45 protein-coding genes, 1 tRNA gene and 1 pseudogene are annotated in these 50,593 nt (G+C 53.5%); 24 read left to right on the top strand and 23 right to left on the bottom strand.

The window, feature by feature from the left end:
- Positions 1–680: 680 nt before the first annotated feature.
- Positions 681–1,673 carry a zinc-dependent alcohol dehydrogenase family protein gene (locus NQU42_RS03510; protein ID WP_296609083.1) on the bottom strand — a complete coding sequence of 331 codons (993 nt, stop codon included), beginning with the start codon at positions 1,671–1,673 and terminating at the stop codon, positions 681–683.
- A 66-nt stretch (positions 1,674–1,739) separates the two neighbouring features.
- On the bottom strand, positions 1,740–2,828 hold the full coding sequence (locus NQU42_RS03505; protein ID WP_296609082.1) for a glycosyltransferase: 1,089 nt from the start codon (positions 2,826–2,828) through the stop codon (positions 1,740–1,742).
- A 432-nt stretch (positions 2,829–3,260) separates the two neighbouring features.
- Here NQU42_RS03505 and NQU42_RS03500 point away from each other — a divergent pair.
- A pseudogene (locus tag NQU42_RS03500) lies at positions 3,261–3,545 on the top strand (transposase); the annotation flags it as partial.
- A gap of 212 nt (positions 3,546–3,757) precedes the next feature.
- On the opposite strand, the gene NQU42_RS03495 reads toward NQU42_RS03500, so the two are convergent.
- The 4 genes from NQU42_RS03495 to NQU42_RS03480 form a co-directional block, all read right to left on the bottom strand.
- On the bottom strand, positions 3,758–4,078 hold the full coding sequence (locus tag NQU42_RS03495; protein ID WP_296609080.1) for a PDGLE domain-containing protein: 321 nt from the start codon (positions 4,076–4,078) through the stop codon (positions 3,758–3,760).
- A gap of 12 nt (positions 4,079–4,090) precedes the next feature.
- On the bottom strand, positions 4,091–4,780 hold the full coding sequence (gene cbiM / locus NQU42_RS03490) for a cobalt transporter CbiM (protein ID WP_296609078.1): 690 nt from the start codon (positions 4,778–4,780) through the stop codon (positions 4,091–4,093).
- 96 nt (positions 4,781–4,876) lie between these two features.
- A complete protein-coding gene (locus NQU42_RS03485) occupies positions 4,877–5,332 on the bottom strand; it encodes a hypothetical protein (protein WP_296609076.1) in 456 nt (151 codons plus the stop codon).
- Entirely contained in the window at positions 5,325–6,248 is a 924-nt protein-coding gene (locus NQU42_RS03480) for a hypothetical protein (RefSeq protein ID WP_296609075.1), read from the bottom strand. Before NQU42_RS03480 ends, NQU42_RS03485 begins: the two co-directional genes overlap by 8 nt.
- 701 nt (positions 6,249–6,949) lie before the next feature.
- Here NQU42_RS03480 and rd point away from each other — a divergent pair.
- Both rd and NQU42_RS03470 read left to right on the top strand, forming a co-directional pair.
- Entirely contained in the window at positions 6,950–7,108 is a 159-nt protein-coding gene (rd, locus tag NQU42_RS03475) for a rubredoxin (RefSeq protein ID WP_296609074.1), read from the top strand.
- A 2-nt stretch (positions 7,109–7,110) separates the two neighbouring features.
- Entirely contained in the window at positions 7,111–7,641 is a 531-nt protein-coding gene (locus NQU42_RS03470; RefSeq protein WP_296609073.1) for a ferritin, read from the top strand.
- 74 nt (positions 7,642–7,715) lie between these two features.
- Here NQU42_RS03470 and NQU42_RS03465 read toward each other — a convergent pair whose 3' ends face one another.
- Positions 7,716–8,462 carry a hypothetical protein gene (locus tag NQU42_RS03465; RefSeq protein WP_296609071.1) on the bottom strand — a complete coding sequence of 249 codons (747 nt, stop codon included), beginning with the start codon at positions 8,460–8,462 and terminating at the stop codon, positions 7,716–7,718.
- 522 nt (positions 8,463–8,984) lie between these two features.
- Here NQU42_RS03465 and NQU42_RS03460 point away from each other — a divergent pair.
- From NQU42_RS03460 to NQU42_RS03425, 8 genes are all read left to right on the top strand, one after another.
- A tRNA-Leu gene (locus NQU42_RS03460) sits at positions 8,985–9,069 on the top strand.
- 270 nt (positions 9,070–9,339) lie between these two features.
- On the top strand, positions 9,340–9,852 hold the full coding sequence (locus NQU42_RS03455; protein ID WP_296609069.1) for a 30S ribosomal protein S15: 513 nt from the start codon (positions 9,340–9,342) through the stop codon (positions 9,850–9,852).
- A gap of 2 nt (positions 9,853–9,854) precedes the next feature.
- Positions 9,855–11,138: a DHH family phosphoesterase gene (locus NQU42_RS03450; RefSeq protein WP_296609067.1), complete on the top strand. Its 1,284-nt coding sequence runs from the start codon at positions 9,855–9,857 to the stop codon at positions 11,136–11,138.
- On the top strand, positions 11,135–11,353 hold the full coding sequence (locus tag NQU42_RS03445) for a KEOPS complex subunit Pcc1 (RefSeq protein WP_296609065.1): 219 nt from the start codon (positions 11,135–11,137) through the stop codon (positions 11,351–11,353). The genes NQU42_RS03450 and NQU42_RS03445 overlap by 4 nt, the downstream gene beginning before the upstream one ends.
- A gap of 1 nt (position 11,354) precedes the next feature.
- Positions 11,355–12,857 (top strand): serine--tRNA ligase, encoded by a 1,503-nt coding sequence (locus NQU42_RS03440; RefSeq protein ID WP_296609064.1) that lies wholly within the window; start codon positions 11,355–11,357, stop codon positions 12,855–12,857.
- Between the two features lie 124 nt (positions 12,858–12,981).
- Positions 12,982–13,590 carry a TIGR00296 family protein gene (locus tag NQU42_RS03435; protein WP_296609061.1) on the top strand — a complete coding sequence of 203 codons (609 nt, stop codon included), beginning with the start codon at positions 12,982–12,984 and terminating at the stop codon, positions 13,588–13,590.
- 14 nt (positions 13,591–13,604) lie between these two features.
- The gene (locus NQU42_RS03430) at positions 13,605–14,369 is read left to right on the top strand and encodes a DUF1614 domain-containing protein (protein ID WP_296609060.1); all 765 of its coding nucleotides are present in this window, start codon (positions 13,605–13,607) and stop codon (positions 14,367–14,369) included.
- Between the two features lie 233 nt (positions 14,370–14,602).
- Positions 14,603–15,253 carry a DUF116 domain-containing protein gene (locus NQU42_RS03425; protein ID WP_296609058.1) on the top strand — a complete coding sequence of 217 codons (651 nt, stop codon included), beginning with the start codon at positions 14,603–14,605 and terminating at the stop codon, positions 15,251–15,253.
- 136 nt (positions 15,254–15,389) lie between these two features.
- Here the strand turns inward: NQU42_RS03425 and NQU42_RS03420 are convergent, their stop codons facing one another.
- From NQU42_RS03420 to NQU42_RS03410, 3 genes are all read right to left on the bottom strand, one after another.
- Positions 15,390–16,307, bottom strand: coding sequence for a phosphoribosylaminoimidazolesuccinocarboxamide synthase (locus NQU42_RS03420; RefSeq protein WP_296609057.1), 918 nt, complete (start codon positions 16,305–16,307; stop codon positions 15,390–15,392).
- Between the two features lie 201 nt (positions 16,308–16,508).
- Positions 16,509–18,107: a glutamate synthase-related protein gene (locus NQU42_RS03415; RefSeq protein WP_296609055.1), complete on the bottom strand. Its 1,599-nt coding sequence runs from the start codon at positions 18,105–18,107 to the stop codon at positions 16,509–16,511.
- A 303-nt stretch (positions 18,108–18,410) separates the two neighbouring features.
- On the bottom strand, positions 18,411–18,692 hold the full coding sequence (locus NQU42_RS03410; RefSeq protein ID WP_296609053.1) for an RNA chaperone Hfq: 282 nt from the start codon (positions 18,690–18,692) through the stop codon (positions 18,411–18,413).
- A 35-nt stretch (positions 18,693–18,727) separates the two neighbouring features.
- On the opposite strand from NQU42_RS03410, the gene NQU42_RS03405 reads away from it, so the two are divergent.
- Positions 18,728–19,849, top strand: a complete 1,122-nt coding sequence (locus tag NQU42_RS03405) for an ORC1-type DNA replication protein (RefSeq protein WP_296609086.1) — start codon at positions 18,728–18,730, stop codon at positions 19,847–19,849.
- A gap of 131 nt (positions 19,850–19,980) precedes the next feature.
- Here NQU42_RS03405 and NQU42_RS03400 read toward each other — a convergent pair whose 3' ends face one another.
- The 4 genes from NQU42_RS03400 to tes form a co-directional block, all read right to left on the bottom strand.
- On the bottom strand, positions 19,981–20,826 hold the full coding sequence (locus NQU42_RS03400) for a methanogenesis marker 8 protein (RefSeq protein ID WP_296609051.1): 846 nt from the start codon (positions 20,824–20,826) through the stop codon (positions 19,981–19,983).
- Positions 20,823–21,521, bottom strand: coding sequence for an alanyl-tRNA editing protein AlaXM (gene alaXM, locus NQU42_RS03395; RefSeq protein ID WP_296609048.1), 699 nt, complete (start codon positions 21,519–21,521; stop codon positions 20,823–20,825). Before alaXM ends, NQU42_RS03400 begins: the two co-directional genes overlap by 4 nt.
- Before the next feature lie 135 nt (positions 21,522–21,656).
- Entirely contained in the window at positions 21,657–22,592 is a 936-nt protein-coding gene (locus NQU42_RS03390; protein WP_296609046.1) for an aldolase, read from the bottom strand.
- 139 nt (positions 22,593–22,731) lie between these two features.
- On the bottom strand, positions 22,732–24,255 hold the full coding sequence (tes, locus tag NQU42_RS03385; protein ID WP_296609043.1) for a tetraether lipid synthase Tes: 1,524 nt from the start codon (positions 24,253–24,255) through the stop codon (positions 22,732–22,734).
- Positions 24,256–24,308: 53 nt separating this feature from the next.
- Here tes and NQU42_RS03380 point away from each other — a divergent pair, with 53 nt between their 5' ends.
- Together NQU42_RS03380 and serB are read left to right on the top strand one after the other, a co-directional pair.
- Complete coding sequence (locus NQU42_RS03380; protein ID WP_296609042.1) at positions 24,309–25,085, top strand: helix-turn-helix domain-containing protein; 777 nt, start codon at positions 24,309–24,311, stop codon at positions 25,083–25,085.
- A gap of 308 nt (positions 25,086–25,393) precedes the next feature.
- Positions 25,394–26,557, top strand: coding sequence for a phosphoserine phosphatase SerB (gene serB / locus NQU42_RS03375; RefSeq protein ID WP_296609040.1), 1,164 nt, complete (start codon positions 25,394–25,396; stop codon positions 26,555–26,557).
- Between the two features lie 84 nt (positions 26,558–26,641).
- Here serB and NQU42_RS03370 read toward each other — a convergent pair whose 3' ends face one another.
- From NQU42_RS03370 to glmU, 3 genes are all read right to left on the bottom strand, one after another.
- Complete coding sequence (locus NQU42_RS03370) at positions 26,642–27,439, bottom strand: metal ABC transporter substrate-binding protein (protein WP_296609038.1); 798 nt, start codon at positions 27,437–27,439, stop codon at positions 26,642–26,644.
- Positions 27,440–27,710: 271 nt separating this feature from the next.
- Positions 27,711–29,528, bottom strand: coding sequence for a glutamine--fructose-6-phosphate transaminase (isomerizing) (glmS, locus tag NQU42_RS03365; protein WP_296609036.1), 1,818 nt, complete (start codon positions 29,526–29,528; stop codon positions 27,711–27,713).
- Entirely contained in the window at positions 29,529–30,713 is a 1,185-nt protein-coding gene (gene glmU, locus NQU42_RS03360) for a bifunctional sugar-1-phosphate nucleotidylyltransferase/acetyltransferase (RefSeq protein ID WP_296609085.1), read from the bottom strand.
- Between the two features lie 85 nt (positions 30,714–30,798).
- Here glmU and NQU42_RS03355 point away from each other — a divergent pair, with 85 nt between their 5' ends.
- Genes NQU42_RS03355 through NQU42_RS03330 form a run of 6 tightly spaced genes read left to right on the top strand, consistent with a single transcriptional unit; the run spans position 30,799 to position 35,754 of the window.
- The gene (locus tag NQU42_RS03355; protein ID WP_296609032.1) at positions 30,799–31,920 is read left to right on the top strand and encodes a glycosyltransferase; all 1,122 of its coding nucleotides are present in this window, start codon (positions 30,799–30,801) and stop codon (positions 31,918–31,920) included.
- 6 nt (positions 31,921–31,926) lie between these two features.
- Positions 31,927–32,898, top strand: coding sequence for a glycosyltransferase (locus NQU42_RS03350; protein ID WP_296609030.1), 972 nt, complete (start codon positions 31,927–31,929; stop codon positions 32,896–32,898).
- Positions 32,899–32,947: 49 nt separating this feature from the next.
- Positions 32,948–33,943, top strand: coding sequence for a glycosyltransferase family 4 protein (locus NQU42_RS03345; RefSeq protein WP_296609029.1), 996 nt, complete (start codon positions 32,948–32,950; stop codon positions 33,941–33,943).
- Positions 33,922–34,197, top strand: coding sequence for a glycosyltransferase (locus NQU42_RS03340; RefSeq protein ID WP_296609028.1), 276 nt, complete (start codon positions 33,922–33,924; stop codon positions 34,195–34,197). The genes NQU42_RS03345 and NQU42_RS03340 overlap by 22 nt, the downstream gene beginning before the upstream one ends.
- Entirely contained in the window at positions 34,136–34,648 is a 513-nt protein-coding gene (locus tag NQU42_RS03335; protein ID WP_296609026.1) for a glycosyltransferase, read from the top strand. Before NQU42_RS03340 ends, NQU42_RS03335 begins: the two co-directional genes overlap by 62 nt.
- A complete protein-coding gene (locus NQU42_RS03330; protein ID WP_296609025.1) occupies positions 34,645–35,754 on the top strand; it encodes a glycosyltransferase family 4 protein in 1,110 nt (369 codons plus the stop codon). Before NQU42_RS03335 ends, NQU42_RS03330 begins: the two co-directional genes overlap by 4 nt.
- Before the next feature lie 10 nt (positions 35,755–35,764).
- On the opposite strand, the gene NQU42_RS03325 is transcribed toward NQU42_RS03330, so the two are convergent.
- Both NQU42_RS03325 and NQU42_RS03320 read right to left on the bottom strand, forming a co-directional pair.
- Positions 35,765–36,550 (bottom strand): glycosyltransferase, encoded by a 786-nt coding sequence (locus tag NQU42_RS03325; protein WP_296609023.1) that lies wholly within the window; start codon positions 36,548–36,550, stop codon positions 35,765–35,767.
- Positions 36,551–36,571: 21 nt separating this feature from the next.
- The gene (locus NQU42_RS03320; RefSeq protein ID WP_296609022.1) at positions 36,572–38,017 is read right to left on the bottom strand and encodes a flippase; all 1,446 of its coding nucleotides are present in this window, start codon (positions 38,015–38,017) and stop codon (positions 36,572–36,574) included.
- 766 nt (positions 38,018–38,783) lie between these two features.
- Here NQU42_RS03320 and NQU42_RS03315 point away from each other — a divergent pair.
- The gene (locus NQU42_RS03315) at positions 38,784–40,916 is read left to right on the top strand and encodes an ATP-dependent DNA helicase (protein WP_296609021.1); all 2,133 of its coding nucleotides are present in this window, start codon (positions 38,784–38,786) and stop codon (positions 40,914–40,916) included.
- Positions 40,917–41,412: 496 nt separating this feature from the next.
- On the opposite strand, the gene NQU42_RS03310 is transcribed toward NQU42_RS03315, so the two are convergent.
- Entirely contained in the window at positions 41,413–41,796 is a 384-nt protein-coding gene (locus tag NQU42_RS03310; protein WP_296609019.1) for a 30S ribosomal protein S8e, read from the bottom strand.
- A 197-nt stretch (positions 41,797–41,993) separates the two neighbouring features.
- Between NQU42_RS03310 and NQU42_RS03305 the strand changes: the two genes are divergently transcribed.
- On the top strand, positions 41,994–44,228 hold the full coding sequence (locus tag NQU42_RS03305; protein ID WP_296609017.1) for a DNA topoisomerase I: 2,235 nt from the start codon (positions 41,994–41,996) through the stop codon (positions 44,226–44,228).
- 208 nt (positions 44,229–44,436) lie between these two features.
- Here NQU42_RS03305 and NQU42_RS03300 read toward each other — a convergent pair whose 3' ends face one another.
- Entirely contained in the window at positions 44,437–44,829 is a 393-nt protein-coding gene (locus NQU42_RS03300; protein ID WP_296609016.1) for a secondary thiamine-phosphate synthase enzyme YjbQ, read from the bottom strand.
- Positions 44,830–45,060: 231 nt separating this feature from the next.
- On the opposite strand from NQU42_RS03300, the gene NQU42_RS03295 reads away from it, so the two are divergent.
- A complete protein-coding gene (locus NQU42_RS03295) occupies positions 45,061–45,498 on the top strand; it encodes an Hsp20/alpha crystallin family protein (protein WP_296609014.1) in 438 nt (145 codons plus the stop codon).
- Positions 45,499–45,615: 117 nt separating this feature from the next.
- On the opposite strand, the gene NQU42_RS03290 is transcribed toward NQU42_RS03295, so the two are convergent.
- Entirely contained in the window at positions 45,616–46,824 is a 1,209-nt protein-coding gene (locus NQU42_RS03290) for a bifunctional 3,4-dihydroxy-2-butanone-4-phosphate synthase/GTP cyclohydrolase II (RefSeq protein WP_296609013.1), read from the bottom strand.
- A gap of 209 nt (positions 46,825–47,033) precedes the next feature.
- Here NQU42_RS03290 and gltA point away from each other — a divergent pair, with 209 nt between their 5' ends.
- Positions 47,034–48,407 carry an NADPH-dependent glutamate synthase gene (gltA, locus tag NQU42_RS03285; RefSeq protein ID WP_296609011.1) on the top strand — a complete coding sequence of 458 codons (1,374 nt, stop codon included), beginning with the start codon at positions 47,034–47,036 and terminating at the stop codon, positions 48,405–48,407.
- Here the strand turns inward: gltA and NQU42_RS03280 are convergent.
- A complete protein-coding gene (locus NQU42_RS03280; protein ID WP_296609009.1) occupies positions 48,372–50,519 on the bottom strand; it encodes an oligosaccharyl transferase, archaeosortase A system-associated in 2,148 nt (715 codons plus the stop codon). The two genes, gltA and NQU42_RS03280, sit on opposite strands and share 36 nt — an antisense overlap.
- Between the last annotated feature and the right edge of the window lie 74 nt (positions 50,520–50,593).

Genomic DNA, 50,593 nt, shown 5'->3' with positions numbered 1-50,593 from the left:
TATTCAACACAGCAGCAGAATCATCCAGTTGTTATAGCCCACGACCAGTATCTGTCGCATGCAGGTTTCATGAGACCTCTCTCCAGAGGCAATCGATACCCATCGACGATTCGAGGCCAAGACCATCACAAGAAAATAAATTAGAAAATATAAATAATATTTATGAAATATCGTTGATGTGAAAAATAAATATTCAGTCATATTCTAAATAGTTGCAGTTTTTCGTTACAATCTCCACTGGAAATTAAGGGGTAAACTATCAAAATTTCTGATCTCCCTCTCCCCCGCACCCGGTTAGAATCGCCATACTGCTTTTTGAGGATCATGTATATCAAATTTGCCTGTGATCTGCTGTGTTGAATGCTGTTGAGAATCCGATAGCAGAGGCTGGATTCATACGAATTGCAATCTTAGTAAAAATCAATAGCTCTCGACCTTAGAGCTCTTAATTATTCAACACCGCATTGTGATCTCGTGGGCGGTATGCAAACTTCCGCAGATTGGGGGTGTGTGCCTGTATTACTGTGTATATTCATATCATTGAGATAAACGGCGCGCGAACTCACAGGATTCATGCGGCATTCGGTGCCTTCTGATCCCTGACAGCCCGTTCGGTTATTTTGAGCCCACGGGCTGGCAGCTAACTCTTGCCACATCCATCCAGATCAGGGTTTATCGCATCAGATCTTCAAGACAGCAGCCCCTCGCAGTCTGCCTGCCCTCAGCAAAGCTAGGGCATCATTCGCCTCATCGAGCCTGAACTCCTGGACCTCTGTTCTGATATGAAGCGCGCCGGCGAGTGACATGAACTCCTCCCCATCCCTTCGCGTGAGGTTTGCGACCGACCTGATGCTCCGCTCCTCCCAGAGTATGCTGTAGGGGAAGGAGGGTATGTCCGACATATGTATCCCGCCGCAGACGACAGTCCCTCCCTTGGATGTGGCTCTGAGGGCTGTTGGGACTAAAGAGCCGACAGGAGCGAATATTATCGCAGCGTCAAGCTCCTCCGGCGGCATCTCATCAGATCCTCCGGCCCATGAAGCGCCGAGTGAGAGGGCGAACTCCTGTGCCTCCAGATCTCCCGGCCGTGTGAACGCATAAACATCGATGCCCTCGAAGAGAGCGACCTGCGCGATTATGTGAGCGGCAGCGCCAAATCCGTATATGCCCAGCCGCTTCGGGCCGGGCTTCGAGAGCGCGAGCCTGTACGATCTGTATCCGATCAATCCAGCGCAGAGCAGAGGCGCGGCTCTGAGATCATCATACCTTTCAGGGATCGGTAGGCAGTAGCGCTCATCTGCAACCGTATACTCCGCGTATCCTCCATCGATCGTGTATCCGGTGAACCGCGCGTTGTCGCACAGGTTCTCCTGCCCGCGCATGCAGTACCTGCATGAGCCGTCTGTGTATCCCAGCCAAGGAACTCCGATCCTGTCGCCGGTGCGGAAGCGCTCCGCATGCTCCCCAACCGCCACGACCCTCCCCACGATCTCATGACCCGGTATGAGCGGGAGCTTCGCTCCGGAGAGCTCCCCATCGAGTATGTGGAGATCTGTACGGCATACACCGCACGCAGTTACCTTGATCAGAACATCCCTCTCTCCAGGATCGGGGATATCCATCTCCTGCAGCCTCAGAGGCTCTCCGGCTCTCTCAAGCACCATGGCCCTCATGTATCCACCCGTCACAAGTCAGCCTGCTTTATATCCTGCATTAAGCTTGCTTTGGTCCGAAGCAGATCATTCGAGATACTGCGCGAGGAGATCCTCGTAGAGGTGCTTTACGTTCTCCTCAGTCTTCGGCATATCCGGGAAACCGGTGTAGTCCATAGCCCTCTCCACATCTTTCATCAGATCGAGCCTGTACTGGCTCCTGGAGAGGAACCATCCCATCTTTCTGTAAAACCTGGAGAGGTACTCCTGCTCGGTCTGCCCGGGTGTCGGTATGAACAGTCCGTGTCTCTTGCCGAGCTCCGCGATCTCCATCATTGTTGTGTATCCGGATCTGCTTATCACGAACCTAGCCCGGTTCATGAGCTCCACCTTCACATCGGTGGGGACATATGAGTAGACACGTGTGCTCTCGTCCAGCTGTTTGAAATAATTCTTTCTGGGGCTTCCAAGAAGCACAACCTTCTCTCCTGGAAGATCTGTTATGCGTGAAAGCAGGATCTCCTCGAGCTTCGTCCTCTGTGGCTCCGGACCGGAGATTATTGCAAGGAAGTCCAGGTCCTCCTGCACATCCATCTTCTTTGTGCTGCAAAGGATGCCTGAGTAGAACGTCCTTATATTCGTGACCTTGAAATTGGAACGCGATAGCTTCCCGCTGATTGCATTCGGCCCGGGCGGATTGTCTGGGACTATGATGCCCGTGAACTTCTTATGGAAGTACCCGTTGACGTAAAGCGTCGCGAGCTCCACTGGCCAGAGGAAGAAGGGAACACTGAACCTTAGCTGGTGGGTTATGAAAAACGATGGAATCTCTCTGGAGTATACTCCCATGCGGTTATCGCTTATGATCATGTCGTATCTATCCTTTGAGAGTATCAGCCCCAGACGCCTACGCTCATCTGCCAGTGCCTTCATCATTATTGGGAGATATGCTGTGAACTTCGGCAGGAAGAATCTGGTCGAGCTGTATGGCACTGGGTAGTCCTCAAAGACCATAAACCTGCATTCAGGAAACTCTTTTCGCAGAAGCTCAAGCGCATTTCCGCTAGATGCCACCGTCACATCATGTCCACGCGCAAGGAGTTCTCTGATTATCGGAATGTCGCGAGATGCATGTCCAAGACCCCAGTTCAGAGGGCTGAAGAGCACGTGTCCCATGGGAGGCACAATCTTCCAATGGGTATTAAATAGCTTTTTGGAAATGGCATGATCTGAAGGAGGCGTAGATGTGTACTTGGAGCTGAAGGGCATCTCTTGGCTGTGTACTCGCATCATTGAGATCTTCAGCAATTACTCTCCGGCTTCATGAAGTATTGACTCAGTGGATCTCGATCCGGACATGTTCATTCATAATTAGAGCCCACGACCCATGCCTTGGAGGTATCGGCTGCCAGATCCACATTGTTCTGATTTCTACTGACTCTACAACGCAGTGCTGTGTTGGATAACTTTTTCGGAATTCCATCACTAGGCATCGATTTTTGGCTAATTTCCATCTTTACCCTGATGGCCTTACGGTTACGAATTTTAGGACTTATCCAACACAGCACAAAACGGCATAAGTTCCTGCTGTGAATAGCAAACATCTCCGTGTCGGATGCTATCGGTTTTTGCCAGAATTTTAATCTGCATGAATTCAGCCTCGGCTATCGGATCCTCAAACATCATTCAACACAGCAGGAAAACTCAAAGGCTGAGTCAATGGCAAGCTTCTTCGAGGATGTAACAGCTGCAAACGTTAATTACAAGGCCATTGTGGCTGTAATCGACAATTTCGCATCTCATAAAATCGTGAAAGATAAAACCGCAGAGCTCGGCATCTATCTCGTCTACCTCCCTCCATATTCTCCTGATCTGAATCCAATAGAGCATATGGAAATCCATAAAAAGGCCGCTTTCTGTTACATCTGTCAAAAACCTGGAAGACGCAAAAGAATCATCTCAGAAGGTCGGGCCAGATTCTCCCGTTACATGAGCTACGCCAAGGCATGGATCCACAGGTTCCTCGAAGCAGTAGGTCACAGTTATGCGGATAATTATAAAAAAGCGGGAGGTCGGAAAGTAACATCTGCCCGTTTCCAGCTATCTCAATCGGATCTTCCGGATGTGAGCTTCTTGCCGATCAGGTAGAGCAGCCCTGCGCATATCACAACGCCGATTATCGCGGATGCTATATACGCAAGCGCCGATCCTGTGAAGGATTCGACGCCGGGGAAGGAGTAATCAGGTATCGGTGCGGACCAGAGAGATCCCAGCGACTCGATGCCATGCGGGACGTAACCCAGCTTCTCCTTGATCTCCTCAGCGCCCCACTCGCCGAAGGTCTCGCCGGTCGCGAACAATCCCAGCGGCACCAGTACCGTGAGAACTGCAAGCGCTATAACCATCTTTTTAAGTGTTTTGTCCATGAGCACAGCCTCCTATGCCCTTGAGGGTTTGCCGTGTGCGAGCAGCGATGGGTCTGCACGCTGTATGTATGCGAAGATCAGCGCTGTCACAATGGCCTCGAGGAAGCTGAAACCGAGTGCGTGCTCTATGATCATCGCCGGAAGCGCCACGTTGAGCCCGTACGGCATGTAGAGCGGATATCCTGCAGCATCCTTGTGCAGAAGCGGCTGTATCCCGAACATGAATCCGGTCATCGCCGCTGCCAGCGTCAGCGAGATATATCCCGCGATTGCCGCAGCGATCGTCCTTCTCCCGGATGTCACATCAGAGCTGCCACTGACAATCGTATAGACATAGTATGCCGAGAAGGGCATCAGTACAGCCATGTTGAAGCAGTTCGCAGCAATCGCCGTTATCCCACCATCCCCAAACATCAGGGCCTGAAGCACAAGTGCTACAGATATCGATATCACAGCTGCCCAGGGGCCGAGGACTATCCCGATTATAGCTCCTCCAACAGCATGTCCGGTGCTGCCGCCGGGTATGGGGACATTGAACATCATTATCACAAACGAGAATGCTGCGGAGAGCGCAAGCAACGGGACCTGTCTGGATCTCAGCTCCCTGCCAAGCCGCCTTGCAGAGTATACCCAGATTGGGATCATTATGAGCCAAGTGGCCACAATCGTGTATGGCCCGAGATATCCATCCGGTATGTGCATATATTCACCAGATGCTCATATCGCCTTTAGTTATAAATTGGTTTTGCATGGATATACTAACTAATATGAAAATATTTTATAATATTACCACGATCCTCATGTGCTCCTGGAGATAATCCTGCGTATCCTTGATTCGAGGAGATCGATCTCAGACATGTCTGAGATGGACCTGAGCAGAGCGAGATCGCGGCGCAGCGGGCCGAGGAGGAGCTCTCTGTCACCCGGAGCATTCTCCGCTGCATCTATGAGCTCATGTATCCTTTTGATGCGCCTCTTCATCTCTGCAGCATCCTCTATCGCCTCTCTGAGCATCCGGAGCGCCTCAGCGGCCCTTCTTCCAGGGCCGGTCAGCTCCACATACCTCACCCTTCCAGCGCTCCGGCTGGAGACAAGCCCCGCCTGCTCGAGCTGCGAGAGTATCCGCAGCGTGTGGGCGAATGTCGAGTCGATTTTCTTTGAGATGAGAGATGCGTAGGCGTGATCGAGCTCGAGTATCGCGAGGAGAGCCTGGCAGGGCTTCTCCTTGAGGAGAATCCTCTCGGTCTCATCCATTCGAGACACCGGAGATGTTGGCCACGGGTATAAGCATCACCGCGCTCCTCGCCTCATCCGGCAGCTCTATCTCAAGAGGTCTGTCGTAAGCTGAGAACCTCATGCTCTCATCCACATTGATATTTATCAGGAACCTGACAGCAGGAGACGAGATGCCAAGCACCTCAGGGGTGATGCTGGTCCTCACAGTGCCTTCTCTTTTAACAAGACGATTGTCCTCCTGTGAGATCCACGCGGTCCAGTCTATGCTGCTGTTCCTCTCCAGCTCGGTGGTGTTGAACATCGCCAGAAGGATCTGAGCAGGAAGCCCCAGGACATCGCTGACCTCAAGAGCGATCACGGCAGCGCGGATCGTGCTGTTCTCAGGCGATACCTTCACTTTCCAGCAGTCTGTGCCGTCCACCCTCTCAGAGCCGATAACCTCTGCTGTGGATCTGTTGAGGATGTCCAGCTGGAGGTAGAGTCTGTTCTCCCGCAGCAGCTCGTACTCCGGATACGGCATGAACAGGCGCGTCCAGTTGCCGTTGTTCTTCTCGTATCGAGTGTTGTTTATTATATAGTACTCCCGGGATGCGGACATGCTCAGGTTCCTGTACTTCTCAGATCTCCTCGATCTCTCCTGCGATACCCTGAGCATGCTCTGTGAGACGTTCTTCGCGATCGATATCTCTCCGCTCTCTCTCAGCTGATACGATAGCCTGTCCTCCAGAGCATAGCCCTCTGTCAGGTTCAGAACCTCCGCTGTGGACATCTTAGACGACTCAAATTTGTACGAGGTGATGTTTCCAGATGCCTTGAGGAGATCTTCCATCAGTGCGGTCGAGTTCGGAGCTGCTCCAGGCCCACCGGATGGGCCGATGCAGCCTGAAAGAGCCACAAGCGTGAAAGCCAGAACTATCTTGGTGATGATCTTCATGCGCACACCCTTTTATTTTAGCAGCGCCCGGTTCGTGTGCTGTAACTGAGATGGCACAGCTCGCATTCTCTGCAAATGCCATTGATCTTCGAGACTGTAGATCTCACACGACATGCGCCGCTGGAGTCCATCTGAAACGTCTCAAGGTGAACGCTCCCCGCCCTGAAGGGCGGAGCTTCTAGGCTTACTGCCAGAGACTGCGTTCCTGGTCTCGTATGTGATAGATCCCTAGGCAGAACTTCCAGCCTTCCTAGATCATATCTTGAAGTGGAAATGGTCATCGTGATGCTTATAGGTATCGCTCCGAAAGGGGGGGTTCGCTCACTTCCTCAGGCGGGGCCTTCTCGCTTCGCCCTCTGCACTCACAGAGAAACACATTGCTATCGGTTTCTCCGGAGAGAACTCTGATCGGGAGGCTGCTGACACGTGCGAGATCTCACATGAACCCATACAAACTGGGAGGCTGGGGATCTCAATGATCCGGGCATAATGCCCATGTGCTGCACCAAAAGAACCTTTGATGCTCGATCTTGAGTCTCCTTCAACCTGTCAGATGCAAGCAGGTTGCCGAAAGCAGAAATTGATCTTGGATCAGTGGCCCAATCAGCACCCCTGCGGCCAGCTCACATTTCCAGCTGGAGTTCGTCGCTGCCGGAAACCACAAATAGTTTGCATGCGTTAAAATTCATGGAGGTGTTGTTTTGGACAAATACAAATGCACGATCTGCGGGTACATATACGATCCGGAGAAGGGTGATCCGGATAATGGTGTGGACCCCGGAACGCCTTTTGAGAAACTGCCTGATGACTGGGTCTGCCCGGAGTGTGGCGCGACGAAGGATGCATTTGAGAGGGTGTGATCATGATAAACGAGAGACTGCTCGATGCGCTTAACAAGCAGGTCAACTGGGAGCTCTACTCGTCGTACTTCTACCTATCGATGTCTGCCTACTTCGAGTCCACGGGGCTGAAGGGGTTTGCGAACTGGATGAGGGCGCAGGCGCAGGAGGAGCTCTTCCATGCGATTAAGTTCTATGACTACATAATCAGCAGGGGAGGAAGGGTGAAGCTCATGCGGATCGATGAGCCTCCAAGCGAGTGGGAGTCCCCGCTGAATGTCTTTGAGAATGTCCATGCGCATGAGCAGAAGGTCACGGGTCTCATCAATGCGCTCCTGGACCTCGCTATCGAGGTGAAGGACTATCCGACACAGAGCATGCTCCAGTGGTTCGTGAACGAGCAGGTCGAGGAGGAGGCAAACGCAGAGGAGATCGTCCAGAAGCTCAGGCTCATCCAGGGAGAGAGGGGCGTTGGGCTGCTTTACATGCTCGATAAGGAGCTGGGGCAGAGGGTCTTCACGCCACCGACCGAGAAGACAGCCGGAAAAGAGTGATCGTGGAGGTCCACAGTACCGCTCTGCGGTTCTCAGAACAAAAAGCCAAGACCCCGCAGATGCGGGATCTTTTTTTAGATGCACGGCAGCCAGTCGACGCTTATCGCTCCGCAGGTCGAGTTGCCCCAGAGCTGTATGAACTTCTCTATCGAGAAGACTCCTGTGAGATCCTCGATGCTCCGGCCGTACTCGACGTGCCTGCCCTTGACTATATCCTGTGCCTCTGGATCTCTTGACATCCAGCCGATGTGAGCTACGCCGATCACGTTGCTGTTGATGTTCGCCTCAAGGACTCCTGTGCAGCAGCTGTTCACATTGTCAGCGTATCCGTTCGCGAATCCATATGCTCTCGTCTTGATCTCTGTGCTCTTCTGCAGATGCTCAGCATGTGTGTACATCTCTGTCACGACCGCACCGATCCTGTAGTTCTGAACGCACAGTTTGTCGATCCACTTCTGGTCGTATGTGCCCGTCTGGTAGCTCACAGGCATGTACTCTAGATCCTGCTCCGATGTGAAGTTGATGTAGTCCATCGGGTAATCGCTGCCGGTCGGGTAGTCACAGGAAGTGTAGAGCGGATCGTAGCTCCTGCTCAGCTGCCTCTCTGCCTCTAGCTCTATTCTGGAGTTCACGTTGCCGCTTCCCGACTGTTTCTCGACAAGCTTTGCTCCGCTGTACCCGTACTGCGTGGATATCACGATCTCCAGGTTCCTGTATCCCACGCCCTTCACCACCGACTTCTCGTACATGTAGTTGGCAGCGCTGCAGATCCCAGCGAGAAGCACGATAAGCAGCAACAGGGATACCAGCTTTTTTCTCATCTCTATACCGTTCCTTTCACTTTAGGCCTGATCACACGACCTCCTACATCCTGAAAACTCCCACAAGGCCAGGCCGAGCCATCCTTTTCCCCCATCATCCGCGATGCATGGTAGAACTGATCCTTATTTTAAGCTTGTGCCCGGATCGATCTCGTGTTCGGTCCCGAAATCTCTGCTCCTACGGTAGGCGCTGTTCACCATCTGCATGCTTCATGTGTATCCAGAGGGCTGTGTGCATCACAGAGTCCATCGTCTGACTCGATGATGAGCTGAGACGGCCTTGTTATGCGTAATCCTTTTATCCTTTGATCGTGAGTCAACTTCGCTGTCAGGCAGGGAGAACGCCGAAGGCATGTCCCTCTGGTAAGCTTCTCACGGCACATAGGAGAGGGATCGGAGCAGTCTGCACTGCGTGTCCTTTCAGGTGAACGGAGCATCCCCACAGGGGACGTAACGCCTGACAGAAAAGGATGTGAGACCCGCCATGCGTGCGGGGTTTGCTCGCATACAGAATCCCGTGATGCGGGGGTTGCCAAGTCAGGTCAAAGGCGCTGGATTCAGGGTCCAGTCTCGCAGGAGTTCGTGGGTTCGAATCCCATCCCCCGCACTCTTTTATCCCGAGGCTCAGAGATATCGTGTTCTGCATGTGGTCCCCCATCATTGAGATCGATTCCAGGGACCCGCGTCTAGGGGTGTGATAATTCATGTAAGCCTGCTGGATCGGAGGCTTCCAGCCCGATGCCAGGTACGCAGCCCGGAAATGGCTATCCTCTCTGGCACACGCCTCCCGGCCTGCGCCTGCGAACGGCGCAAGCTTTTTATCCTGAGTTACGATGATCATTCTGCCTTCGCACTTATTGTATGATGAGGATTTGAAATGGCCAGAATGCATAGTCGTAAGAAGGGTTCATCGAGATCGAGACCACCGATGGTGGATAAGCTGCCTGAGTGGTGTGATGTGAGCAAGGAGGAGCTCGAGAAGACCATAATGACCCTCCATGAGAGGGGGATGTCGACTGCGATGATCGGGCTCACGCTCAGGGATCAGTACGGCGTGCCGAACGTCAAGATGGTCCTCGGAAAGAGCCTGAGCAGCTTCCTCAGGGAGAGGAACGCGCTCCCGGAGATACCTGAGGATCTGAGCAACCTGATGAGAAAGGCGCTTGGACTGAGGCGACACCTCCTCAGAGCTCTCCCGAAGGGGGCTGTGAGCGATACGAGCGGGGGCAGGCTTCCAAAGACGAAGGACATACACAACAAGAGGGCTCTCCAGCTCGTCGAGAGCAAGATCCGCAGGCTCGTTAAGTACTACAAGCGGGTTGGCAGGCTGCCAGCCACATGGGATTACAGGCCCGAGGCTGCTGAGATTCAGATATCCTCAAAGCAGTGATCATGAAGGCGTTCGAGAAAGCCGCGGAGTCAGTAGCCAGAGCCGTTCTCCAGTGCGAGAGGGTTGTCGTGGTCTCACACGACGACGCTGACGGCATATCCTCAGCGGGTCTGCTATGCAACGCTCTGGCTCGCGCCGGGATCCCGTTCCAGGCTAGACTGACGCAGCGTCTGAGTGCGGATACCATTGAGGGCCTGGAGCCGCCGATCGTATTCTGCGACATGGGCAGCGGCCAGCCTGAGGTGGTATCCGGAATAAATGGCGACGTCTTTGTGCTCGACCATCACAGGCCTGTCGGCTCTCTTGACTGCATCTCGCTTAACCCCCACAACTTCGGCATCGACGGGGCCTTTGAGATGAGCGCGTCAGGCGTCGTTTACTCTGTCGTGAGAAAGATGGGTGATAACAGGGACCTCGCAGGGCTTGCGCTTGTGGGCGCGATAGGCGACAGGCAGGCGATGATCGGCGCAAACAGGCTCATCCTGGAGGAGGGCCTGGCCGCGGGAGCTGTCGAGGTGCGCCCGGGGCTAAAGATGGCGGAGGACGGCGAGATCACAGAGGTCTTCACGCGCTCAATCGAGCCGCTGCTTGACTTCACCGGGGATCAGGAGAGGGTGAGGGCGTTCCTGAGAGAGGTCGGCGTTGATGGGAAGGTGGAGGATCTCAAAGGCGAATCGCTTACGAGGCTCTCAACAGCGCTGGTCCTCAAGCTTCTCATGCAGGGGAGTTTCGCTGCGGATTCGGTGATAGGGGAGACGATACGGCTGAAGAAAGAGGTGGTCGAGAACGCCTTCGAGCTCGTTCTCCTCCTGAACGCGTGCGGCCGTCTTGAGAGGCCTGGAGTCGGCCTGACGCTCTGTCTGAGGGACCGGTCTGCGCTCACTGAGGCCAGAAGGATCGCAGATGATTACAGAAAGGAGATTCTCACAGGCATCGATCTGCTCCGCAGGAACAATAAAGAGATGGAGAACATAAGGTACCTGATAGCAGAGAACCTCCACGGCGGCGGGGTCATAGCAGGTCTCGGCATAAGGTATCTCTATACTGATAAGCCTCTCATAGTTCTGAATAACAAAGACGGCACCGTCAGGGTCTCTGCAAGGGGCAACAGGCCGCTCATACGCAGGGGCCTGGACCTGTCAATAGCGCTGAGAGAGGCGGCGGAGAGCGTTGGCGGAAAGGGCGGCGGGCACAGCATAGCAAGCGGCGCCTCGATACCGCCCGGCACTGAGGAGCAGTTTCTCTTTAAGCTGAATGAGATCATCGGTGGCCAGCTGAAGCGATGATATCGGTAAAGCTCATCTTCTGGGGCAGTGATGTGCAGGAGATATCAAAGGCACTGGAGCCGGACAACCTTCCCAGCATGAAGGTCTCTGTGGAGGATGGTAAATTGGCCATAGAGCTCAGCGCTGAGAGGATAGGCACAGTGCTGTCCACGGTCGATGATCTGCTGATGAACATCAAGGTGGCTGAGGAGGCCATTGGCTCCTCGGAGGTTTGAGATGAGATTTCACTTAGAGGCGAGCCTGAGGCTCAGCGGCGATGCCGCAAAGGCCGAGGGCGATCTCGCTGAGTTCTTCGAAAATCAGGCTGCGGACCTCCTGAAGAAGGGCGCGCCTGAAGGCATGGGCGCGAGGGTTTCTGGCTGGAGGATCGCAGAGGACCGGCTGGAGATAACGATAGAGAGCGACAGGTATGTGAGGGCGCACGATGCCCTTCTGAGGCTCAGGAAACCGCTGGCTGATCTCCTCGGCAGAAAACACAGGCTGGGGATAAGGGGCATAGATGTCAGCAGGTTCGAGATACAGATCGAGTCCGATCGCCCGATAACACACAGGATTCCCTATGTCAGGGAGTCGAAGTACGAGGATGGACGCCTCACGCTTCTCCTGGGCGTCGAGGACCCGAAGCGCGGATGGACCTGGATGCTCGAGAACCGCATCCCAGACAGGATCGTCAACCTGCTTGAGGAGAAGCTCCAGAGCTACGGCGGAAAGGCCGAGCACTGGGAGCTGCTCTGGGAGAGCCCGCCGAGGGAGATCAAGTTCAACGGCGACCCCACACAGGAGATGTTGAAGCGTGGCTGGATAAAGCATGGATCTGCGAGAGGCCAGTGGATACACGGCCCGCAGTCGACACATCTATTCAGGACATTCGAGAAGATCGTGCTCGAGGAGATCCTTGAGCCGCTTGGATACAGGGAGATGATATTCCCAAAGCTCGACACATGGGATGTGTGGAAGAGGAGCGGGCATGCCCAGGGAGTTTACCCTGAGATCTACTACGTATGCCCGCCCAAGAGCAGGGACCCGGCGTTCTGGGAGGAGGTCATCGATTACTACAAGGTGACCCATGAGGTCCCGCTCGATCTGATAAAGGAGAAGATCGACTACCCGATCGGCGGGATGTGCTATGCTCAGTGCCCCACATTCTGGGTCTTCCTCCAGGGCGCAACGCTCCCGAACGATGAGCTCCCCATAAGGGTGTTCGACAGGTCCGGAACGAGCCACAGATACGAGTCCGGAGGCATTCATGGCATAGAGCGCGTAGACGAGTTCCACAGGATCGAGATCGTATGGCTCGGCACAAAAGAGCAGGTCATGGAGGAGGCGGAGCGGCTCAAGGAGAGGTACAGGCGCATCTTCGAGGAGATACTGGAGCTGCGCTGGCGCATGGCCTGGGTCACTCCCTGGTTCATGGCGCAGGAGGGGAAGACCGGGCTTGCCGAGATGGAGGGCGCCGGCACAATAGACTACGAGGCACTGCTCCCCTACAGCGGCAACTGGATCGAGTTCCAGAACCTATCTGTGAACGGGGAGAAGTATCCGAAGGGGTTCTCTGTGAAGGCGCAGAGCGGCGAGACTCTGTGGAGCGGCTGCAGTGGAGTTGGGCTGGAGAGGTGGACGAGCGTATTTCTCGGACAGAAAGGTCTGGACCCGGAGAACTGGCCCGATGAGTTCCGGAAGAGGTTCGGGGAGATGCCAAAGGGCTTCAGGTTCCTCTGACCTCTGCCATTATTTTATCTGCTCCTGCTACACCGCAATCTTGTGTGCCAGGAGGCATGCCTGCAGGCTTATTCCTGTCCACCTGCTCACAAGATTTTAATCCGATACGCGTCAATTTTTGTTTATGCTCACACTGGAGGAAGGAAGGAGGGCGGTCAGGCTGGCCAGGGAGGCGCTGACCGCTTACGTCAGCAGGAAAGAGATCATAAATCCGCACGATCTGCCCGGGGTCTTCAATGAGAAGCGAGGCGTTTTCGTGACCCTGGAGAAGAAGGGAGAGCTGCGTGGGTGTATAGGCTATCCCAGAGCGGTCCTCCCGCTCGGAAGGGCGATTGTGGATTCCGCGATAAATGCCGGCACTAGAGACCCCAGGTTTCCCCGAGTACATCGGGAGGAGCTCGATGATATAACGATAGAGGTGACTGTTCTCACAGAGCCAGAGGTGATCGATGGCGATAGAAAAACGCTGCCAGAGCGGATAGAGATCGGGAGGCACGGGCTGATCGTCACCAGTGGCATGTATTCCGGCCTGCTCCTGCCCCAGGTCGCGACGGAGTACGGCTTCGATTCGGTGGACTTTTTGTGTCAGACATGCCTCAAGGCCGGGCTTCCTGTTGATGCATGGCTCGATGATGATACGGTTGTAGAGTGCTTCGAGGCGCAGATCTTCTCTGAAACCAGCCCGAATGGTGATGTGATCGAGAAGAGGCTGCCAGCATGCGAGACGCGATGAGTGGTGGATGAGAGATGCTGGAGCTGATAATCCCCTTCTTCCTCCTCCTTGTAATTCTGCTTCTGGCCCTTCCGCTGATATTCATATACCTCTTCATACGCATCACAGAGGAGGCATTCGAGCAGATCGGATTCGGCCACTGGCATGCGAGCCTGATGGTATTCGGCTCGGTAATTGGAAGCATGATAGATATACCGCTGCACAGCGGTGTTATAACAACCTATCCGGCGTTCATGATCGATATGATGAACGCGATTCCTTCTGATATCCCGGTGAGCTTCCATCCGGTGCGTCTCCTGGTCAATGTCGGCGGATGCATCGTTCCGGTTCTCGTGAGCATCGATCTTCTCAGACGGCGGAGAGCGCCGGTCTCCACAGCACTCTTCGGAGCAGTGGTGGTGGCATTCATCACTTACATGATGGCAGAGCCGGTCCCGAATGTGGGCATAACTCTACCTGTATACGTCCCGCCGGTATCTGCTGCACTCGTATCAGTCGTCCTCTGCAGAGGATACAGAACCGCGCCAGCGATCGCGTACATCAGCGGCTCTATCGGCACCCTCCTCGGCGCGGATGTTATGAACCTGCTCACGCCAGGGGTCCTGCCCGCGCTTGCCCCTCCATCCGCATACCCCCGACCACTTGCACTCTCGATAGGCGGCGCCGGCATCTTCGACGGCATATTCCTGACCGGGGTGATGGCCGTCCTCCTCGCATCTCTGGTCGTGTGTCTGCTGGGAGGCGGAAGCTGCAGATCCAGGAGGGTCCCGATATCGTAGACTCAGAACAGCCGCTCCCGAGAGGCAGCCCGGGAGTCTCAGAACCCAGCGACACTGCAGGATCTGCTATTGCATTCTTATCCAATTTTAATACGACTTCATGGATAAAAGGGCGAAGCGATACCGCAAATACAGATTATGATGGAACGTTTGAAATAATGTGAGGCCGCAAGGGCTGTCTTTCGAATTCGTTCGAAGTAAGATTAATATCATCGATATCCAAGACTTGCCCGATGAATTACGTCGATCAGGTCTACCTGTTTGTCGGAAAAGCAGTGGTGCTTGCTGTTATAATCTCATTTCTCCTCTCGCTCATCATCGCGCTGCTCGTCGGCATCTCCTTCAAGACGGGAAGGTATTTCCTGGCCAGGCCGATGCTCATAGGCATAAGCCTTCTGGAGAGCTTCGTCAAGGCGATATTCTGGCTGGCCCGTGCAGACGATAAGATCGTGGACGACGTCGGGATATCTCTGATGAACTACATCAACAGAGGCAAGTTCTATGCCACGCCCGTAGAGGAGAGGTTCGTCTTCATGCCCCAGTGCCTGCGATCCATCGATTGCCCTGCAAAGCTCACGCCAGAAGGGATAATATGCGTGGGATGCGGCAGGTGCGGCATAGGGGAGGCGAAAAGGCTCGCCGAATCAAGAGGTTACAGGTTCTTTGTCGTTCCGGGATCGAGTTTTATAAAGCGCATCATTCAGAGGTACCATCCAAAGGGCATAGTCGGCGTGGGATGCGAGATGGAGATAAAGGAGGGGCTCATACTCTGCCACAGCCATGGAATACCGGCCATAGGCGTTTCTCTCACCACAGCAGGCTGCGTCGCGACAACCCTCAACTGGGAGAAGCTGTACGATGTGCTTCTCCAGAGGTCCAACTGAGAGACCACATGCATGACCTTTCAGGATACAGAAGTTCAATCCTGCATCTCCAATTTTGCGGCCGTGCAGGCATATTGCTGGCGCGTTCATCACCAGATGGCCTGGAGCGTTTCTTCAAAGAGATACAAAAGAGGGATCATGTGCCTGCTGGCACGAACCTCTCGCCCGTGATCCTCTCATAGAGCTGGATGTAAATCTCACTAGTCTTGCGCACGATCTCATCTGGCAGGGGCGGAATATCCGGCTCCGGCACCTTCGAGCCTCGAGCTTTGTACAGTAAATCCCTGTAGCCGATCTGCCTGTAGTACTTCCGCACATACTCCTTGCTCAGATCGACGTAATTGCCCTCCTCGTAAAGGGCTTTATCCCAGAACCTGTCCTCATCTGCTGTGCCGTATACATCCACCACCATGATCTCCCTGTTCTCATCGAAGGCGAACTCCTTCTTTCCATCCACATGTATGAGACCCCTGGGCTCCACGCATCTCCTGATATCCTCATCTATCCTGATTATCGTCTCCTCGATCTCCTCGAACTCCTCTGGGCTGAGCCTCGCCAGATCCAGCGCTTCGTCCCTGCTCAGAAGCCTGTCGGTCTTCTCAAGCTTCGTGGAGACCTCTATGTAGGGCTCTGGCAGCTGCTCTGCATAGGAGACCCTTCTCCCCCGCGGAAATCCAAGAGCCTCCGGCTCCATCTCTCCCGACTCGAGCCGGTCGAAGAGCGAGCCTGCAACATACCATCTGCATATGAACTCCAGCGGTATCAGATGTCCTTTCGTCTCACTGGTTATACGCTCCGGCGGCACTATGCTGACCTTCCTCACAATCATCCCGGCTGGCGGGAGGTATCTGATGAAATGGTTCCTTATTCCCATCCGCTCAGCGCGCTCGAACCAGAAGACGCCCTCTCTGCAGAGCGTCTCTCCCTTGTGGGGTATCTTTGTCGGTATGATCTTGTCGAAGACCGAGATGTTATCGGTGAACTGGAACTCCAGCTGTGAGCCGAGATCGTATGCCTCCTTCACCTTGCCCTTCATCAAAAGCTTGCGGTTCATTATACCTAGGTCAAACAGGGGTTTGATAATGCTTTTGCTGATAGATGAGTTTCAGAAGCGCAAAGAATCTGCTGTCGCTCGTATCCACTGACAATTTGCCTGCAACGGCATTGGTTCTGCCATGCGCTGCCGCGAATGAATGATTGGTCCCAGAAGCCAGACGTTGACAAGCAGAACGCAAAAAAGAACGCTGGGAGGTTCTCACTCTCCCATCCAGTCGAGGATCTCCAGGGCTTTATCCCTGTACGCATCCATGACATAGGGTATGCCAGAGATCCTGGCGGCATCCTCTGTGAGCGCCATGAGGTCCTTTCTCGATATCGAGGAGATGCTGAAGTTCCTCGAGCCTGCCATGAGCTGCTGCAGACCGGTCCTGAACTTCTGGCAGTAGGTGTAGATCGCGACAGCGCCAAGCGGTATGTTCTTGATATCCTCTCCGTACTTGGCCCTGAGCTCCTCATAGCTCACGAATATCTCCTCAGGCCGCTGCCCGTACTTCGCCACGGTCTTTGGCAGATCCCCTGTCTCAAGCCACTTCTGGATGTTCTTCCCGACCATGCCAGGGATCATCAGGGCCCTTCCCATGCAGACCGCCTTCACGTAAGGGCTGCCCATCGCAATCGCCTTGAACACACCGTCTTCTGTTGAGAATCCGCCTGCCATCGCTATATCAGGGACGCGCATGCCCCGCCTTGATAACCGCTCGCAGAACTCGTACGCAAGAGCCTCCAGATAGAACGTGGGTATTCCCCACTCGTTCATCATCGGCCATGGGCTCATTCCGGTGCCGCCCGGAGCTCCGTCTATTGTGATGAGATCCAGATGCGCCTCGGCGCCGAACCTTATGGCCATCGCGAGCTCAACCATGGAGTAAGCGCCGGTCTTGAGCGTGATCCGCTTGAAGCCGAGATCTCTGAGACGGTCGACCTCTCTGAGGAATCCCTCCTTTGTAACGAATCCCAGGCGCGAATGGCGCTCGAACTCCTTTATTCCGCCCTCCTTGAATGCTGCCTGGATCGCCGGATCCTCCGGATCTGGCTGCACAACATAACCTCTTCTCTTGAGCACAAGCGCCCTCTCCAGCGAAGGCACCCTTATCTCGCCGCCGATGCACTTCGCGCCCTGCCCCCACTTGAGCTCTATGGTCTCAAGGTTGTGTTTCGATGAGACGTACTCGGCAACGCCCAGGCGCGTGTCCTCCACATTCATCTGCACCAGGATCTCGCCATAGCCTTCGTGGAACCTCCTGTAAGTCTCTATCCTCCTGTCCATCTCAGGAGACCTTTTGACCTTGTTGTCGCTTCCAAGTACAAGCTCCGGATCGACGCCGCAGACGTTCTCTCCACAGACAAGAGTTATTCCGGATATGGCTGCGCCTATTGCGAAATGCTCCCAGTTCTTCCTGGCTATCTCGGTGGAGCCAAGAGCACCGGTGAATATCGGCACTCTCATCCTCACCTTCCTGGTCCAGCCGTACTCGGTCTCTGTATTGACATTCGGGAAGAGCGCGGTGTCCGGATCCGGCTCGACTCCCTCAGGGAGACCGTAAGCACCGACAGCGTAACCCTGTATGTTCAGATGCGAGTAATCCACAGGATAGTTCTTATCGGCTCCCGCAGTCACCTCCCCAAAAGGACCTGGATAGAGCACCTCTCTTCCTCTGAACGATGAGAGCCAGGTCTCACAGCCGCCTCTGCATCCATCCACGCACCTGCTGCATATGCCAGACATCGGGACGACATCCCGCGAGCGGTTGAACGTCCCTGTGGCCTCATTGGCATTCGGCCTTCTAAGGTTCATTCCAAGACACCCTCTTTACAACAGTTCCTGCAATTCGAACGCACGGCCCGATGAGAGCCGACAGGTTGCTTCCTTCCTTCGTCTATAAAAATGTTTCCAAAAGCTTGCTGTGTTGAATACTGTTTGAGAATCCGATAGCATAGGCTGGATTCATACGAATTGCAATCCTAGTAAAAATCGATAGCTCTCGACCTTAGAGCTCTTAATTATTCAACACAGCACTGCAAGTTCTCTGAAGCCCTGAGATTATAACCGCTAGCTCTGATCTTCAGCTGCATACCGTGGACGATGTTCCCAGGCATCTCAGTCTAGGATTCCCTTTGGAACCTCTATGCTGGCAATGGCGTGCTTGAAGAGCAGATATGTCCTGGGCCCTGCATCGAGCACTATCTCGTATGCGTTGAACGAGACAAGCTTGCCACTCAGCGGCCTGCCATCGTTCATCCTTACCATTACCTGCTGGCCCCTAAGCTTCGGCAGGAACTGCGGCATCTTTGTCTTTGCTTCCTCATGCTCCTGCGCTCCAGCCTGCGTGTCCGTCGTATATACTCCCTCCTTTGTAGAACTCTTTCGATGCACAGACATATATATAGTTGTTCTAGAATAGTGGATTGAAGCCGATGAAAGATGACATGCTTCTCTGGGATGAGACGCTCTTCAAGGACCCTGAGGTTTTTGAGCTGGATTATGTGCCGGAGCATTTCGATCACAGAGAGGCTCAGATGAAGAGCCTCAGGTTCTGCGTGCGGCCTGCCATTCGTGGAGCCAGGCCTGTGAACGCACTCTGCCTGGGCCCCCCCGGCACCGGCAAGACCACCGCGATAATAAAGCTGTTCGAGGAGATAGAGAAGCATACACGAAGCGTGATCACCGTCCATATAAACTGCCAGATAGACGGGACACGATACGGCATCTTCTCGAAGATATACAGAAAGGTCTTCGGCATCTCCCCTCCCGCCAGCGGCATCTCCTTTCAGCGCCTCTTCGATAAAATAGCAAAAGAGCTCTCATCCCGGGAGATCGTTCTGATCGTGGCTCTGGATGATGTCAGCTATCTCTTCTCTGAGAAAGAGATCGATCACATCCTTTATACCCTTCTCCGATCTCATGAGTCGCTGCCCGGATTCAGGGCAGGTGTGATAGCTGCACACAGCGAGCCATACATGAAATACATCCTTGATCCCAGGGTTGAGTCCGTCTTCAGACCGGAGGAGATACTGTTTCCACCGTACAGAAGAGATGAGATATTCGCGATACTCTCTCGGAGGGCACAGCTCGGACTTCATCAAGGTGTTTTATCTCAGGACGTTCTTGATCTTGTGGTGGATCTCACCGCAGAATCCGGCGATCTCAGGGTGGGAATAGACCTGCTCAAGCGCGCCGGAATGGAAGCAGAGAGAAGAGCATCCAGGAGCATATCAGAGGAGGATGTGAGAAAAGCGTTCAGAAGCTCCAGATTTCTGCATCTAGAGCACGCGATCAGATCTCTGAGCAGGGACGAGCGTACTCTGCTGAGGATCATCGCAGAGCAGCCCGAAGGCAAAGCGCAATCCGGGGAGCTGTACCGCATCTATCAGGAGTTCGCAGAGGCGGGCTACACGAAGTTTTACGAGACCCTGAAGAGGCTTGAGGCTCTGAAGCTTGTAGAAACAAGATTCACAGGCTCCGGGATGCGGGGTAGGAGCAGGATCATACGCCTGAGGTACGATCCTGCAGAGGTGATAGCCAGAGTTGAAGGGTGAAGTGGCCTTTTCCCCCCGAAGGGACTCACCCCGCTCTTCCCGCTTCGGCGAAGGCCTGACAAAGACGCATCCGATGCTCCAGGCTGGGGTGCAGGGCTCAGATGCACTGTGATCTGGGCCATGATCTCCTGTCAGATCAGGGGCCTGGGCTGCTTATGCTCCGGCAGTACCGGCAGGGGCATTGTGTTTATGAGTATGGGCTGCTCAACGTCCTTTGCGCGCTCCACAAGAAGCTCCTTGCCCCACTGGGTCAGGCCGAAGAGGGGCACCGCGGTTCCAACCTGCACGAGAGGTTTTACGAGATCCCGTATGTGCTTTGAGGCGCAGCCCGTCACTATATCAGCAGCGGAGAGAAGCCGTTCGGCATCATCCCTGGATATGCCAGTAAGATGTACCCCCACAATCAGTATCCTGCAGCCTGTCTCCTGCTCCAGCTTTCTCAGCTCGAATGCAGTTTCCGCATCTGCGACTGTGACAGCGAACCTCTTGTACCTCTGCGCAGCGATTCTCGCGCCCTCCACCTGATCGATCTTTGCATCCCTGGGAGAGAGCACTGTGCCGCCCTTCCGCTCGATGTATTCTATAACCTCCGGTATCGGCTCGGTCTCCAGAAGCCCAGAGATCCAGCCGCCCATACCCTGAACGAGCGAGGGCGAGTCGGATACCACTGTGCCTGCCCCATCACAAACCGTGACCGCTGCCTCGATGAGCCCCCTGGAGATGCCTGTCATCAGCGTCTCAGAGGCACCAAAGCTCACGAAAGTCTTCATCTCGAGTTTCCGCCTGGGCGTGAACATCCCGTGCTCTCTTATGCGGAACTCGGCATTCCTGGCAGCCGCCTCGGATGTTATCTTCTTTATCCCACGAACCTTGTCGAAAAGAGGGCACCACTCTATGAGCGGCTCTGTGGCCTCAACCACCTTCTCGTCCTTCACCTTGACCCTGCATCTCCCGAGAAGCTCCATTATGTGCATCATCCCACCAGCTCGAAGTACACCCTTCTGTTGCTCTTCCCCTTGTTCTCCGCCTTAACGAGCCTCATCTCCCCGATCTCTGAGGTGTTCCTGACATGTGTGCCACCGCATGCCTGGAGATCCACACCCTCGATCTCTATTACCCTCACGCTCTCCCGCTCCGGAACGTTCATGGCCAGCCTTACGAGATCCGGGATCCCCATCGCCTCATCTCTACTCAGAACCCTCACCCTCACTGGGTGGCCCTCTTTTATGAGATCGTTTGCCATTCCCACGTACGTCTCAATCATGCTTCTGTCAAATGCCTCGAGGCTGAAGTCAACCCTGGACCTGTCAATGTCGATCTGGTTTCCGGTTATCAGCGCTCCGGTCTCCCTGAATATCACCGCGCTCAGGATATGGCACGCTGTATGGCTCCGCATGATCCTGTACCTCCTCTCCCAATCTATTTCACCCCTGACCTCATCTCCAGGAGAGAGTCCATGAGCGCGATGGCATATGCCACGCTCGGACAGCTCCACGCTTTCAACTCTGAAGGCCTGATCGCCTCTGATCAGGATTCCCCAATCTGATGGCTGGCCGCCAGATCTCGGATAGAATGCAGTCCTGTCGAGGTACACTCCGGAGTCATCAACATCGGTGACGATTGCATCAAAGCTGCGCAGGTAGCTGTCATCCTGATAAAGAGCATTTGTCATGATAATGAGATGTCAGGAGGTTGGAGATATCGGTTTCCCTCTGGTGTGATTCTGTGAAGTTTATGCTGCGATCAACACTCAATCAAACAATGTCATGATCGGTATCGAGATGCAGAAAAAGAGACACAGGAACCTCTAAACGCCAATCGCATCTCTTATCATGGACTGGGTCTCCTCAGGCGTTCCTGTGGTGTTGACCTCCCATACAGATGAGCTCGAGAGCATCGCCCTGAAGAACCCGCTCCGGATCCTCCTCTTGAGATCCCCATCGACGAGCAGATGGGGGTTGAAGTAACCGTTTTTTTCGACTATCTGGAGGGCATCCTCTGGAGAGAGACGCGCGATCCGGTCGTCCGAATGATCCCGTTTGAGTATGAACACATGCCGTATCGTGGTGAGAGGGAGTATCCTGCCCTTACCTATGGCCCACCTGAGGTCGACCACACCCCTCCCCATGGAATCGAGCTCAGCCCTCTCCACAAGCCAGGAGAACTCCTTCCAGATGCTGGAGAGCTCAGATCTTATGTAGAAGTTCTTCTCGGATCCGTAGCCCAGTACGTCTCTGCCGTAGATCCTTCCGAAGAACCAGTCGTCCGATACCACCCGCACCCTGGGATCCCTGAGAAGGCCGTAGGTGTGAGTCGTCTTTCCTGTGCCGGAGCCTCCGATGATGCATATTCCCTTGCCATCTAGATCGAGGCATGCGCCATGCACCGAGTGGATACCGTGCTCATCCTCCAGGATGTCTCCAGCGAGCGATAAAGCAAGCGACTTTATCCATCCATAGTAATCGAAATTCACAAGAAATGCGGTCTTAGACTGGGGATCGTACATAACGCGGTTCTTCCCGCCTGGGTCATTCACAACATACATCCGCCCGTGAGAGCGGATGCTCTGGGACATGAAGTAGAAGCTCTCCTCCCACCTGCTCTTCACATCACGCATTGCTGTGAGAAGCTTTATGCAGCATCCGTATATCTCAGACTTCACCTCATACAGAACCTGATCCGCATACTCCTCGGCGAGCTCGATCTTTCTATCTGGAGAGATCAATTCCACAGAGTATCTCATATGCTATCCTCCTACATGTGTCCGGACGAATCCGCGAAGGTGCGAGTGTGTGGCATGCAGCTGCGCATAAGAGATCGGCCAGTTCGAATGGCAAAGTCGCTGTGCCGATCTGCATGCCGGATTTACGCAAATGAGGGGGTTACGTGACGGGAGGCACTTCCACACGCTGTGCAGGTGCGCATGTCTCCGCGATGGAGTAGCGGTCCTCCACCTCGCTCCTGTGGATCGTGTTGTATGTGCAGAACGGTATGATCCTGCCATCCGGAGTGGCGTAATGTATACCGCATCTGCTCACCCTTTCGAGATCGAGGTTGTAGAGATCCTGGAAGTGCATGGCGCCTATGAACAGATTCCTGGAGTGGAACTCCCGCAGGGAGTCGAACGTGCCTGTCCTCAGAACATTCATCAGGAGCTTTGTGATGTGCAGATCCTTCGGGGCTCTGCTCTCGTCTATAAACCCGAGGAGATCCTTCAGGAGTGCCCCCTGGATCCTGAGTTTCGATATCTTTGATCCGTTGTAATCCCGGAGGATATCCTTGAGCCTCTCCATCAGGCCCTCCACATCCACGAACCTGGTTATGGGTATCAGCCGGTCCTCCTCGCAGTAGACGTATGTTGCGGCACCGCAGCAGGGATGGACTGTGAAGATCAACGTAGGTCTCTCGGTGAGCACCTCCACAACCCTTGAGATCGGGGCTACGAACGGGACTGGATAGAAATCCTCCCTCGAGACCTGCCCATCAGTCTGCTCCTCGATCGAACGCAGGAGGTCTGGTATGGTGATTCTATTTGATCTTCGCTCCGCCTCCTCGACCCTCCCAGCAAAGGATATGGGCTGCATGTTGACCCCGCGGATGACATCCACATTCTGGCTCGCGAATCTGATGATGTCACCTAACTGGAAGTCGTTCACGCCCTTCGCCACCGTCGGGACGAGAACCACGCTTCTCAGTCCCCCTCTCCTGCAGGACTCTATCGCGCTGAGCTTCACGCCGAGGAGATCCCTCCCCCTCATTTTGATATACGGACCTGCATCCACTCCATCGAACTGGAGATAGACAGTGCTCAGTCCTGCCTCGCAGAGCCGTCGCGCCAGATGAGGATGGGACGCAAGCCTCAGGCCATTTGTGGCGATCTGTATCTGCGTGAATCCCATGCTCCTGGCGAGAGCCACTATCTCCGGGAGATCTTCACGTACAGTCGGCTCACCGCCTGAGAACTGCACAGCTTGGCATGGGACAGGCCGCTCCTCCCGCAGGATCTTCAGCATCCTCTCGATCTGCTCCATTGTGGGCTCGTAGACCCTTTTTGGGGATGCATCTGCAAAGCATATCGGGCATGCGAGGTTGCATCTAGTCGTAACATCTATGTTTGCGAGAAGCGTTGATGTTTTGTGGTTATCACACAGGCCACAGCTGAACGGGCAGTCTCCTTTTGTGATGAAGTTCTCTATGCCTCTGCCGGTCTCAGCGTATCTGACAAACCTCCTGTAAAGATCGGCATCCGACCAATAGACATCCTCGAACTCTCCATGCTCCGGACAGGACTTCCGAATCATGACCGTCTGCCCCTGCTGGAATATGCGCGCACTTAAAGTCCTGAGACACACCGGACAGACGGAAGCCACAACTCTGTCTATTGTATTTAATGTCATAACGACCATACTGTTACTTTACGGAAAGACATATAAAACCTTCTATCAGAGATACGTACAGGATGTCGGAGAAGAATGCCATCAAAGCTCTGCGCGACCTCGGGCTCACAGAGTACGAGGCAAGGGTTTACACAGCACTGACCAGGCTCAAGGCAGGGATAGCCTCTGAGATCCATCAGATATCGGGGATACCCAGGCCTGCAGTTTATGGCGCTCTGAAAAGGCTTGTGATGAGGGGCATAGTGGAAGTCCAACCCTCCAAGCCAATGCGTTACAGGGTGACGGATCCAGCGGCAGCGCTCGAGCGGCTGAAGAGCAGCTTCATGACCGATGCAGAGACTGCGCTGCGCGCGCTGGAGGAGGTGTACTCTGCTGAGGGCACCGAGCGCGAAGCAGAGATGGGGATCTGGGTGCATCAGGGAGCAGGCAGGGTGTACGAGAAAGTTATGGAGATGCTCTCAAGAGCGGAGAGGGATATACTCATAATCAATCCATCTCTGCTCAAGAGGATGGGGGATCTGTACAACATATTCCTGCATGTCGATGAAGGTATCAGAAGCATGCTGGGCCGTGGTGTATCGATCAGAGCTGTATGTCCCGCAGATACATCTGCCTGGGATATCCCGGGCGCAGAGCGCAGAATCTACCCGTGGAAGGAGAAGGGGATCTGCTTGATGATCCCTGACACCGGCGATGTGCTTCTGGTCGTCTCCGGAGAGAGGGGAAGCATGGCGATAACAGCAGGAGATGCCCTCTCCAGGATGTACAGGGATCTTGGAGAGGCACTGTGGAGAGCATCCGTGACAGCCAGTGAATCCAGCGGTCAGTGCGACTCATGAATCAGACCCCGGCTGTCTTCAAGTCTAAATACTAGAAACGCATCCATCAAGCCCAATGTCAGCCGTCTGCAGACTTCCTGTGTGCGCGCAGGAGCACAGGTCAGATCAGATTCCTCAGAGTCGCAGAAGCCATCTGAATGCCCGCTCTCAGGGGGTGCATGAAAGTGAGATCAAGGGCTGTCAGCATTTCAGCGTGCGCGATCTGCACAGCGGAGCTCGGATTCAGACAGCAGACCTACGTTTGAGCTGGCCGAAGGAGCATACCGATTATGAGCGTCGATGCTGAAGATCATTTTAAAGACCTGTGGGTGATATCGTTTGTGGGCAGGGACAGGCCGGGCCTCATACGTGATATACTCCAGCTCCCTGCAGAGCGGAACGTGAACATAGTGGACATGGATCAGAGGGTTCTCCAGGGTCTGTTCGTCATGTCTGTGGTTGCGGATTTCAGCAGAGCCGGAATCAACCCAAAAGAGCTTGAGATGGAGATGCATAGACGCTCAGAGACGCTGGGCGTGCAGTGCATGTTCCTGCCGCTGGAGAGATACCGGGGAATAAGAAGAAGCAGAAAGAACCTCTACGTGGTCACGATACTCGCAAGGGACAGGGTCGGCATAATAAGAGATGTTGCATCTGTCGCATCTGCCAAGGACATAAACATCGAGAGGGCTGCGGTGACAGCTCGCGGTGATCTGATATCGATAGAGTTCGTGATGGACTTCGGGGATGCGGATCCTGATGAGTGCAGGGAGTGGATAAGGTCAGAGTGCGAGCGTCTTGGACTCGATGTTGTGGTCCAGAGGCTGGATAAGGCGCGAAAGGAGAAGCGTCTGATCGTCTTCGACATGGATATGACGATTGTGGACTTCGAGATAATAAACAGGCTTGCAAGCTTCGCTGGCGTCGATGAGGAGGTGAGGATGATAACTGACAGGGCGATGAACGGCGAGATCGATTTTGAGGAGTCGCTCAGACGCCGTGTGAGGCTTCTGAAGGGCATGCCGGTCTCGGCACTGAAGGAGATAGCTGATCAGCTCACCCTTACTCCAGGGTCTGAGGAGCTCATACACCACCTGAAGCAGATGGGCTACAAGATAGCGCTCATAAGTGGCGGTTTTACATACTTCACAGATGTCCTGAAGGAGCGCCTGGGTTTCGACTACACATTCGCTAATGAGCTCGAGATACAGGACGGTCGTCTGACAGGAGAGATCAAGGGCGAGATCATCGATGCAGAAGCGAAGGGAGAGATTGTCAAGCGGCTCGCTGAGATGGAGGGGATAAGCCCGGACAACATCGTTGCAGTCGGAGATGGGGCGAACGACTGTATAATGATACAGAATGCAGGCCTGGGAGTGGCATTCAATGCGAAGGATGTGCTGAAGAAGGTCTCCGACGGGTCGATATCCAGAGAGAACCTGCTGGGGCTGCTGAACCTGCTGGGGCTGGCTGACAGGAGAAGCCTGCTCTGAACGGCTGGCCGTGTTACGGGCTCTGCGGGGTATACCGTCGATCGGCCTGGATAAAAAAGTCTGGGAGCTCCAAAGGAGTGGGCATCAAGCGGCTGCGCTGACCGCTGCAAGCAGCGCCTCGCCGTTGTGGAGGATCATCTTATCGAGCGTCTCTGTTCCCTCGACCGCTCCAGGGAAGTTGGTGAGGATCACATGGGTGGCGTTTATCTCGCTGGCGATCTGCTCGCCAACCCTGACACCGCTCTGGAGGTTGTCCACGACTACGGTGACGTTGTTCTCTCTGCCCACTTTTATCAGATCGTCCACATCCTTCAGCGAGAGCTTCTCCTCTGAGGCATAAGTCTTCACTATATCAAATCCCATCCATGAGACGAAGCCTGACTGCCATTCCATGCACAGTACCTTCACGTTCTTCGTATCAGCTGCCCTCGCCCTCTCGCTCAGCACTTCGGATACATTCTGGAAGCGCTCGACCAGTATGGTTGCTCTCTGATCATACTCCTCTGCATGCTCCGGATCGGCCTCTTTGAGGGCAGCCGCGATCTGCATCGTCTTGTTTATCGCCATCTGAGGCGTGTTCCAGGGACCAGAGAGGACTATCACCTTCTGATCAGGCCGTGTGATGTTCTTCAGCCACCCCTCCATCCCGTGCTGGACTATTATGCTCGCCTCATTCAGGGCGGCAACCTGCGATGGCTTAAGATCCCAGTGGTCAGGGCATACGCCGGAGGAGACTATGTAGGTGACATCGACGTTATCCCCGCCCACGCCCTTTATGAGATCCTCAAGGGTGGAGGTCGTGGCCACTATCTTGATCGGCTCAGCATATGCTGAGTGAACAGCAATCAGCGATAAAATCAAGAGCAATATCGCTTTCTTCATACTAATCACAAAACGGTGATTAATAAGTTCTATATTTAAGGATTATGGTAATAAAAATGATCCTGTACCTGAACATATCCACGAACACATTGCGAATCGATCTGCTAGAACATGCCGATCATGAGCCCATCGTGCGGACGTACGAGACATCAAGTGGTTAAGTTAGGCTGAAAAGACCGCCAAAGCCGTATTGCCGGAGGTTCGAGTGCATGCCCCTCCTTGTAACCTCAGCGGGAGGTCCTCCAGCTCTGGATCGGTTGATCCTGATGTTTTACTCCACCGTGACGCTCTTCGCCAGGTTTCTGGGCTTGTCGATCTCCCTTCCCAGGATCTGTGCGGTGTAATATGCGAGTAGCTGAACCCCCACAGTGCAGAGGACCGCGGAGAATACCGGCAGCGTCCTCGGCAGCTCAACGACCGTGTCGGTGATCTCAGCTGCCTCCCTGTCCCCCTCCGCGGCGAAAGCTATCACCTCCCCGCCGCGAGCCCTGACCTCCTTCATGTTGGAGTATATCTTATCTCCACAGGTCGCGAATGCAACGACAGGGGTGCCTTCGGTGATCAGCGCGAGAGGGCCATGCTTCAGCTCGCCTGCCGGATATCCCTCTGCTGGTATGTACGCGATCTCCTTCATCTTCAGGGCGCCCTCAAGAGCTATCGGGTAGAGGATATCCCTGCCTATGAAGAAGTATATGTCCGCGCCAGCGAACCTCTGGGCTATCTCCCTTATCTGATCCCGTCTCTCCAGAACTGTCTGGATGTGTCCTGGCAGGCGCGAGAGCTCTCCGAGCAGCCTTCTTCCCTGCTCAGGGAGCAGATGGTTCCTGGCCCTGCCGAGCCTGATCCCCAGGAGGAACAACGCCACGAGCTGCCCGACAAACGTCTTCGTGGCCGCGACCCCTATCTCAGGACCGCATCTCGTGTATATCGTGGCATCTACGATCTCTGTTATCGAGCTCCCGACAACGTTTGTTATCGCGAGGCTCTTGACTCCACATGTCTTCGCCTTCTTCAGCGCCATGAGCGTGTCCGCCGTCTCTCCTGACTGCGATATCGCCACCAGTAGAGTCCCAGGGCGGAGCTGCATGTGCTGGAACTCGGAAGCGACCTCAACATCTACAGGCACGCCGGCTGTGCGGGGGAAGAAGTAGCGTGCCAGAAGGCCAGCGTGGTATGATGTGCCGCATGCCAGTATCGATACCCTCTGCAGGGTCTGTATCTCCCACTGGTTAAGTCCAATGTCAAGCCTGACGTCGCCCTCCATCTCCGAGACCCTGCCGGCAAGCGTCTCCTGAACCGCCCTCGGCTGCTCGTGGATCTCCTTGAGCATGAAGTGCGGATAGCCGCCGCGCTCCGCTGCGTCTGCATCCCATGTGATGCGCTCAATTGCTGGCTCGCGCACCGCTCCCGAGATATCCATTATCTCGATCTTATCCTTGTGAACTACCGCGATCTCCCCATCACGGAGCCTTATGACGTCGCGCGTGTACGGCAGGAGCGCAGGGACATCAGAGGCGATGTAATTCGAGGATCTTCCTATACCAATCACCAGCGGGCTGTCCTTCCTCGCGCATACGAGGTACGGAAGACCTGACGCCATGGCGACTATTGCATAGGATCCCCTGACATCCTTCAGAGCCCTCGAGACCGATGCTGCGAGCTCTCCGTTCGTCTCCCCATTGTAGTAGTAATTGATGAGATGCGCCAGAACCTCGCTGTCTGTCTCAGATGTGAAGACATACCCTTTATCCCTCAGCTGCTCCCTGAGCTCGAGATAGTTCTCGATTATACCGTTGTGCACAACCGCTACGCTTCCAGAGGTGTGTGGATGCGCATTCTCATCGCTGGGTCGCCCATGTGTGGCCCATCTTGTATGGCCGATGCCCATTGATCCCCCCGGCTCCCCCATAGATCTGTAGGCGATCTCGAGATCTGATATCCTGCCAGCAGCCTTCAAAACCTTCATGCTGCCGTTTGATGATACGGCAATACCCGCGGAGTCGTAGCCCCTGTACTCGAGCCTCCTGAGCGTATCGAAGAGTATGGGGCCTGCCTTCTCAGTGCCTATGTAGGCCACAATTCCGCACATCTAAACCACCCGACTCCCACGCTCCACGCTGCCGCGGATCGTGACACCAGACCCGAGTTTGGCGGCGGACCCCACGACGCTGCACGGCATCATCAAAACTCTGCTTCCCGTCACAACAGAATCGCCGATCACTGCTCCAAACTCAGCTCTGTAGAACTCGCCCTCGACCTCTGCAAGCGACCTGCCTGATTCAATCAAACACATATCTCCAAGCCAGCAGTCCTCTCCGATGACAGAGTCTGATATCACCGACATCGATCCTGTCCTTGACCCTCTCATCAGGATGCTGTTCCTGATCTCTGTGAAGGATCCAACGCGCACTGAGTCCCCAATGGTCGTCGATGGGAGGATCGTGACGTTCGGGCCTATGTCGCATCCCTCTCCTATGAGCACAGGCCCTATTATGTACGAGCCGGATCTGATCAGACTGCCCTTTCCGAGCGAGACCGGTCCTCTGATGACCGCGCCATCCTCGATCTCACCATAAATCTCTGTCTTCATCAAACCGGCTGCAATGCTGTTCGCAGCGAGCAGATCCCAGGCGAACACAGCATCGCCCCAGATGCCCTTTGTTACGACCGCCCTGATCTTCACCCCCTTCTCCATCATCTGGCTCAGCGTCTGGGTGATCTCGTAGCCCCCACGCTCGGATATGGGCGTCTTCGGTATCTCCTCGAAGATCTCGGGCATCATCTTGTACGCGCCAGTGTTCACGATGCCCGCGCAGGCCCTGCCGGGCTTCTCGTAGATCTGCTTCACTGTATCTCCATCAACCACGAGAACCCCGTAATCCCCAGCATGCTCCCTGAGCGCGCCGAGGATTACGTAATCGCCCTCTGCATTAAGAAGATCCCTGACCGCTCTGCTGTCCAGGATGTTGTCTCCATTCACAACCAGAAACTGATCATCGATGTGCTCCTTGGCCCTGCGGAGCGCGTGTGCTGTGCCCAGACGCTCCTCCTGGAAGACGTAGGTTATGCGGGCGCCGAACTTCAAGCCATCTTCAAAGTAATCCATCACCCGCTCCTTCTGATAGCCCACGACCGCCACGATATCCTCAATCCCGTTGTCCACAAGGGCTCGGACGACATGCTCCATGAAAGGCATATTTGCCAAAGGGAGCATGACCTTGGGCCTCGTCTGGGTCAGGGGCCTGCACCTGTGCCCCTCTCCGGCAGCAAGTATGACAGCCTTCAGATTCTCACGCCCTTAACAGAGACCAGATATGCAGCTAGTTTATATATTTTGGTGATTCTCACTCAGATCGCCGATGAAGATACTGGTCATACCGACAACCGACTGGATAAGACACCCGTTTCCGAACAGGCTGAACTTCATATTCGATATCATAGCGGAGAGGCATGATGTGCGCGTCCTGCACTTTGAGCTCTCGAAGTTCAGAGACAACAGCCCGAGATGGACGAGATGTGCCCTTGTGAGGGCGGGATCCTCCAGGGCCGAGGATCCGTCTGTCTACTACATCACAAGCGCTCTCTCCCATCTCCGCGTGATCCGCGATGCTGCCAGGGACTCTGACGTCATCCTCTCAGCGAACATCCTCCCGTCCTTCATGGCAAACCTGACAAAAACGCCGGTGGTCTTCGACTACCTCGATCATCTGGAGGAATCTGCCTCGATATACTACCCTGGGTCGATATTCGGGAGGGCTGTCAAACTCGGGGTCAGGGCCATAACCAGATACAACCTCAGGCACGCCAGGACGGTGATAACCGTGACTCAGGAGCTCAAGGAGTATCTCAGGGGCATCGGCGTTCGTGAGATAGAGGTGATACCGAACGGCGTCGACACAGGCCTTCTCAGGCCGATGGATATCGATGAGGCCAAGGGTGCCCTTGGACTGACTGGGAATGTGATCGGCTATGTTGGATCGCTGGAGTACTGGGTCGATCTGGAGACCGTGGTCAGCGCTCTTCCTGAGCTCGATGTCACCCTTCTTGTTGTAGGCCCAAGCCTCTTCACAGACTATGGCGAGCGCATAAAGGGTATGGCTGAGAGGCTCGGAGTTGGCGACAGGGTCGTATTCACTGGAAGTGTGCCGTACTCCGAGCTCAGCAGGTACATCTCAGCCATGGATATAGGTCTGAATCCGCTGAGGAAGATGAAGAAGAACGAGTATGCTGCAGGCGGCAAGATCTTCAACTACCTCTCATGTGGCAGGCCTGTTCTTACAACCAGAATGGTCTCGCTCGAGAGGCTTCTTGGAGACAGCCTGTACTACTACGACGACAGGGAGAGCTTCATATCTCAGGTTAAACGTATCCTGGAGAGATCACATGATCAGAGAAAGTACAGGGCGATCGCCGAGAGGTATGACTGGCGCGCTATTGCAGCGAGGTACGAGGGCGTTCTGGAGAGGGCTGCGGGGGGATGAGGCCAGATGAAGGTCCTGCTTCTGGCGAACCAGCCGGAGAAGACGACGAGGCTCAGGCTCTTCGAGGCGACGCTGAAAGAGCTGGGGTACGAAACGATCGTGCCTAGGTTTGATACAGTCAACTGGATCTCGATAGCCAGGAAGGCCAGAGAGACCATTTTGAGAGAGAGGCCTGATGTCGTTCATCTCTTCAACGTTCCTGATGTGATATACCACTGGCTTCCTGGATTGAGGGGATCGGGATACAAACGCCTGATATACGATTACAGATCCCCGTGGGGTGTGGAGACGCAGCTACGCTTCGGTTCCATCGCAAAGAGCGCATGCGAGCATTTCGAGCGGCAGCTGGCGGAGGCCGCGGATATGATAACCACAGTGAACACCCCGTTGAGGGAGAAGGCCAGGGCCTATGCACCTGATAAAGATGTTCATGTGATACCGAATTACCCGAGGAGGAGCTTCGCAGAGCTTGGCGCTGAATCAGCAACCTCAAATGCTGTGATATTCGTTGGCAGGGTCTGTGAGCAGGAGGGGATCGATTCTCTTTTAAGAGTCGCAGGGGATCTCCCGGATCAGGAGTTCTGGATCGTTGGTGGGGGGCCGTTCGCATGGTGGTATCTCAGAAGAGCGAAGAAGAATGTGAGGGCGTTCGGCTGGCAGCCACATGAGAGGGTCGCGGCTCTTGTTAGCAGTGCCAGGATCTGCATAATACCGAGAACGGAGAACGCGCTCACCCCCTACTCCACCGATAAGAGCATATGGAAGCTGAACGAGTACCTGAATCTCGGCAAGCAGGTTGTCGCATCCGGAATCACCCTGGAGGAGAGGAGGAAGAACCTGTGGGTCGTGAGGAGCACTGATCTGAGAAGAGCCGTGGAGGAGAGCATGGAGATAGAGCCGGAGCCGATGAAGGAGGGTGACTACAGGTTCTGGGAGGAGAATGTGGAGAGGGTGAAAGAGGTGTATGAGAGCGTCTAGGTTTATGAGAGTATGACAGTATTATTAGAATCATCAAGGTTGTCGCTTTATGAAGATAACATTTGTATATTACGATTGTTCATCATTTGTCCAGCAGGATTTTGAAATTCTCTCTAGGCATTTTGATGTGGACAGGGTGCAGTATCGAAAGCCAGGCGATGCTCTGAGGATGTTATCCTCGATCTCCCGCTCCGATCTCACGTTCAGCTGGTTTGCATCTGGCCATTCATTTCTTAGCGTTTCTCTCTCCAGGATGCTCGGAAAGAGATCTGTAGTGGTTGCTGGTGGATTTGATGTTGCGTCTGCTCCTGAAATAGGATACGGCCAGTACACACAGGGATGGCTGAAGAGAAAATATGCAGATCTGGCACTGGAGAATGCCGATGTTGTTCTGGCCGTTTCACGCTTCACAGAGAGGGAGGTGCTCACAAGAGCAAAGCCAAGGCGGATGTATGTTATATATAATGGTATAGATACAAATAAATTTCACCAAAAAGGAGATAAGGAGGACCTCGTGCTCACTGTTGCATCTGGCTCCACAAATGTCATCAAACTGAAGGGCCTGGAGACGTTTGTCAAGGCCGCGCGTTTGCTTTCAGATATCGAATTTTGGATCATCGGACTTAACGGGGACGTTTTAAATACCTTGAGATCCATAAGCACCCGGAATGTGAAGCTTTTCGGGCGTGTTTCGCAGGATGAGCTCATCGACTGCTACAGAAGAGCAAAGGTTTACTGCCAGCTCTCCTACATAGAGTCGTTTGGGATGGCACTTGCGGAAGCGATGGCATGCGGCTGTGTTCCTGTGGTTACAGATCGGGGCGCGCTCCCGGAGGTGGTGGGAGATACAGGGTTTTACGTTCCCTATGGAGATGAGAGAGCGACTGCTGAGGCTATAAGTACTGCTCTGAAGTCAGACAAAAGAGATTCCGCACGTAAAAGAATCGAAAGTCTTTTTGGGATAGAGCGGAGAGAGATTCAACTGATTGGTCTCCTAAGAGGGCTGACAGAAGGTGAGGGTGGTTGGAAAGCATCGACTACATAATTCCGACATGGAACTCTGCTGCAACGCTGGAGCTAACTATCAAATCGATTGAGAGATTCGGGCATCCCAATCAAATAATAATAGTAGACAGAGACTCATCTGATGGAACTCTGGATATCGCTCGCAGTCATGGGTGCAGGATAATCCGTTCTATAAAGCCATTAGGTGGCGCAAGACTTGAAGGCGCGAGAAATGCTGAAACAGAACTGGTGGGATTTGTGGACTCTGAAGATTCTCAGAACTATACGCTCTGACTTTATACTTGATATCATAGGTGATGGCCCCATGCGATGTGAGTATGAGATAATGACAAAAAGGCTTGGTTTGGACTCGGTGATCCGCTTTCATGGATTTAAACCAAAACATGATGTAGGAGAGTTTATGCGAAATGCTGATGTCTTTGTGCTGCCCAGTTTGTGGGAAAATCTGCCGTGTGTTCTCATCGAGGCCATGGCATCTGGCTTACCGGTTGTGGCTACAAATGTCGGTGGCATTCCCGAGATTGTAAATGATGAAGTGGGCATTTTGGTTCCACCTGGAGATGCAGATGCGTTTGCGCATGCGCTGGATTGTATCCTTGAGAATATAGACACATATTCATCTAAAGATATAGCATCATATGCACAGCGATTTTCATATAAAGCTGTGGGCAAGAAACTGACAGATCTATATATCCAAGTTTTAGGAGATAAGAAGGATGCATGAGTATGAGAGTACTTATGACCACTACTTACTGGAAAGGATGCTCAGGCGGAATACGAAGTTACGTGGAAGGATTGGTTGAGGAACTCAAGAAAAGAGGCGTCGATGTAAAAGTTGCATTTAAGGAAGGCTACGATCCAGAAAATTATAAAATAAACGAAAACAGGCTCTTTTCCGCCAAACTGCTATCGGCATTTCGCTTATTAATGAAGATCAGGCCAGATGTAATTCACGCTCATGGAGGAATGTATTATTATCTTTTAGCAGCATATATTTATAAAATTGTTTTTGGATCAAAACTTAAGCTGATATATACATTTCACACGGAACCCGAAAAGACCGATAAATTGCCACTTCTGACAAGGATTGGACTTCAAAAACTTCTAGATAAATGCGATTATGTTACGTTTGTTTCGAAGAAGCTTGAAACAAGTGTAGAAGAGATCTGGGGTTTAAATTTCAAGAACACTGAGATAACTTATGCAGGTGTAGCAGTAAGAGATGTATCTGAAGAAGAGATAGCTGCATTTAAGAGAAAGTTTAAAATTAAGGACCAATACCCGATTCTGCTGGCACTGGGTATGACAGCACTTAAATATAAAGCGATGGGTCTTAAATATCTCATTAAAGCCGTTAAAAAAGTCAAAGAGCAGTACCCTGCTGCAGTTCTTATAGTTACCCGCGAGGGCAAGTATACCCCGGAGTTGAGGGATTTTGCGAAAAGAGAGGGTCTGGAGGATGCTATCATATTCACAGGTGATGTGGATAATCCATATGTTCCATTATCGCTGTGTGACATCTATACCCATATATCTTTAGGAGAGGGTTTGCCCATAGCCCTGCTAGAAGCAATGTCCATGGGAAAGCCAATAGTGGCAACTCCTGTGGGAGGGATACCAGAAGCTATAGAAGATGGAAAAAATGGCCTTCTTGTGGAGCCAGATGATAATATGATTGCTGAGAAACTAATTTATCTGCTGAAAAATGAAGAGAGGGCGAAAGAGCTTGGTTTAAACGCTAAGAAAACTGCAGAGAATCGTTTTTCATGGAGTGTTGCGGCTAATAACATTGTAAATTTATATAAAAATGGGCTTTCCCAAGCAAAGTAATCTTTTTGAGTTATCTCTTTTTGCTACGATTAAGTTCATAATATCTTTTGTACAGAATATATCCTAAGAAATAATTCATTCTAATGCGCCAATTTTCTAGGTAATTGGCGTTTGGATTATGCATTGGGATACCAACAACTGCTCCACCAATAATCCTGCGAACATTCACCAATTTGAATCCATCACGCATGCGGAGACCCGCCCCATACCATCGCATTCGGACGTACTCCGATATACCAGTGAGATCGTGATGATGCCGCATCACAACTGGAAATATATACCATTTAAGACCCTTTCGGAAAATGCACTGACCATAAGCGAAATCTTCATCGCTAGAATATTTTTCCATTTCAGGACAATCCAGTATTAGAGATCTATATGTAATAATGCAGCCGAACACACCATTTCTTCCATATAAAACCAACGGCGAATCTTTAACAATTGGACCCTCGCTGTATGCACCGAAGACCCCAACATCTTTGTATAATTCTTGGCCATTCCAGGCATGTCTCAAAAGCTCTACCCACCCCTCTGTTAGTTCAACATCTGAATCAACAAACCCGATTAGCTCAGTCTCTGCAGCTCTAGCGCCTTCGACTCTTGCGGTTCCCAAATTCGATTTAGATGTTAGTATTTTGCAACCGTATCGACGAGCTATCTCAAGTGTGTCATCTTCAGAGTTTCTATCAACGATTATTATATTATTTGGATTGCCATATTTTTTTATGGATTCTAGCGTGATACCTAAAGTGGTTCCTGAATTCCATGTAGGTACGATGTAATCGATCGGCCTCAATTCATAACCTCCGTTGACACGTTAAAGATTAAGCAGGGATTTAATAAACCTAATCTCTTCTTTCTTGATCCCTTTGAGCAACCATATCACTTGCAAATATATAATAATTGACAATGCAATAACTCTTAAAATCTCGAGGAATCCTGCTGGAGGCCAGAGAATTAGTGGAATAGACATCACAAACGAAGCAACAAAACTCTTTAATACAAAGCTATAATTAAATTTGATTTGAATAAACATATTTGCAAAATAATTAGTAGCCATAAATATAAAGAAGAATGTGAATAAAGTTGCTGCAGCAGCACCGATCACACCAACCACACTAACAAGAAGTAATGTAAGTGCCAAGTTTATTACCGCTGCTATTAACGAGATCTTCATAGATATTGCAGTTTTCTTAGCGATATATATCACATTAGATAATATAGTGGCGATACCTACAAGAACCATGCTAAGTGCGATAAATGGTGTAATTAGATAGCTGTGCTCTGCGATATCGGGAGTTGATAACATAAAAAGCATAGGTTTTGATAAAAGTGTCAAACCAAATACAGATGGTATGGCTATGGCGAGGAAGTATTTAATTGTGAAGCTCAGTAATTTTTCAACTGATTTAATATCTCCGCAGTCATAATATCTGTAGAGCGCCATAGGTAACACTGTACTGATTGGATATATAAATACTGTAATTAAGCTACCAAGCAGATAACCCGGGTTATAATAACCCACCCATACAGTACCTAAAAGCATGCCTATTATATACCGATCGCTGGAATTGACGACCCAGTCAAATACATATGATGAAAAGAGGGGTATCCCAAAGGACATATACTCTCGGAGATGCAAAAAGTGTGGTAAACGAAAACCAATATGTTGTAGTAACACGGTGAGCATAAACACAAAACAAATAAGCTTCGCGACACCCAATCCGAGAACAGCACCATAGACGCCATAACCCAGTTCGACGAACCAGTACGCAAGCACGATCGTGATATAAACCACAGCTACGCTGAATATCGCGTATAACTTCATTCGCTGCGTAGCCCTGTAATAGCTGAACAGAAGCCCATTCATCGCCTCCACAAAAACAATCACCGACAGCGCCCTTGTCACCGCCACATTCCCGTTGAAGAGAGCTCCAGCGATGTGCTCAGCGAAATAAAAGATCAGGAGTGTTGCAGATATGCCTGTCAGCATCACCACTGCGAGTATCGAGTAGAAGCACTCCTGTATCTCCTCTCTGCTGTTCGACGCGGCCATGAATCTTACCATAGAGGCGGATAGCCCCAGGCAGATTACGACTGACGCGAGGCTGATCGTGACGTTCACCTGCGCCCAGACGCCGTAATCCTCGACCGGCAGGCTCTTTGTGAGAATTGGAAGGAGGAATATGCCGCTGAGGTTCACCAGCACGTTCGCGAGGCCTATCAGACCTATCCGCTGCGCGAGAAGCTTGTATTCGCTCATGCTCTTCAGATCTTCCTTTTATTATGGGACGTGAAGCGATGATAGTTGTCTGCTGTTGATATCAAAACCAAAATACAATCATGATTATGCAAATTTCCTGTACATAATCTTCCTGTACAGAATCGCTCATACGCTTCTCCTTCAGCCCTCCTCCCGGAGATGCACCCACCTCTGGCATACATTCCTCCTTCAGGTCGAGCTGCTCAGTTATTACCCTTCCTATCCAGACCCGCCTGTATCTGCATCATGGAGCCGTAAGATGTTATATAATTTGATATTAATAATGATATGACCTCTGTGTAATACAGGAAAAAGAACCGGAGACCAGTGGGAGGGGCCATCCCCACGCCTGCTGGGATCGCAGGAATTATAAAACAATAAAAACTGGATCCACGAAGCCTCGACAGCCAGAAGCACAGGAAAACCCTGCTCCTCAGGGATAGAACAGAAACAATCAGCCCCTACCCTCGAAGGGTAGGGTTCTGCTCACACACATGTGTCAAGGAGCCCCTTCTTCTTGCCGCCACGCTTCTCGCCAGGCTTTACGGGCTCAACCTTGGCGCTCTCTTCCTTCTTCTCCTCTTCCTTCTTCTCGTGATGGGTCATTTTTCCACCATCTACTGTTAATTTCACCAACATTTATTAAGCTTTCCAGTACTGTGCGCCCGGGGCGTGCGCGGTTCCGCTGCGCTGCCACTCTCTCCAGCATGCACAGCGTAACCCATGCAGCCAAGCTTTTATCTCCGAGAAGATCCACAGTGAGGCTGTGTATCTCGACTACATCCCCTATCCATCGCTGCGCCCGCATCAGGATAAGATGCTCGATGCCGTATACGAGGTGGTCTCAGCAGGCGACCACAGTGTTCTGATGATAGATGCGCCCACAGGCTCGGGAAAGACGAGCTGCATATCAGCGGCACTAGCAGCTGCGCCCGGAAAGATAGCGGTGGCAGTCAGGACCGTGAGCCAGATAGGGGTTTATCTTGATGAGATAAGCAGGATCTGGTCAAACACGAGACACAGACCCACCGTCTCCTACCTGATAGGAAAGCAGAAGGCATGCCCGCTTGCATCTGAGATCTGGGGAGAGAGCATCTACTTCGCCTGCATGAGGCTCAGAGAGGGCTCAAAGAACTACATGGCGTCACGGATCGAGAGGGGGTATAACGATGTGTACGACCCCTCCAGGGACGAGATACCGGATGAGCCTCCTGGAGAGAGGACTGTCTGCCCTTATTACCTGAGAAGCAAAGAGGCGTTCGAGATCAACGGGAAGGTATACTTCAGGTCTTCGTCAGCAGCTTTGGACGCTGCGGAGAGAATGAGCAGGAGGATCGTGCCTGTTGATGCCCTCGAGAAGACCTGCAGGGGGGTGTGTCCTTATGAGGTGATGTCGCTCCATGCGAAGAGCAGCGATGTCATAATCCTGAACTACCATCACCTATTCAGCCCGGATTTTCAGGATGCTATAATCCAGTGGCTCGGCCTTGAGGCAGACCGCATGACAGTGATCGTGGACGAGGCCCACAACCTTGGCGACTCTGTGAGGGAGATGAACACCCGGATACTCACACCCAGGATCCTGGAGCTGGCAGAGCGCGAGATCAACAGATTCGAGAAGGCTCTGGGCCAGGCGAGGCTTGGGGAGGAGCATCACGACTGGCGTAGAGAGGGTCTGAAGACGGCCAGACAGCTCATACCAAGAATCCAGAGGTTCATAGCAGCCAGAGAAGCCAGATCTAAGGATGGGGAGATGCTTCTCGATGGGGAGCTCTTCAGGCAGTACGTGTACGATGGCATCGACGATATAGATCTCGCTTTATCGTATCTGAGCGATGTGGCGGTTGCGATCGCGGAGATGAAGCTTGCAGAGAGCGATCACGAAACGCTGTATGGGGATATACAGCCAAGCCTCGCCACGATGGTTCTCTTCCTGAGAGAGGTCGAGGAGGCTGAGCACGATTCGTCATACCAGAGAAAGATCGTTACCACATCTTCAGGGGAGAGGAGATGGACGCGGCTGGAGGTGACGAAGATCGATCCCGCGCCTGTCATAAGAAAGGTCGTCGATAACGTCAATGCAACCCTGATGCTCAGTGGCACCCTCTCGCCGATCGATGCGTATGAGCTGTACTGTCTGGGCGAGCCAGGCAGAGCCAGAAAGATCTCACTGCCAAACCCATTCCCCCAGAGCAACCGCCTGATCATAGCAGCGGATAGAGCGACAACGCAGCTCAGCGCAAGGGATAACCCGGAGAACAGGAATCTGATATCCGGCTACATCAGCGCCCTGATAGAGGAGGTCCCTGGAAACGTCGCGGTGTTCTTCACATCCTACCCCATGATGGCCTCGTACAGGGATGCATGTACCAGATTCGCGCGCAGCGCAGGCAAGCGGGTGTTCACAGAGCCCAGATCTGCAGAGGATGTTCCTCAGATCCTGGAGGAGTTCTTCAGGGCAGGCAGGAGCGCGGGCGCTGTGCTGCTCGGAGTCTCTGGAGGAAAGCTCGCGGAAGGAATAGACTACAAGGGCGAGGCTCTCAACGGGGTGGCTGTGATCGGCCTGCCTCTATCCGTTTTTGATGAAATCCAGAAGGAGGTCATCTCCTATTACACCCAGAAGTACGGCAAAAAGCGGGGCACGCTGATAGCGTACACCCTTCCAGCGATCAACCGCGGGCTCCAGGCGGCTGGCAGGGTCATAAGGGCGGAGAGCGAGAGGGGAGTAATACTACTCTGCGACAGCAGGTTCGCGTCAAGGGGTCTGGGTGGCGTCAGGGTGTATCTCCCAGAGTGGGTTCAGAGTGAGATGGTGATGGCAGATCCTGAGAGGTGCAGGCTTCTGATAAGAGAGAAGCTGAGGGAATGGGGGAAGACGTTTGCATGCTGCAAAAACTGATGACGGCGCCAGTTCATATGTTGCGACCTCTTGCAGTGATACAATGCCCCGGAGATCAGCCGCGCTGCCTGCTCATGAGAGTCGTTAGCAGTTTTTTGTATCTGCCAGAATAAATGCTCTTTCAAAGCGGAGCCCCGGCTCCATCCGGATATCATCTGCGGAGATGAGACATCAAAACCTGCAAGATAAGTTTATGTCCCGCGCCCTACCACGCCATACGGATATCATTTTTTAATATCTCATCTGCGATGAGACATTAAAAAGATCTTGTTTCTCAAAATTTTCTGTCTGCAAAGCAAATCTATCTCTCGGATACGCTGAATATCGCTCCAAAAGCCGATCGTTATTATGAGTCGGAATATCCATTATTCGATCTCGAGGCAAAATCGCTCAGGCTCACAGAAACATGTTTGCCGCATTGTGTCCCGCATGATGGAGCTGCACCATGTATTGGGCGCAATGGCTGGAGGGGATCAGGGTGTCCTGCCTCTGCACATCAGTGCTTCGGCAGGAGAACAGCATTCACCACGCCGTCCTGCCCGGGCCTGCTCACAACCCTGGCCTCGCCGATCTCGGTCCTGATCACAGCGCCCCTTGTGATTATGTTTCTCCTCACGTAATGCCGGTTCGCCGGATTGTCCACCACTGTCTCGATCCTCACCAACTTTGTGGCGCCCGTGACCGGATCCGAGACGTTGGCCATATCTGCCTTCAGAAGGCGGAGCTTCTGGTTGCCACCACGTGTGCGGATCTTCTTGACCCGGATTGCGCCGATGAGCGTCTCTGCTGGCTCTCTGCCCAGCTCATACTTCCTCTTCCCTCTGGCTGGAACAAGCCTTCCACCAGTGGGCTTTCTAGCCGACTTTCCCTGCCACTTCATGATCGATAACCTCCGTTCCCCTTTTTCAGATCCTTATATAGACTTTACGGCCATCAAGCTGCACGGGCCCGAGAGCGCTGAATGACTATTCTCTAGCGTATTCCCTGCAGATCAATTCAGAAAAATCACCGGGAGTTGATGATCCACCGTCGATCCCGACAGATTCTTATATTTCCTGTAAGAGTCTCCGGAGATGAATGCACCTCATCATTGCTGAGAAGCACGATGCTGCGAGGCGGATATCTGAGATTCTTGCCGGCAAGAAACCGGCTGTTGCGAAGGTCTCCGGGGTCGATACATTTCGTTTTGATGATCGTGTTGTCATAGGCCTCAGCGGCCATATCGTGGGCCTTGATTATCCTGAGAGCTACAACAACTGGCATAAGGTCGATTACAGGGATCTCATCAGGGCGGAGATAGTATCGAAACCCACACAGGAGCGGATAGTCGCTGCGCTCAGAAAGCTCGGCAGGAAAGCGGATCATGTCACGATCGCCACAGACTACGACAGAGAGGGCGAGCTCATAGGTGTTGAGGCACTACGCATACTGCAGGAGGTCAATCCTTCTGTAAAATCTGACAGGGTGCGGTTCAGCGCCATAACAAAGAGCGAGATCCTGAAGGCGTTCTCTCAGCCAGGGGAGGTAGACTTCAATCTTGCCGCATCAGGCGAGGCGAGGCAGATCATAGACCTCGTGTGGGGCGCAACCCTGACAAGGTTCATATCGATAACATCAGGCCGGCTCGGGAAGGAGTTCCTTTCTGTGGGAAGGGTCCAGTCTCCAACGCTGGCTCTGATCGTGGATCGCGAGAGGGAGATAGAGTCGTTCCAGCCGAAGCCCTACTGGGAGATCTACGCAGATCTCGAGAAGGGAGTTAGGGCGAGGCACGCGAAACCCAGGATCTGGAGCAAGGACGAGGTCGATCGGATAGTTAACTCTCTGAGCGACGTCGCACGCGTGAGATCGGTCTCCAGGGGGGAGCGGAGGGATAGGCCACCAACGCCCTTCGATACCACCAGCTTCATCAGCGCGGCCAGCGGCATCGGATTCACGGCAGCAAACGCGATGAGGATCGCAGAGGATCTTTACACAAACGGTTACATCAGCTATCCCAGAACAGATAACACCGTGTACCCTCCATCGATCGATCTGAGATCGCTGCTCGAGATGCTGTCATCAGGCCCGTTCCGTGATGATGCTCTTGAGCTGATGAAGGGCAGCATCACGCCAACAAAAGGAAAACGCTCGACCACGGATCATCCCCCCATATATCCGACGTCGGTCGCTGATAAAAATGATCTCAAAGAGGATCAGTGGAGGATATACGAGCTCGTTGTGAGGCGGTTCTTCGCGACACTCTCTGGAGAGTGCGTCTGGGAGACGACGAGCATCAGCTTTGAGATCGGGGATGAGCTCTTCAGGGCGAACGGCTCCAGGATACTGGACCCGGGATGGAGGAGGTACTATCCATACAGCAGGGCTGAGGAGAACGTTCTTCCTTCGCTCGAGGAGGGAGAGGTGCTGAAGGTTCTCGGCCATGAGGTTCTCTCTAAGGAGACCCAGCCGCCGGCCAGGTTCGGGCAGGGGCGTCTCGTGCGGCTCATGGACGAGCTCGGCCTGGGCACCAAGTCGACAAGACATGATATAATAAGCAAGCTCTATGCGAGAGCCTACATCCATGGCAACCCGATAAGACCGACGAAGACAGCGTACGCTGTTGTGGATGCTCTCCAGCGTCACGCCCCTGCGATCACGAAGCCAGAGATGACACGGACCCTTGAGAATGACATGCTCAAGATCGCGGAGCAGAAGATCACAAAGGGGGAGGTCATCGAGGAGTCGAGGCAGATGCTCGAGGCTGTATTCGATGAGCTTCTCGCCCACAGGAAGGAGATCGAAGATTCGCTGAGGGAGGGGCTTCGCGTCGACAGGATCGTTGGCAAGTGCAGCCTGTGCGGCTCAGATCTGATTATAAGGCGCGGGAGGCGCGGTGCAAGGTTCGTGGGATGCTCCGGCTATCCTGAGTGCAGGTTCACGCTTCCTCTTCCCAGGGGTGGCATGATAGTGGTCACGGAACGGAGATGCGAGACGCACGGCATGTACCACATCAGAATCATAAATCGCGGGAAGAGGCCATGGGATCTCGGATGTCCATACTGCAACTTCAACAACTGGCAGGCGAAAAAGGGAGCAGAAACGCAACGTGTGCCTGAGCTTGGGGACATCTCGGGAATTGGTCCGAAGAGCAGGGAACGCCTCGAGAGCGCGGGAATAAAGACGCTTGAGGCGCTTGTATCCACAGATCCTGTTAGTATCTCAGAGTCGACCGGCATCAGCATCAAAAAGATCATCTCCTGGCAGGAGTCAGCCAAGAGCATCATCTCCGGAGGGCAGCAGGGCGGCGAGGTGCCCGGATCTTCCACATGCTGAACGAGCCGCAGTGATCATAAAAATATGCGGACGCTCTTATCTGTTGCATGAGAGGAGGAGCCAACGCGTACACATTTTGGTTTGACACCGGGCTCCTCTTGTACTCCATTGGCGATCATGCTGAACAGCATGCAGAGGATTTTTCTGATGTGTTATCCCCGCGTCATCCTCAGGCGCTTTGGATCGTGGAGAGACAAATCCGTGCCGCTCAGGGCGCCCCCTGACTTCCGATCACCTTTACGCCAACACGCCTCCGCCTCGGCCCGTCCAGCTCCAAAAAGAGCACCCTCTGCCACGTTCCCAGGAGAGGCATGTTATTATCAACGGGAAGAAGAACGCTGTTGCCCAGGATCGAGGCCTGAAGATGGGCAGGACCGTTCTCACCATGCTTATACCCCACACCAGGCACGATCTCTTTTATCTTATCGATGATATCCATTAAAAGACCGCTCTCCGCCTCGTTCACGATCAAAGCTGTGGTGGTGTGAAGTGTGTACACCAGACAGATGCCATCAACCACACCGCTCTCCCTGACAGCTCTCTGGACCTGAGGGGTGATGTCCACCACCTCTCTGACTCTAGTGGTCGCAATCTCTATCATGTGATGTGAGTCTCAGTCTCAGATTTAAGAATGTAGTGCTGTGCTCCAGTATGCTGATAACGTATCGCTGCGGATTTCAATGACAGGAGCGCGCGGCCCCCTTGGGCATTTTCCCCTGTGCATTTTCAGCATGCATATCTGGGGGGTTCAGCAGCCTCAGCCTGTTCGTCAGGCCCATCACCCATCGCAAGGCTGATAAATTAATAGATGCAATTTATTTATGGTGATCGGATGGCTGTTATATCCCCAGAGGACATAAGATGGTTTCAGAAGAGAATAAACCGCATGCTTGAGGAGATGGGCATCGATTCAACGGAGATGAGGAGGTTCCAGGAGCGTCTGACCGGACTGATGGAGGAGATGGGCGAGGTCCCGCCTGTCGACATCGAGGAGAGGGATGACGATATTGTGATAACAGTCGACCTTCCCGGCGTAGACAAGAAGGATGTGGAGGTCACGATCACAGAGGATGGTCTGAGGCTGAAGGCCAGAAGGGAGCTGAAGGATGGCAGCTACTTCCTGAGGGAGAGGCGCGGGAGCTTCGAGCGGATCATAACCCTGCCGGGTGAGGTCAGGGCTGATGAGGCGAAGGCAAAGCTCAAGGACGGCATCCTTGAGATCGTGGTGCCAAAGCTCGTATCCGCGAAGAAGAGGATAGCGATAGAGTGAATGCATCTCCAGCGTCCGGAGATGGCATCACAGAGGAGGGGCTGTCAGGGCGCCCCTCCATGATGGGAGCGACCAGGACGCAGACACCGGTCTTCAGGGTGGGGAGGAAGTCACATCTTACCTCGGATCGGAGAGCAGAAGCATGTGGTGCAGCTTGTCCCTCTTCGTCTCAAGGTAGTGCCTGTTGATCTCGTTTGGCTCGACCTCGAGTGGGACCCTCTCCACTATCTCCAGCCCGTATCCCTGCAGGCCAACTATCTTTCTGGGGTTGTTTGTCAGTAGCCGCATTTTTCTTATCCCGAGGTCCAGGAGTATCTGGGCGCCTATCCCGTAGTCCCTCAGATCCGCGGGATATCCAAGCTTGTGGTTCGCCTCGACCGTATCGCTGCCTCCGTCCTGGAGCTCATAGGCTCTCAGCTTGTTCGCGAGCCCTATCCCGCGCCCCTCCTGGTTCATGTACACCAGAACGCCATTTCCGTTCTTGCTTATCATCCGCAGCGCCCTGCTGAGCTGCTCGCCGCAGTCGCACCTCTTCGACCTGAACGTGTCCCCGGTGAGGCACTGCGAGTGTACCCTTACGAGGGCGTCATCAGCTGCTGGATCTCCGGCGACAAGCGCAACGTGACACTGCCCATCGAGCATGCTCTCGTACCCCACGGCCCTGAAGTCGCCGTACTCAGTTGGCATCTCGACCTCTGCGATTCTCCTTACAAGCCTCTCTCTCCGTATCCTGTATCTTATGAGATCCTCGATGGTCACCATCCTGAGCCCATGCTTCTCCGCGAACCTCTCGAGCTCCGGAAGCCGCGCCATGGTGCCGTCCTCAGCCATGATCTCGCATATCACGCCCGCAGGATACAGACCTGCGAGTCGCGCCAGGTCCACTGCGGCCTCTGTGTGCCCCGCGCGCCTCAGGACTCCGCCGTCGAGTGCCTGGAGCGGGAACGTGTGGCCAGGAGTCGCGAGGTCTGCGCGTGTTGTGGATGGGTCTATCAGCGTCCGGATAGTCGTCGCGCGATCAAACGCCGAGATCCCTGTGGTGACACCGCGCCTGGCATCCACCGATACCGTGAACGCCGTGCCCATGCTCTCCGTGTTCTGCTGTGTCATCATCGGGAGCTCCAGCTGGCGGATGCGCTCGGCGGTGAGCGGAACGCAGATCAGGCCGCGCGCATGCTTCGCCATGAAGTTTATGGCCTCGGGCGTGACCTTCTCAGCGGCCATCACCAGATCTCCCTCGTTCTCCCTGGATTCGTCATCCAGCACTATCACGAACTTTCCATCGCGAATGTCCTTTATCGCCTCATCCACTGTAGAGAAAGGCATGATACTGCGGAGGTGGTGAAAAATACTTAAACTCTTGGGAGGTCCTCTGAAAGACAGAATTCTGAGATTCGTTATTGCGGGGACATTGTCCAGAGGTTCGAACCCAGAAAAGCTGTGTGTTTTACTGAATGCTTAGGATCCGCATCAGATCCGAGCATCTGTAAATATCCGTCAGATATTTGGCAGAGGTCCATCATCTGGGTGGCAGAATGTCTCCCAGAGTGAAGATGCCAAAGCAACCCCCTGAGGTGAGGCGCAGGAACTTCTCAGAGGTGGCTCTCGGATATACCACTGAGGACGCGCTTCGCGAGGCTGAAAGGTGTCTCGGGTGCAAGAAGCCTGGATGTGTCGAGGGCTGTCCTGTCGGAGTTGAGATACCGCAGTTCATAGATGCGCTCAGAAGGGGCGATGCTGATGGGGCGCTCAGGATAATCAAGCGCAAGAACAGCCTGCCCGGGATATGCGGCAGGGTCTGCCCTCAGGAGGAGCAGTGCGAGAGCAGCTGTGTTCTCTCAAGGAATGGCGAGCCCGTCGCGATAGGGAGGCTCGAGAGGTACGCAGCAGACTTCGGTCATTATAGCCGGGAAGTCAGAGAGGGCACTAAAGGGAAGAGCATCGCGGTTGTCGGCTCCGGGCCTGCAGGGCTCACATGTGCAGCAGATCTCGCGCTGATGGGTTATGAAGTGACGATATTCGAGGCGCTGCACGAGGCTGGTGGAGTTCTCACCTATGGAATACCGGAGTTCAGGCTGCCCAAGAGCATCGTGAATAAAGAGGTCGATTACGTGAGGTCGCTGGGTGTCAGGATCGAGCTCGACTCTGTCGTGGGCAGAACTGTAAAGGTCCAGGATCTTCTCAGAAGGTACGATGCCATATTCCTGGGAATAGGCGCTGGGGCCCCGCGATTCCTGAACATCCCTGGCGAGAACCTCGGCGGGATATACTCTGCGAATGAGTATCTAACAAGAATCAACCTGATGAAGGCATACAGGTTCCCCGAGTTCGATACCCCGATAAACAGAGGCAGAAAGGTCGCTGTAGTCGGAGGCGGCAACGTAGCCATGGACGCAGCCAGATCCGCGCTGCGGCTCGGGGCAGATGAGGTGCATATAGTCTATCGAAGATCAGAGGCCGAGATGCCAGCGAGGCTCGAGGAGATCGAGAACGCGAAGGAGGAGGGTGTGATCTTCGATTTTCTAACGAATCCAATAGGGTTCAAGGGCGAGGGGATGGTCAGAGCGATGGAGTGCATCAGGATGGAGCTTGGGGAGCCGGATGCCAGCGGCAGGAGACGGCCTGTTGAGAGGAAGGGCTCCGAGTTCAGCATGGAGATCGACACAGCGATCATAGCGATCGGCACGATTCCAAATCCCCTCGTGCTGAGGAGCATTCCAGGTCTCAGAAGAACAAGATGGGGGACTGTGGATGTGGATGAAAGGGGAAGAACATCGATCGAGCGGGTGTGGGCGGGAGGGGATATAGCGACCGGAAGCGCAACCGTGATCAGCGCGATGGGCGCGGGAAAGAGAGCCGCATCCGACATAGACTCATGGTTCAGGGACGGCGGAGACTGGCGTGCCTAGCTCCACGATCCTGCCATCCAGGACATCCTCCTCTGTGATGTTCACGAAAGCCACATCCCCCCAGCCATCGGTGGCCGGTGTGATCTCCACGATCTGATAGGGACCTGCAGATTTTACGCCATACGCGCCCTCAGTCGAGTACGGAACCCTGATCTCGTAGCTCCCGTTGCGCGGGACGGCGTAGTTCACGTACTGGAATGGCCTGCCCAGGTTCGAGCTGAGGTTCAGGACAGCGACAACGATCCTGTCATCCCTTGCGCTTCCCCTGATGACCGCGCCAGGGACGTGTTCGAAGATCTTGATCATCGCAGCTGGCCTCACACCATACGGCCCCGCAAAGCTTCTCGACTCGTGGATGAGACGGAAGTGCTCCATGTAGCTGCAGTCATCGAGATGCAAACCCGCTAGCATGGTCCTGTTGAGCCGCTCCAGATTGTGCACTGTCACCACACCATCTTTTGTGTAAATCCTCTGATACTTGGACGGATCCTCTCCGAGCCAGCTGCATATCGCCTGGAGCTTCCCGTAGATCATTGTGAGATCCGTGATCACGTATCTGGCACGCCTCTCTTTCAGAATCTTCACAGCCGATTCCTCATTCTCGGATAAGAAGAACCTCGACCCCTCCACGACCCCTGTCTGGAAGTTGTTTGCAACCACCGGACGCTCTCCTATGTAGACGATCCAGTTTCCGTAGTCCCACCAGCACATCACACCATACTCAGGGACCTGGAAGGGCTCCTCGAAGTAGCTCGTCGGAGGTGTGTTGTCTCTCAACCATTCGAGCGACTCGACCCAGTCCTGGGTGATCGCGGGCTCGGAGCTGACGATGACAGGGAGATCTGTGAGGGGTAGAGCTATCATAATGGCGAGAGCCGCTCCGGCTATGAACCTGCGCGATGGGTATGATCTAATCCAGATGATCGCCCTGAGGAGCAGCAGAGCCATCAGGATGGGCCCAACTGTTGATGAGACGTAGATGAACCTCTTCTGCCCGAACGTCAGAGCGAGCGCTAGGACTGCCCAGATCAGAAGGAGCAGTCCAGCATCTCTCTTAACACTTCCTCCCATGATCTCATAAAGGAGAAGAGCGGCTCCCAGGATGTAAAGCAGTAGCCAGAGCGTCAGCGGCGTGAGAGGGTCTGTATTGACAAAGAGCGGCTCAGCCTCTGCTATCTTTCCTGTCATTCCTCCCCCGACCAGGTAGACGATGGCGCTTTGAAGCCGGCTGTAGTTGATGAATATGATTATAAGAGCAAAAGCTGTCAGGGACGCAGGCAGAACGATCCATGGCAGATTCTTCCTGAGAGCCAGCTGCTCCGTGATGGCCGTCAGAAGAACAACTGTAGTGAGGATCAGAATGGACAGAAAGGATATGTGCAGCCAGCTGCTGAAGCCGAATGGAAGGACGAGAGCAGATGCGACAGCAAGGCTCACGAGCATGGGCCTGTAATCAAATGCGCTGCCATCCCTTATGCTCAGAATGGCTCGCAGAACTGCAAATGAAGGTATGAGGAGAAGATAAATCGGTGCACCTGCCCATGTGTAGGCGAGAGCCGCCATTGCGATGCCCGCAGATATGATCCAGATGTGCCCTCCTCTGAGTGTGTAAAGCAGCAGGAGCACTATCACAGAGAACAGAAGCACCTCAAGGCCGTGGTGATCCGGCGAGCCGAATGATGTTCTTATGACGCTGTAGGGGCATACCGCCAGGAGGAATGCCGAGATCAGAGCGGTTCTCCCATCAAAAACCTCTCTCGCGATGGCGTAAACAACCACCACAAGAATGCCGCCAAGGATCGGGGAGATCACCGCTGCGACCGTTTCAACAGAGCCGTCACCGAGCACAGGCGCGACGACGTGCGCAATGGCCGCAACGACGATGTCGAAGAGAGGAGGCCATGAGATCTCAAGGCCATGGGGGTAGTTTATGTACGAATCGAACCAGAGCGTGTGTGGGAAGTGGTGGAATGTGTAAAAGATCCTTCTTAGATGGTAGTACTCATCATAACCGTCGAAGATCATATCGCCCCTGTACAGTGCGGGAGCAAGCCGTATGGCCAGACCGAGCATCACAGCGATCGCAAGGAATGGAGCATCTCTTCGGTTCATTCACATCGTCCAGATTGTTATCGACTGCCGCTGTATATACCAGGATGTTGATAATCTTTTAGGTGCAGGAAATG

This window comes from Methanothrix sp., assembly GCF_024518575.1.
Taxonomy (GTDB): domain Archaea; phylum Halobacteriota; class Methanosarcinia; order Methanotrichales; family Methanotrichaceae; genus Methanothrix_B.
The sequence above is the reverse complement of the archived record's forward strand: the minus strand, read 5'-3'. Positions and strand labels throughout refer to the sequence as shown.

Excerpts from the sequence above, each read along its gene's own strand:
- NQU42_RS03510 (WP_296609083.1), bottom strand. The coding sequence starts at position 1,673 with ATGAGGGCCATGGTGCTTGAGAGAGCCGGAGAGCCTCTGAGGCTGCAG.
- NQU42_RS03505 (WP_296609082.1), bottom strand. The coding sequence starts at position 2,828 with ATGGGACACGTGCTCTTCAGCCCTCTGAACTGGGGTCTTGGACATGCA.
- NQU42_RS03495 (WP_296609080.1), bottom strand. The coding sequence starts at position 4,078 with ATGGACAAAACACTTAAAAAGATGGTTATAGCGCTTGCAGTTCTCACG.
- cbiM (WP_296609078.1), bottom strand. The coding sequence starts at position 4,780 with ATGCACATACCGGATGGATATCTCGGGCCATACACGATTGTGGCCACT.
- NQU42_RS03485 (WP_296609076.1), bottom strand. The coding sequence starts at position 5,332 with ATGGATGAGACCGAGAGGATTCTCCTCAAGGAGAAGCCCTGCCAGGCT.
- NQU42_RS03480 (WP_296609075.1), bottom strand. The coding sequence starts at position 6,248 with ATGAAGATCATCACCAAGATAGTTCTGGCTTTCACGCTTGTGGCTCTT.
- NQU42_RS03470 (WP_296609073.1), top strand. The coding sequence starts at position 7,111 with ATGATAAACGAGAGACTGCTCGATGCGCTTAACAAGCAGGTCAACTGG.
- NQU42_RS03465 (WP_296609071.1), bottom strand. The coding sequence starts at position 8,462 with ATGAGAAAAAAGCTGGTATCCCTGTTGCTGCTTATCGTGCTTCTCGCT.
- NQU42_RS03455 (WP_296609069.1), top strand. The coding sequence starts at position 9,340 with ATGGCCAGAATGCATAGTCGTAAGAAGGGTTCATCGAGATCGAGACCA.
- NQU42_RS03450 (WP_296609067.1), top strand. The coding sequence starts at position 9,855 with ATGAAGGCGTTCGAGAAAGCCGCGGAGTCAGTAGCCAGAGCCGTTCTC.
- NQU42_RS03445 (WP_296609065.1), top strand. The coding sequence starts at position 11,135 with ATGATATCGGTAAAGCTCATCTTCTGGGGCAGTGATGTGCAGGAGATA.
- NQU42_RS03440 (WP_296609064.1), top strand. The coding sequence starts at position 11,355 with ATGAGATTTCACTTAGAGGCGAGCCTGAGGCTCAGCGGCGATGCCGCA.
- NQU42_RS03435 (WP_296609061.1), top strand. The coding sequence starts at position 12,982 with ATGCTCACACTGGAGGAAGGAAGGAGGGCGGTCAGGCTGGCCAGGGAG.
- NQU42_RS03430 (WP_296609060.1), top strand. The coding sequence starts at position 13,605 with ATGCTGGAGCTGATAATCCCCTTCTTCCTCCTCCTTGTAATTCTGCTT.
- NQU42_RS03425 (WP_296609058.1), top strand. The coding sequence starts at position 14,603 with ATGAATTACGTCGATCAGGTCTACCTGTTTGTCGGAAAAGCAGTGGTG.
- NQU42_RS03420 (WP_296609057.1), bottom strand. The coding sequence starts at position 16,307 with ATGAACCGCAAGCTTTTGATGAAGGGCAAGGTGAAGGAGGCATACGAT.
- NQU42_RS03415 (WP_296609055.1), bottom strand. The coding sequence starts at position 18,107 with ATGAACCTTAGAAGGCCGAATGCCAATGAGGCCACAGGGACGTTCAAC.
- NQU42_RS03410 (WP_296609053.1), bottom strand. The coding sequence starts at position 18,692 with ATGTCTGTGCATCGAAAGAGTTCTACAAAGGAGGGAGTATATACGACG.
- NQU42_RS03405 (WP_296609086.1), top strand. The coding sequence starts at position 18,728 with ATGAAAGATGACATGCTTCTCTGGGATGAGACGCTCTTCAAGGACCCT.
- NQU42_RS03400 (WP_296609051.1), bottom strand. The coding sequence starts at position 20,826 with ATGATGCACATAATGGAGCTTCTCGGGAGATGCAGGGTCAAGGTGAAG.
- alaXM (WP_296609048.1), bottom strand. The coding sequence starts at position 21,521 with ATGACAAATGCTCTTTATCAGGATGACAGCTACCTGCGCAGCTTTGAT.
- NQU42_RS03390 (WP_296609046.1), bottom strand. The coding sequence starts at position 22,592 with ATGAGATACTCTGTGGAATTGATCTCTCCAGATAGAAAGATCGAGCTC.
- tes (WP_296609043.1), bottom strand. The coding sequence starts at position 24,255 with ATGGTCGTTATGACATTAAATACAATAGACAGAGTTGTGGCTTCCGTC.
- NQU42_RS03380 (WP_296609042.1), top strand. The coding sequence starts at position 24,309 with ATGTCGGAGAAGAATGCCATCAAAGCTCTGCGCGACCTCGGGCTCACA.
- NQU42_RS03370 (WP_296609038.1), bottom strand. The coding sequence starts at position 27,439 with ATGAAGAAAGCGATATTGCTCTTGATTTTATCGCTGATTGCTGTTCAC.
- glmS (WP_296609036.1), bottom strand. The coding sequence starts at position 29,528 with ATGTGCGGAATTGTGGCCTACATAGGCACTGAGAAGGCAGGCCCCATA.
- NQU42_RS03355 (WP_296609032.1), top strand. The coding sequence starts at position 30,799 with ATGAAGATACTGGTCATACCGACAACCGACTGGATAAGACACCCGTTT.
- NQU42_RS03350 (WP_296609030.1), top strand. The coding sequence starts at position 31,927 with ATGAAGGTCCTGCTTCTGGCGAACCAGCCGGAGAAGACGACGAGGCTC.
- NQU42_RS03345 (WP_296609029.1), top strand. The coding sequence starts at position 32,948 with ATGAAGATAACATTTGTATATTACGATTGTTCATCATTTGTCCAGCAG.
- NQU42_RS03335 (WP_296609026.1), top strand. The coding sequence starts at position 34,136 with ATGCTGAAACAGAACTGGTGGGATTTGTGGACTCTGAAGATTCTCAGA.
- NQU42_RS03330 (WP_296609025.1), top strand. The coding sequence starts at position 34,645 with ATGAGTATGAGAGTACTTATGACCACTACTTACTGGAAAGGATGCTCA.
- NQU42_RS03320 (WP_296609022.1), bottom strand. The coding sequence starts at position 38,017 with ATGAGCGAATACAAGCTTCTCGCGCAGCGGATAGGTCTGATAGGCCTC.
- NQU42_RS03310 (WP_296609019.1), bottom strand. The coding sequence starts at position 41,796 with ATGAAGTGGCAGGGAAAGTCGGCTAGAAAGCCCACTGGTGGAAGGCTT.
- NQU42_RS03305 (WP_296609017.1), top strand. The coding sequence starts at position 41,994 with ATGCACCTCATCATTGCTGAGAAGCACGATGCTGCGAGGCGGATATCT.
- NQU42_RS03300 (WP_296609016.1), bottom strand. The coding sequence starts at position 44,829 with ATGATAGAGATTGCGACCACTAGAGTCAGAGAGGTGGTGGACATCACC.
- NQU42_RS03295 (WP_296609014.1), top strand. The coding sequence starts at position 45,061 with ATGGCTGTTATATCCCCAGAGGACATAAGATGGTTTCAGAAGAGAATA.
- NQU42_RS03290 (WP_296609013.1), bottom strand. The coding sequence starts at position 46,824 with ATGCCTTTCTCTACAGTGGATGAGGCGATAAAGGACATTCGCGATGGA.
- gltA (WP_296609011.1), top strand. The coding sequence starts at position 47,034 with ATGTCTCCCAGAGTGAAGATGCCAAAGCAACCCCCTGAGGTGAGGCGC.
- NQU42_RS03280 (WP_296609009.1), bottom strand. The coding sequence starts at position 50,519 with ATGAACCGAAGAGATGCTCCATTCCTTGCGATCGCTGTGATGCTCGGT.